Source organism: Acetoanaerobium sticklandii, from assembly GCF_000196455.1.
Lineage (GTDB): Bacteria > Bacillota > Clostridia > Peptostreptococcales > Filifactoraceae > Acetoanaerobium > Acetoanaerobium sticklandii.
Genome location: NC_014614.1, coordinates 305,857 through 363,527, shown reverse-complemented (window position 1 = coordinate 363,527; position 57,671 = coordinate 305,857). Strand labels below are relative to the sequence as shown.

Sequence of the window (57,671 nt, the reverse complement as noted above, 5' to 3'; positions counted from 1 at the left end):
AGAGCATTGAATATTATACCTATTATCGATGGTGGAACTGTATTTCCCAGTCCATTAAACGCCCCTGCTGTAGTTAGCTCTATGCACATAAAAAACTGAGAAAGTGCTAGTATTTTTAAGTATACTACCCCATAGCTTATGCTCTCTGGCTCTGGGATAAATATTGAAAATATAGGTCTAGCTCCAAAATAAAGCAAGCCTGTTGTAAATATTCCAATTACTGTCATAATAGCTAGCCCAACCATATATCCTTTTGAAATTCTGTCCCAGTTCTTTGCTCCATAGTTTTGTCCTACAAAGGTGCTCATCGCAGTTTGAAAGCCTCCTGCTGTCATCCACGAAACAGCCTCAATCTGAGAACCTACCTTCTGAACAGCTATAGGAATCGGTCCCCACTGAGCTATTATTCTAGCTATTACCATTGCAAATACAGTAAATAATCCGCTTTGAAGTGCGACTGGAAGTCCTAGCTTGAAAATTTTATTTATATGAGCCATATCTGGAGCTTTGAAAAGATTAAGTCCTGAAAAAAGTTCTGGTCTCATCCTAACATTTAGCACAAATATTATAGTAACTACTGCTTGCGCTATAACAGTTGCAATAGCTGCTCCAGCTACCTCTAATCTTGGAATAGGTCCTAGTCCTAAAATAAGCAGTGGGTCTAGTACCATATTCACTAAAAGTCCGATTGAATTTATTATAAATGGAGTTCTGCTTTCTCCGTAGCCGTTGAAAATAGCTGTAAATACTGGATTTATAAAATAAAAAACAAGTCCAAAGGATATAATCACCAAATAATTAATTGCATTTTGGATTATATCTGGTTCTCCTAGATTAAAAAATCCTATGAGAGGTTTTCTAAATGTTATAAGAGAAAGTGCATATATCAGAGCAATTACCACTATCATTTGAAGTGTGTGCTTGATATAAACCTTAGCCTCTTTCATATCGTTTTTTCCTATAGACTGAGCTACTCCGACCTCAGCACCTATTTTTGGTATAAGGATAAAAGCCATAGCAAGCCAAGTAAAAAATCCAGCTGTTCCTACTGCTGCTACGGCTCTTGAGCCAACTCTTCCCACCCAAATCATATCCGTCATATTGTAAGCCATCTGAACAAAAGACGTTCCCATTATAGGTATGGCTAGTTTAAATAATGCGCTTAAAATACTACCCTGTGTCAAGTTATTTGTTTTCATAGTTTTTCATCAACCATTCTTTATATTATTTGTCTATAATATTATAAAGCATTGGTTAGTGATTTGCATCTTAAACCTCGTGGGGTCTTATTGTTAATAAAAGGTTTTCAGAATCCATGAGAATTCTGTATTGTTCTATAGGTTCAATTAATTATTCTAAATATGTTTGAGTTGTTTCTTCAAATAACAATTTCTTGCCATCTTTTTCGCTAAAATAGAATTTCAAATCTGGCCCTTCCCCTACATTTCTATATACCATTTGACCTTTATTAATGATAGTACTTTCATCAATATCTGCTAGATAGTAATAGGTGCCCTTGTTTGCTCCCTCATATTCCATTGTTTTGTAAGTCCCAGAAAAGCTTGAATCTATAATATTCCCCGCTGACCTTACCTCTGCATAAAAGGTACCATCAGGATAAAATACCACTTTAAATCCTCTACTTTCGGGTTCTCCTACTATACCATGCTCTTTCTTAAAATTTTCTTCTCCTTCTTTGGAAAGTCCAGGTGGTATAAATACTCCGTTGTTTGAGTAGTTAGAGTAGATGCTCCAATGTCCCAATATTTCTCCTTGCTGGATTTCAGATGGAAATTCAATTTTTGTGTTTGGTGATGTAAAGCTAAATCCAATATAGCCATCCCTTACTGGTATTGCTGCTTCTGACGGCGCAAAAGGATAGGTTGCTAGCTGATTTGGTGAGCCTGCCAATATATAGTGATATAGGTTACATCTAAATACTATATTTGAATCCTCGTGTCTTTCGCTAGCCACAAAATCTTCTTGATGAAAACCATTTGACTCAAGCTCAAAGTATTTGCTTGCATGAACTGATTTTGCAAATCCTGGTTTTTCCAAATTTGGGTCTATAGCTTCAAAATATATTGTTTGATTTAAAGACTCTGCTAAATCCATAGCTGCCAGAGTGTATTGTACTCCTAGCTGATGGTTTTCAACTTTAGCCATCTCATTGTATACAGTTTGTAATCTATCATGGGTTCTTACTATTGTTCTTTGTGCATATTTTTGTAATTTTTCATTTGTCTTTGGCCACTCTAAAGTATCAGCTAATTGGTTTGACCTTAACAAAGCTCTCCCATCTATCCAATAAAATACACCAGCCATGTCTTTTGCATAGGCTCTCCAAAATGCTGAACTATAACTTTCAACTACTTTATTCACCTCTTCCTTAATAAGATGAGGCGATTCTAAGTTGTCCTTTCTAATTTTTGATAGTACTCTAGCCCAGTCTGCTTGGGTGGATAGCATATATTCGTTTTCTCTCAATTTTACTTTTTTGCCTGGGACTGGAATTATATATCCACAACTTTTGGTATCAAAATTATAGGTCACTTGCTCCATACTAAAATAGTCATACACACGCTCTACATCGTCTAAATATGAAGTAATATCTTCTGGATCATAGGTTAGCTCGTCAACTATTCCTCCTATCCAAACTGCTGTTGCCGCCGCTGCTATAAACGGGGATGCTTTGACAGAGACTGCTACTATTAATGCTATTTCAAGTATATTGAAAGCATTATCTCTTAGCACTGTATTGAGTGGTACTCCTCTAGAAAGCTGGTTTGAAATTTTTAGAGAGACTGCTGCTATTCCTAGTCCAGCAAATCTATTACTTACTGATTCTCCTACTCTCATTATGCTAGGGAGCAAGGCATTGGATAATGCTTCTAATTGATCAGCGCTTCCTGTGATTATATTTAGGTAATTAGCTCCAGTGGATACGACATCATTGGTCGGAACTGACCTATCTCTTAACAGCAATTCAAAGGGCTTAGTATCCACTTTATCAAGCACGTCAATAAGTGCTCCAGAATCGACAAGTACAGGCGTAGTCACCCCTTTATACTCATTGTTTGGATAGTAAAATACTGATTTTCCTTTATTTGTAGTGTTTTTAAGTATTGCAAACATTGAAAAATGCTCAGTTGAAAATGTTACAGTTTTATTTTCAGTATCTACACTAGATAAAATCGGTATCCACTGCTCTATGCTCTCATCAAACCATGCTATAGTTATTGTTTTTGCTTGTTCTTCTTCTGTTAATCCTTCTGGATTGTAATTTAGAGTAATATCAACTAAGGTATTAAACTCCTTCATGTCCTCTAAATTAAAATCGTAGGCTTGAAACTCCACTCCTGCTACTTCGTCAATTTTCGAAGGTAGACTAACAATTTCTAAACTTTTTTCTTCACTTAAATTGAACTCTCCAAAATCTACAATAACTCCTTCTAGATTTGCCATTGGATTTTCGGGAGAAACTACTGCTTTCATAGACTCAGCTTTTAGCTCAGATGCTGAGTATTCTACTTTTGGCAGCACCTGAGGTTTTTCATTATTTTCTATAGTTTTCTTAGCAAAAGAAAAGTCGTCTATTTTAGGAATATTAAATGGACCTATTAAGTAATTTAAAAGCAGTCCTATAAGAGCTAGCGACATTATAGGTGCAAAAATTTTAAAGAAGCCTCCCGTTTTTTTAGGCGAAATCTCTTTAGAATCATTTATTTTTGGTTTATAGTCATTTATTTTCTCATATGTTTTTTGCTTTTTCATCTCATTTAATTTTTCTTTTTCATTTAAGTCTTCTCTTTGATTTAAAGTTTCATATGGGGCTTTACTTTCCGATATTTTTACATTATTTTGATTTTCTTTATTTTCAAAATCCTGGTTAGCAAACTGTTCATTTGATTTTTCTTGTTTTGACGTAGCTTTTCCACAATTTTTACAGAATTTAGCTGTATCTGGAATCTTGGTTCCGCAGTATCTACAAAACATCCTAACCCCTCCCCACTTCTCATAGCCCTAATTATTTATAAAATACCCTGATTAATCATTGTAAAGCATTCACAATTCATTATTGCTAGGATAAAAACAAAAAACCATGTAAACTTTTATCTGAAAAGATTACATGGTTCATAAATCATTGGGCGAATCATTGGAATAGAGTTTATTTATATTAGGGTTTTTAGATTATTCATAATGGCTCCGTTCTTCTTTAGATATTTAAGTATCTTTGAATTTAAAAATCACAAAGAAGATATCTGAAATTATTAAATTAGTTCATCAAAATTATTGAATATATAAAAACTATAAGATTTCTAATACTATGTATAGATGTAACGACCCAAAACGAGGAATAATCTTTATTGATATATACATAATAAGAATATGCGAATACTAAACCTCCTAAAAATCCATATACAATATATATGCTACTATATCCATGGCATATTCCAAAAACAACAGCTGATAAAATAATTATTAAAATGACTTTTTTCTGAAAAAATTTTATTTTCAATAGTATCCAGAAAAATAACGTTTAAAATAGAAACGTTTCTATAATAGGGGCAATGACAACAACTAGAAAAAATTCTAATTCTATATTTGACTGCTCCATAGAGAAACCACCAATATCTGGAATATCAAATAATAAAAATAGAGGAACAAGAGCAAATGATATTAGATAAGTCAATAATACCATGCTAAAAACGAATTTGAACACCTTCATATTTCTAAGAACTTTATCAACTTTATATAAAAAACTCATTTAATAACTCCTTCATATCAATATGTCATATTAAAAAAACAATTCCCCACAATAAAAGTTCGAGTAATTTAAGTACATGTTATTTTATGATATAGTAAAATTAATCTCTAAGAAGTTTACTAGCTCAGTATATATATTTAAAGTCAGGGAGATGAATATCATGAAAATTTATTTAAAAAAATTCCTATATCTTCAAAAGGGAATCCCATTGTTAGAGCTACTTGGTTTATTTTTAATAGCTATAACCTTATATGGAAATTTTGATTTATCTAATTACGCTACAATTTTAGGTGTCATTGGCTTCTTTATTTCTATATACAATAAAAGAATTTCTTTTATTGTTCTCAACGTATTTTTAATGTTCAATCGTCTTATTATTTTTTTCCTTATAGTAGTTTTAGGTTCATATTTAAGACTAAATTAATATATTTGCTTACTCTTATAAATTCTTTTGTTCTAAAATACCAAGCATTATCTCTCCTTTTACCCTACCCTTTACCTTGATAAACATTCTGAGATTACTTAGTCGCTTACAAAGCTTAAATTCAGATATATAAAAATTAAATATTGATAATGCTGAAAAATAAAAATAGTACAATACTATACTATCTTGCTAAAACTAACATATAGTATTAGAATAGTGTTAGAAGGTGTTCGAATAGTATTCGAATGTACTTGAATATTTAAATTAATATGAAAACGAGGTATAGAATATATGTTTAAGGAAAGCATTCACTTGGAACTAAAAAAAGAATATGTTAAAGATATATTAAAAACAGTGATTGCCTTTGCTAATACTTCTGGTGGTAAGATTTATATTGGAATAGATGATGACGGTAAGGTTTTAGGAGTACAAAGATTAGACACTGATATTTTGAAATTATCTAATTCCATAAGGGATTCTATAAAGCCAGATATAACTCTATTTGCTTCTATCTTGGTAGAAAAAATAGATGGTAAGGATGTAATTGTTGTTGATGTGCAAAAAGGAGCTTCTTCTCCTTATTATTTGACCGACAAAGGTATACGGCCTTCAGGGGTTTATGTAAGACAAGGGGCTTCTTCCGTTCCTGCCACTGATGCTGCCATTTTAAAAATGATTAGAGATACTGATGGAGATAACTTTGAAGAACTTAGATCTTTGAATCAAAATCTTGATTTTGATTTTTTAAAAAAAGAATTTGAGGATGCAAATATAAAGTTTGAACACTCTCAAATGAGAACTTTTAATATCATTGATGAGTATGGATTATATACAAATCTAGGCCTTTTATTGTCTGAGCAATGTCCACACACTATAAAAGCCGCAGTGTTTGAAGGTAGCACTAAGGAAATATTTAAGGACAGATTTGAATTTTCAGGGTCTTTGTTAAAACAAATGAAGGACGTATATTCTTTTTTAAATAGATATAATAGGACTAATTCTGAAATAACTGGTCTTAAAAGAACTGATACAAGAGAGTATCCTGAAATTGCCCTCAGAGAAGCTCTTTTAAATTCTATTGTTCACAAAGAATACTCCTATAGCAGCAGTACATTAATAAGTGTATTTGATGACAAAATAGAGATAGTTACTATAGGCGGCCTTACTAAAGGCCTCAGTGAAGATGATATCATGCTAGGGGTATCTATTTTGAGAAATAGAAATCTTGCAAATATTTTTTATCGCCTAAAATTAATTGAAGCATATGGAACTGGCATCCCTAAGATAATAGAAAGCTATAATGAATATAATGTAAAACCTAAAATAGAAATATCTAGCAATGCTTTTAAAATAACACTTCCAAATACCCTCAAAGAAAAATCAATATCTAAATTGGAAAAGAATTTGAGCGATAAGGAGTATTTAATAGTTAATATGTTAAAGGAAAATGAATATATCAAAAGAACAGATATAGAAAAAAATCTTTCAATTTCAAGTTCTATGGCTATCAAGTTGTTAAGAAATATGGTAGAAAACTCTATTATAGAGAAACTTGGAAAAGGTAAAAATGTTATATATAGATTAAAGTAATTTGATTTAATATACAAAAAACCCGTGTACTTCTTTTATTTAAAAAGGATACACGGTTTCGATTTTCTATTCCCACTCGATACACATAGCTATAATCATGGTGTTTTTGATTGTTTCTTGACAGATATTATTAACTATATTCGCAAATTTGTCTTAAATAATTTTTGCTGGTAAAGTTCTTGGAGTCAAAATGGAGTCAGTAGTAGCATTAAAAACAACTCTTTTTCCAAACGAAATGTTAGTTTATCAATAGCTATCCTATTTTCCTAAACTGAGAATTCAAGAATTTTTCTAAGGTTTCAACAACTGCCCTTCCTACATACCAAATCATAACTGGTGGAATAGCATTTCCTAATGCTCTATATTGCGCCGATTCACTACCAACTAAAACGAATTCTTCTGGAAAAGATTGAATTCTGGCAACTTCTCTTGGTGTAAATCTTCTATACCTACTACCTATCAATAAGACTGGGTCAGTACTGTTTAATGAAACTTTCGCTAAATGCGCACCCACTGTATTGCAAGGTTTATTTATATCCTGAGCTCTTCCCTTGTTCATAGTTGCTCTTTTCTTTAACATACCTTGTACAGCTTTTTCACTAAAAAAGTATTTCTCGGAGACTTCTGATTCAATCACCATACTCAAATTCAAAAATTCCCACTCATTAGCTATTATCTCTTCAGGAAAATTAAATTCTAATTCTAAATCTTTTCTAAAACCTATAATAATTACTCTTTCTCTTTTTTGAGGAACTCCAAAATTAACTGAATTCATAAGTTTATAACTCACGTTATATCCACTATCTTCAAACTCTTTAATTATTAATGGGAACGCCTCTTTATCATTTGCTGAGAGTATTCCTTTTACATTTTCAGCAACAAAACACATAGGTTGTCTATCTTTTAAAATTCTACACATTTCAAAAAATAATTTTCCTCTATCATCCTTCACACCCAATCTCTTAGGATTTTGAGCTACTATAGAAAATGACTGACAAGGGAATCCACCTGTGAGTATATCAAATTCTGGCAACTCATTAGAAGCTACCTCGCGAATATCTCTGTTGTCAGGCATGATATCAAAATTTTCTTCAAAAATTCTACATGCATTTATATCGATATCATTTGCATATACAATCTCCATATCGTTTTTTGCATATGAATTATCTAAAAATTTAAAACCCCCTAGTAATCCTACATCCGTACCACCACAACCACAAAATAGTGATGCCACTTTTAATTTTCCCATGCTAACAGCTCCTCAAAATATCCTGATTTAGTAGTATCAAAAATAATCTCAGCCCCATTTTTGGGCACCATCTCTATTAAATCATTTTTATACTGATGAACAGGATCTTGAATTATAAATAACCTGCGTTCATGTTTACTTATCATTAAACGATAAACAAAATATCTATCTTTAGTTGAAGATGCCGTATTCCATTCATTAGAAGTAAGATGAAATTTATTGAAATGTAAAGGCTTCGAACTTATTGTTGTTTTCACTTCAATATAACGTTTTTGCTCGTCCAATTCTACTGATTGTATATCATACCCCACAGCAAACTGATTTGGTATACGTTTTATCAAATGTATCAAATCATTTCTTCCCCCAATTTTCACCCTCTGGCATTCATGCCCATGAACAAGACTTTCTCCAATATCACCTATATCTTTCGTTGAAACTGAAGTGTCTGAAGCAAGTTTTTTCACAAATAAATCAAAGCTACTTCTTTTTAGCTCTTCATATTCTTTTGAATCTGAAGAAATAAAAGCTAATATATCAGTTGAAAAGTCAGTTTCACCCATTCCTCTATTAACAAATGCAAACCAATTTTTTTTGCAATTATTTATTTCTTGTAAAGAGGCTGTTTTATTACTAATAAATTGGTCATAATCATTAAACCATTCAGTAGATTTCACAAATTTTAAAATGGCTTCATTTTCTAAAGAATTAAGATAATATTGTTTCCCATCATAGCTTACTAGTAAATTCGCAATTTCCATATAATCTATAATATCTCCTGCATACCTAATAATATCTCCCGTCATATCATATTCAATTTCATCTTCTCTATTTTTCTCTATTCTCTTCCACGTCAAATCAGTATTTTCATTATCACGAACACAACGTAAATCGTTGAAAATGCAATGACATGCCTCTGCTTTGGTAATATAGTTTTTTTTCCCCATTATTTTTTCGCCACTTTGTATGACTTTTAGGATATATTGAGCTGGTTTGAAGTGAACTCCTTGTTGAATCAGTTTTAAGATTTCATGTGATTTAATATGTGCGCCAGGATATTGAAATGAAAATAAAAACATCTTAAAACTTTCTACTAAATCTTGTTTTTCTGATAGTTCAATAGCCCTTCTACCAGCTCTAGATGTCACTCCATCACTTTCTATAAAACCAAAAAGTGCAGAAATTTCTGTCCTCCAGTTATTAATTGTCTTTATTTTTCTATTAACATTCCCAGGATAACACTTAATTGCATTATTTAATTCATCAGCAAATTCATTACAAGGTAATTCTGGAATTTTTGATATTTCTTCAGCTACATATAAAAGAACATTCTCAATGTCTCCTTTAAACCTTGGTCTTACATGATGTAGTCGAACATAATACTCATTTGGTACCAGATACATTTTGATCACCTAATTCTTTAAAAGATTTTTAATCTTTTCCCCCAATATTTGTGCCATAATAGGTGGAACTGCATTTCCAACTTGTCTAAACTGCTGAGTTTTATTACCTAAAAAAACAAAATCATCAGGAAAAGATTGCAATCTAGCACTTTCTCTAACTGTAGGAACCCTATTGTATTTATAATGAAAATGATGTCTGTGCCCGGTATCTATAGTAGGAGCTGGCTTTTTACTATTAAATCTTGTCCATGCAACATTAAATTTCCGAGTATTCTTATACTCAATTGGCAAATCTTTATAATTGCCTCCATCAGGAACTAATGAGATAATATGCTTTACTTGTTCACTATGTTTTGCAGCTATATGATTTCTTAAAATACTAGAATGTTGTCTCATTATCTGCTGATAATCGTTTTGTGGGTCCTTATAATAAGGACTTTCTTCATTCCCTAAACAATCCTCCAGTGGCGGTAAATCAGACAACGCCATTTCGCATGTTACATAAGTATTCATTTTTTCAGGAAACTCAAATTCCTTATCTTGATGCCCAACAAAAATAACTCGTTTTCTACTTTGAGGAACACCATAGTCAGAGGCACACATTATTTCAAATCTAACTTTATAACCCATTTCAGAAAATTTTTCAATAATACTATCCTTTATTTTACCTTTAAAAAGACTAACTAAACCTGGGACATTTTCTATAACAAATGCTTTTGGTTGAATTTCTTTCACTAATCTTATAAAAGATAAATATAATTCATTTCTAGGATCCTCAAATTTCCTAGGTCCTGACAATGACATTCCCTGACATGGCGGTCCTCCCACAATTAAGTCAATTTTTTTATTTCCTATTACGTTGTTTATTTCATCAAAAGTTATTTCCCTTATATCTCCACAAATAGTTTTTGAATTCTTATGATTCAACTTAAAAGTTTCTAAAGCAGCTTTATCATTATCTATCCCCAGTAAAACATTAAAACCTGCTTGTTCAAAACCATAAGAAAGTCCTCCACAGCCACAAAATAAATCTATTAAATTCACCATATTCCTCCATTTTGAGTTTTCACTAAAGCTTTTTCTTCTTATCCACAGATTCTGTTGTTATCTAACTTTCTCTATATTAAACTTTATCATTTTTCTCTTATGCAAATTAGCACTATGCATTGAAATTATTTTATTTTTGCAACTTTACTTATGAGTATATGCTTTACATATTCCCTATGCTTTTAAATATTATATTCTACAGAAGTGACATTTACAAGGGAATATAAGCATATTCTATATTGAAACTATTGAGTAACCGACGTTCTTTTAATAAGACTCTACTTAATAATACTTTAAACTAAACATGAAAAAACAGCCCTATTGGACTGTCTTTAGCTCTCTTATGTTGGAGCTTCATTTATAAGACTTCTACTTAGATAAAAGGTTTCATAAAAGCATTATATCTCTTAGAATTTCCTTTTTTAACTCGTATAATATTTTAAGTTTATCATTTACACAAAAACACCCTTGAATGAACTCCTCCGTTACATAGATAAATTTTCTGCTTACATTATAACGATTAATTCAGTAATTGATTTATCCGATGAATTTAATTATATCAGATTCGAGGATATATCTAGTTTACTTTCACCATCATTTATTCTAACAGAAGCCCTTACTATATTAATTTTAATTATATATATCATCCAAAGTAATACTTTTATTATAATGCTAGTTCTATAATTTCAATAATTCTGTAAATATTTTCCTTCTTTCGCTATTAGACTGATTAGTAAAATCTACATTTTTAACCCAATCTATTAACTTAAGTTCAAGGTTACTATCTACCATCCTATTTTCATTATACGCATAAAATCCTGATAAATATAGTATATAATCCATCCTATCTGTAATATCTTTAAGATTATTTTCTACTATAAATTCTAATGCTTTTTCTAACGATAACAAAGTTAGCGATATAATTCTTTCTAATTTAGATACACTCAGTTTGGTTAGTATAGACTCTTTAGTATCAGATGGAATAGGTGCATAGTTGCTATTGTGAACACCCTCTTTTTCAATAACTTCATATGCTGGATTCAGGGCGGCTATTGGATATGATACATTTGTTGTGAATGGTAAAAATAATTCTCCAAATCCATATTCAATAGCTTTCTCTTTAAAAGGTTCAGTATAATCTGAATAAATATCTAAGTCATGTATTTTAAGTTTTGAAAAACTCATTTGCAATGCTGTAACTCTGCTTCCAGCGTTATTCAGAACTTCAAACCATTGTATTTGCTCTTCTTCAGTTAAATTTTCTGCGATATTTATAGTATAATTGTAACTTCTGAGTTTGGTACGAACACGTAAAGCTATTGCAAACAAGCTATTGAAGTTGTCTTTCTCCTTTAAATAGTCAATTAATATATCCTCTTCTTTATTTAGTAAAATTCCAACTGGTATTTGGCTTTTTGCAATACTACCTTCAACAATTCTAAAAGATCCTCTAGCAAAATCTAAAATAACGTTTCTAAAACTCTCATCGTTAGTAAAAGCTTTAAAATTTGTCGATAAACGCTGCTGACCATCTACAACAGACTGATGATCTCCTTTGATATTTTCCCAACTAATTAATTCTCTAGTTATAAATGAAATTTGTGGAACATCTTTGTCCGATAAATCGCTAATTTCATTTATTGAAATCGGCGCTACTGGAGCCTTTCCAAACAATTGGAAATTAAAGAGGTCTACTGCTTTCTGTAGATTCCAACTTAAATCACGCTGATATAAAGGTAATGTCATTTTATTGCTACTAATTTTTTCGCACATTGTAGCAATATCCATTTGATGTGTTTTTTTTGTAGGGTTAAAACTTGCTGCTGTTTCAATCTTAGAATTAATTCTCATATTTTCAACCTCCAATAATATTATACATTTGTGTTATTGTATAATATTATACTTTTGCTTACAATTTGTCAAGCAGCTACAAGTAGCAGCTACTTGTTTTTTTGTTTAAAACCGACTTTTTTAGCTATATTTCAACTCGCATTCTAGTAGCTGCTACACATTTTAGTCTTTCTAAATTTCTTTTGATTTAAATTTTCTATTTTAAATTTTTTATACTAATCTAATCTTTTAATTAAAATTATTCATTTATTATATATTTTTATTATTAATTCCACTGATTACTACTATATTTCACAATGATAAAATATTACAATTCCATATCTCTAGATTTCTTCTTCTTAGGTTTGTCCACTGCCATCTCTCTTTTCTTCGCTAAAGCTCTCTCCACTTTTTCTTCATAGGTTTCTTCTTTATTGTTTTCTTTAGGAATATTTTTTTGTTCTAATTTCTCTATTCTTTCTCTTTCAAGTACTAATATATCGAATTCATTTTCAAGCTTTATGATTTCTTTGTATATTATTCCTTTTTCTTTATCTATGCTAGAGTACTGCTGTTTTAGTTTTTGAAATACGGTTTTGTCTTTTATTCCTTTTAGTACTAGTTCTTTGTATTTTGGATATCTTTTTAAGAATTCTTCTACTTTTATGAAAGAGTTTTGATAGGCTTGGATATCTTTCTTATTTATTAGATTGTAGATTTTATCATTTGGATTTTTAATATGGCCCTCATAGTGGGCTCTTTTATTAACGCAGGTTTCTATATATGGTGTAACCTTTTTTATTGCTACTTCTTCTCTACATAGATTTTGAAATCTTATTCTATAATTTTTTACTACCTTAACTATTTTTCCTATTCTACTAGCTATATTAGCTTTAGTAGCCTCTATTTTTTCTATTCTAGCTTTTTCATTATTTAGCCACTCTATGAATCCACTAGTGAGTTTCTCATCTTTTCTCTTTGCAAAATTAGTTCTAATTGCTTGTCTAATATTGTCTTCTGTAAATGCTTCTCCTAAGGTTTTTGCACGTATAAATCTATCTTGGCTTTTATGTTTAAATGCTATATGCTTTCCCTGCTTTATTTCATAATCATACTTAATCATTAAATCTAGAAATTCTCTCCAGTTGTCTGCTAAATCTATTGCTGAAGATAGAGCTTCTTTAAGACTTGATTTTGCACTTTTCCCTAGCTTATCTTGTTTCCAATCAAACCAATTTGTAAATGTACGAGTTTTTAGATAATCAATGTCTTTTTGAATTTCTGGAGTAATTATTGAGAGATTATGTTCTTTGCAAATTCTATCACTTTTATTTCTAATTTTCATATATGATCCATAATATGATTGATATACTTTGCCTTGATTTACATCTACAGAATTAAAAATAACATGGTTATGAATATTATTTTTATCTACATGTGTTGCTAGTATATATTCATAATCTTGTCCAAATATGCTTTCGCATAGTTCTTTTCCTACTTTATGCGCTTCTTCATATGATACTTCTCCAGGAAGGAAGGATTGAATGAGGTGATGAGCTAAAGTCTTTGTTTTAGAATGAAATTGTTTTTTAGTTATTTCAAATTCTTTGTGAGCATTTTCTCTGCTGCATAGATTAGTTTTTACATAGATTTCTTCTAGAGTTTTTTCACTATTACATATATAGTCTATAGATTTTTTTAGGTTAGATTTTATTGGATGAATTTTGGTAATTGCCATTATAAAAATGCCTCATTTATTATATGGTTAGTTATCATTTCCCTTATATTTAGTATTAACTGTGCTTCTTCTTTGATGCAGCGTTCAAAAAATTTTAAAGCTTCCCTATCTACATGATTCATGTTATTTGCTATTTTAGTAATTTGATTTATGTTATTAGAATTTCTGCTAATCATTGAGCTAAGTTTTCTAAGTTCATTTCCAATTTTTCCATCTAGATCGATGGAAATTATTTTATTTTTTAAGATTGAATCTCTATAAAATTCTCTTTTAGTTCTATAGCTTGTCTGATTAAATCTTCTATTTATCTCATCCATTTCTTGTTGATTTACCATGAAATGAACTGTACAATCATTCTTTCTATTTACTTTATTTTTCATCTTTGATTTTCTCCTTTTATCTTTTGGGGTGTTAGGGGTGTCCCCTAAAAAAACAAATTTAATTTATCAAATTTCAAGCTTACTTTTTGAGCTGTGGTCAAAAAGTATATGCTTGCTATATCTACATTCATACAACTTTCGTGAGTAGCTTTAGATATAACTAGCACAAGAAAAGTCCTTAAGTAATTCAAAATCTTTAAATATATTTTTGGTTTACAAAGTTTTAAAATTTGCGCTACCACTACCAGGTCTTACTATTGCTAATTCTAGCTTGGTAGCGGTAGCGAGTTTTTTTAACTTTTCTCTAATCTACGTTTATAGAATTTTTTACTTACTCTATATACTCCATCTATTTTATATTTTTTACTTTTAGAACTCACTTCTACTTCCCATTCATCAGACATCTCTATAGCCATAATCTCTGAAAATATTTTTTCATTTGTATCTGGATATTTACTTGTATATTCTGCTGAACATAATATATCTGGTGTATCTGAAAAATTTATTTTCCAGTCCATGAATTCATGAAAATTCTGTACGCTTCTGTTATCTTTTTTATGGATTTGTATAACCAGTTCTAAATCTGATTTTAATTCTTTAGGTAATACAGATTCAAAGCAGTTTTGTTCATATAGATATACTGCTTGAGCTATCGCTCCATGAAAATATTTCCTTACAATTTCTTCATGCTGTTTTTTTGTGATAGTTTTTAATTGAGGAAATTTTTCCGTATCATACATAACTGGAATTTTGATATTTTTCTGATTAACTTGTACTGGAAGATATCTTCTTTCGCCAGTAAAATCACCTAGAAAAGTAATATCATTTGTTGTTGCAATTAATATACAAGTTCTCTTTATATCTTCAGAAAAACGAGCATAAGGAAGTCTTACTGTGCTAGTTCTAGATGATATGAATTGTTTTGCTTCATCTGCACTTTTGGCATTTCTAAGTGCTACAAATTCTTCTAACTCAACAACTATTTTCCCAAGCAAATTACTTACTGCATCTTTTCCTTTTATGCTACTTAATGAGCAGTACCATTCTGGAAGTAATGCTAGTTTTTCTATAAAACTTGTTTTACCTACTCCTTGCTCTCCAGTCAAAACTAAGAGTTCATCAAATTTACATCCTGGGTTAAAAACTCTTTTAACCATACCTATTAATACATGTCTAATAATCCATGAATTTAATGGTGTATCCTCTGCTCCTAAATATTTTGGAAGCAGCATAGAAATATATTCATTCCCGTCATATTCTAATGATTTTAAATACATCTTAGGTAAATTGACACTTCTTTTATTTGCAATAAAGCTAATGGCATCTTCCATCTTATTTTTTGAATACTTAATTCCATATTCCATTTCAATTTCTATTCCTACAATATTAGTTAACTGGTCTGTCCAATTTCTTAAAGAATTTTTATTATAGTCTTCTTCTCCTTTGACATATCCTAAAAATTTAATCGTCATAGAGCAGGTATCAAAAAATATTTCCCCTGCTACTATTCCCTTTCTTTTACAAAATTTTGGGTTGATTAATACAGTTATGAGATTAGCTTTTGTATCTTTTATTTCACCTTTTTTTGTGTAGTCTAGATTTCTATTTATATATTGCTTAAGACAGTTGTCCGAGAATTTAATCCAACTATTTGACATAGAAATCTCCTTTATTGTGATACTTTTTATATTGCCAATAATTAGAGTTTCCTATTTCAACTGCCTTTTTAATGCTCTTTCTTAAATATTTAAGGTATGATTCTCTATCTGTTCTTTTTGATTTTTCCTCTGCTCTACTTAGATTAGATTTCAAGAAAATATCTTCCATAAGATATTCATTTCCATGGGTATAACTATTTAGTAGTAATAGTAAATGAAAATCATCTTTGCTCCAATCTCCAGACACTAAAGCACCTTCAAAAAGTTCCTTTGCAGTATTATTGTATTTGCACATTATTTCTATTATAGAGTCTGCATCGGGTACTTCTTCTGTGATAGTAATAGATTTAGAATTTGATTTAGCTTTATATCTTTCATTAAGAGACATCTTTTTATATATTTTATCTAAATCAGATTGTCTATTGATTATATTTCTTGATGGATATATCAAAGTATTTGAAATTTCTCCTGTCATTGATATACAATGATTCTCTTTATATATTTCAATTCCTTTAGTTTGATTATTTATATTTTTTGGTATTTCTCCTTCAAGAAATATATGGATTCCACTACCTGAATGTGATATCTCCATATAGGTGTTTTCAAATAGCTTTACACATTCCTCTGCCAATTTATTTGAAAAAGTATTCTCATAAGTGATGCAGTTATCTAAATCTATACAAATAAATGGATCATGATTAGTTAATACAAATGCTACTCCATCACAGTTACTATTTTTAAGAGAAATTAAAGCATTATCAAAGTCTATCCAGGACTTTCTTTCATTCCATCCTTTTGCTTTAAAAGTAACTGGACTAATAGGTATTTTGCTAGTTTTTTTATTTCCATTTCTATCAGTTCTTATATATGTTTTAAATAAAATCCACTGCTTGTATTTTCTCATTTTATATGGAATATTGTTTGCATACTTTTCTGTGTTTATCATAGTCTCCTCCTATATCAGTATTGAAATTTCTGATACGACCTGATAAAATAATCTTGTCACGGATATATTATCAAGCTTTATTTTTTATCTTGCCTTTAGTCAATTGCTAAAGGCTTTTTCATTTTTTATCTCTTCATAAATTTCTAAAATATACATTAACAGCAACTGTTCTTCATCATTTAGTTTTCCAAACTTCTTAATTACTTTTGCTAATTGAAAAATTTCCATTGAAATTGATTCTGCCAATCTATAATCACTTTTTATATTTACTTCATGATTTAATATTGATTGAATAATATATTCTTGCTTTGAAATTCCAGTAATTGTGATTTTTCTATCCAACATATCAGATTCGGTCTGTGTAAGTCTGAAGCAAACTACTTTATCTCTTTTTCTATTTTTAGTTTTTATTTTGTTTTTCATATATTTTTTGTCTTTCATTTTTTTAGAGACACTTTCTGATCTAAACATCAATTTCCTCCTCATCATTTAGTAGTTCATCCCAACTAGGCTTATTTGAATTATCCCTAAGCTGCATCAATGACTTAGCCATATCACTTTGCTTACTCGGAAACAAATGTGCATATCTATAGGTTATATCTATTGATTCATGCCCTACTCTATCTGCAATTGCAATGGCTGAGTATCCTAATTCAATTAGAAGAGATACATGAGAATGTCTCAAATCATGAACTCGTATTCTTTTTACTGATGCTTTTTTACATCCTCTATCCATTTCATGATGCAGATAGCTCTTGCTTATTGGGAAAATCAAATCTTTATCTTTTAATTTGTAAAATCCTGATAGATACTCTTGTATTTCTCTAGAAAGAAACTCAGGCATTACAATCGTTCTTATACTTTTCTTGGTTTTAGGTGGAGTAATAACAATTTCTCCATTTAATTTTTGTACAGATTGGTCTACTTTAACTATGTTATTTTCAAAATCAAATTTTTCTTTTGTTAAAGCAAATAATTCTCCAATTCTTAATCCACACCAATATAGAATTTCAAATGCATAAAAAGATTGAGGCTTATCTTTTATTGCTGAAATAAATTTTTCATACTCCTCTTGGGTCCAAAATAGCATTTCATTAGCTTCTTTTTCTCCCATTGAACCTACATCTCTTGCAGCATTAGTTTTAAGGTTATAGTATTTGCAAGCATGGTTTAGAAGACTGCTTAACTGAGCATGTATTGTTCTTAGATATGTTGGAGAATATTTTTGACCTTTATCATCTCTTTTTTCCATTAATTCATTTTGCCAATGAATAATTGTAATAGATTTAATTTCATTCATTTTTATTTTTCCAAAGTATGGAAGTATTTTAGTGTTAACAATATATTCTTTAGTTTTCCAGGTATGTTCTCTTATTCTAGGTTTTTTATCTCTTTTGTATACTTCGAAGAATTCCTTAAATGTCATTTCTAATGTTCCAGATTGTTCATTCAAGAATTCTTGTTCCCATTCTTGTGCTAGTTTTTTAGTTGCAAATCCTCTCTTTTTCTTATTTATTTTTTCTCCTTTCCAATTCGTATAGGTAAATTTACAAAACCATGTACCGTTTTTACTCTCATCTTTATAAGCTCCCAAAGCATACTCCTTTCTCTACATAATTTGTACTATAGCAATATTTCTCCATAAAATATTGACGATTTACTTTTCCTCTTTGAGTCCTATAACCCATCTTGATTAGTTCTTCATTCATTTCATTAATGAGCTGATATGCTGTCGTTCGACTTACTCCTAAAAAATCTTGGACTTCTTTTGCATTCATAAAAATTTTATTCACAATTAATCATCCTTTCACAGGTTCTTTAAACTAAAAATCCATATAATAATTTATAGGATAAGTTAATACAGTTTTATAGTTCATATTCGAACTGTATTAATTGTAATTATATTAGTTCATTTTCGAACTGTCAAGCATTAATTATAATAAATAAAACTATACAAACTAGTTATTATGATATAATATATGAAATATTAACAGAACAATTGTGTATGGTTGTCCTTATTTTGATATAAATAATTGATATAAAGGAGTTAAATATGATATCAGGTAAGAAATTAAAAGAACTAAGACTTATAAGAAATTTGACTCAAAAAGAATTAGCCATTAAATCCGGAATTTCTGATGCAGCTATCAGGAATTATGAATTAGGGAATAGATCACCAACAAAACAGCAACTTGATAAAATTGCATCTGCTCTAAATTGTGATCCCGGAGCAATAACAGACCATAACTTATATACCAATATAGATTTTTATCAAATAATTTTTGATTTAGAAACAAACTTTACATTAAGACCTTACCGTGATGAAAGTGGTATGAGTTTTCTGATGAGTAATAGTCCTGAATTTAATGATTTTTTGAAAGAATGGGATGATATGAGGAAAAAGCACTACAACAATGAAATATCTGATGAAGAGTTTCGCGACTGGAAGATATCTTACCCAAAAAAATCTGCACTTCTAAAAAAATAAAAATCAAAAAACAAAAAAGACCCTAGATTTATTTCTAAGGTCTTTCTGATTACATGAATTCCACTTACTAACTATTCATCTAACTATTCTTTTTTATTTTTTTACCCAAATTAGTTCCATTATGAAATAACGAAGCCTTACAATCATTGATTTTAAAAGGTTTTAAGCTATTTGTAGTCTATTCCCACTCAATTGTCGCTGGTGGTTTTCCTGTTACATCATAGACTACTCTATTTACGCCTTTTACTTCGTTTACTATTCTAGTTGATATGGTTCCTAGCACTTCATATGGGATAGGATAAAATTCTCCTGTCATTCCATCAGTTGAGGTGATTGCTCTTAGGCCTACCATATATGAGTAGGTACGCTCATCTCCCATTACTCCTACGGTTTTTACATCTGGAAGTGTTGCAAATGCTTGCCAGATTTTTCTTCCTAGTCCTGCTTTTTCTAGTTCTTCTCTATAGATAGCATCAGCTTCTCTTAATATGTCGCATTTTTCCTCAGTTACTTCTCCTAGTACTCTGATTCCTAGTCCTGGTCCTGGGAATGGATGTCTAAATATAAGGTATTCAGGAATTCCTAGCTCTAGTCCAACATTTCTAACTTCGTCTTTGAAAAGCTCTCTAAGTGGCTCAACTAGGCTCAGCTTCATGTCTTCAGGAAGTCCTCCAACATTGTGGTGACTCTTGATTACAGCCGCTTCATCTGTTCCACTTTCTATTACGTCTGGGTAGATAGTGCCTTGTACTAGGAACTCTACATCCCCTAGCTTTTTAGACTCCTCTTCAAATACTCTTATGAATTCTTCTCCAATAATTTTTCTTTTTCTTTCTGGGTCAGTTACCCCAGCTAGCTTTGAAAGGAATCTTTCCTGAGCATTCACTCTGATTAGATTCATAGAGAATTCGTCTCTGAATATTCTCTCTACATCGTCACCTTCATTTTTTCTAAGTAGACCATGGTCTACGAATATACAGGTGAGGTTATCCCCTATGGCTTTATGTACGAGAACTGCTGCCACAGAGGAATCCACCCCTCCACTAAGGGCACAAAGGGTTTTTTTATCTCCCACCTGCTGTCTTATGAGCCTTACTTTATCATCTATGAAGGAGTCTGAAGTAAAATCGCCAGACAAAGCGCATACTTCAAATAGGAAATTACGAATTATTTTGTAGCCTTGCACTGTATGCTCTACTTCTGGATGAAACTGAAGCGCATATAGTTTTTTGTCTACATTTTCCATTGCCGCTACTGGACAGTCATGTGTAGCCGCTGTAATCGTGAAGCCTTCTGGAAGCTTATCTATTTGGTCTGTGTGACTCATCCAGCAGATGTTTGATTTATCAACATCTTTAAATAATTTTCCACCCGTATAGTTTATCTCTGTTTTTCCGTATTCTCTTTTTTCTGGTTTTGCTACACTTCCTCCAAGAGTTTTAGCTGTAAGCTGTGCCCCATAGCAGATTCCAAGTATAGGAATGCCTAGGTCAAATATTTCTGCCTGAATATCTGGAGCTCCAGGATCATTTACACTTGATGGTCCTCCTGTAAATATGATTCCTTCTGGCTTAACTTCCTTTATTTTTTCCATTGCTTTTTTGTAAGGTACGATTTCGCAGTATACTTTTGCTTCTCTAACTCTTCTTGCTATAAGCTGATTGTACTGTCCACCAAAATCTATTATTAGTACTGTTTCGTGTTTCATTATTTTTAGACCTCCATATTAGCACTGTAGTTAGGTGCTTCTTTAGTTACTGTAATATCATGAGGATGACTTTCTCTTAATCCTGCCGCTGTTATTCTTACGAACTCTGAGTTTTCTATGAGGTCTTTTATTGTAGGAGTTCCGCAGTATCCCATACCTGAGCGAAGTCCTCCAACCATTTGGAATATAAGCTCCGATGCTTCTCCTTTGTAAGGAACCATGCCTTCTACTCCTTCTGGTACTAATTTCTTTGCGTCTTTTTGGAAGTATCTATCTTTTGAGCCTTTTTCCATAGCTGCTAGTGAGCCCATTCCTCTATATGATTTAAATGAACGGCCTTTGTAGATTACTGTTTCTCCTGGACTTTCTTTAGTTCCTGCAAGCAGTGAACCTAGCATTACTGCTGAGCCTCCAGCTGCGATTGCTTTTACTACGTCTCCAGAGTATTTGATTCCACCATCTGCTATTATTGGAATATTGTGTTTAGAGGCTTCTTCGTAGCAATCCATAACTGCTGATATTTGAGGTACTCCTACTCCTGCTACTACTCTTGTAGTACAAATTGAGCCAGGTCCTATTCCTACCTTAACGCAGTCAGCCCCAGCTTCGATTAGTTCTCTTGTCGCTGGTCCAGTTGCTACGTTTCCAGCTATTATAGGAAGCTCTGGATATTTTTCTTTAGATTTTTTAACCGCCTGAATTACTCCTTGAGAATGTCCATGAGCTGTATCTATTACTATGATATCTACTTTAGCATTTACTAAAGCGTCTATTCTTTCCATCATGTCTTCAGTTACGCCTACTGCAGCTCCGCAAAGAAGTCTACCTTGGCTATCTGTTGCTGAGTTAGGGAATTTGATTTTCTTTTCAATGTCTTTTATAGTGATTAGTCCTTTTAGGTATCCATCTTTGTCTACTATAGGAAGTTTTTCTATTTTGTGTTTAGCTAGTATATGCTGAGCTTCTTCTAATGAAACTCCTTCAAGTGCTGTGATTAGGTTTTCGCTTGTCATAGCTTCTTCGATTTTTTTAGTGAAATCTGTTTCGAATCTTATGTCTCTGTTTGTAAGGATTCCTATAAGTTTATCTTGCTCATCTACTATAGGTACTCCAGATATACGGTATCTTCCCATTAGAGAATCTGCTTCTCCTAGAGTTTTATCTTTTGTTAAGAAAAATGGATCTACTATAACACCATGTTCTGAACGCTTTACCTTGTCTACCTCTAGAGCCTGCTCTGCTATAGTCATGTTTTTGTGTATTATTCCTATACCGCCTTCTCTTGCTACTGCTATCGCCATCCCATGCTCAGTTACTGTGTCCATACCAGCGCTCACTATAGGGATATTTAGTTTTACTGTTTTTGCTAGGTAAGTGGATGTATCTACCTGATATGGTAGTACGTTAGATTTTTGTGGAACTAAAAGTACGTCGTCGAAGGTAAGTGCTTCTTTCAGAATTTTTGCCATTAGATTATTTCCTCCTGTTTGGATACTAAAATTTAACTACTAAGTTGAAAATTGTTACAAAAAAACACCCGTGGGCGCATAGAGTGGCCGCACGAGTGTATTCCTCAATTTTAATATACACAGCGATCCACTCATAGTCGAAAATTTACGGTTTTCGGTAGAGACTTCCGGTCCATATTACCGGTATTATATGAGGGAAAAACATTTGAAATGTTCGTTATTTAGTTTGATTGTATTATAAGATATCAAAATAATCTGACCTTGTCAATGAATTAGAGACATTTATTTTTTAGTTTTTTCAAAGCATTGGAGGATATCGTTTTCCAATTTTTTGTATATATAATTTTTCTTGTTAAGAGCTATTATTTATTATGTCATTTATTTTTATTAAACAACCTCTGTTTATTAATGAATATCTATTATCATAAAATTACTATACTAAATACGCAATTTATATTTAATATAGTAATTTATTCTTATACTATGACTAATTCCTTATGGTTTATATCCAATATAGAAATTTTGGCTGTTCCTCCCAAGTTTTCTGTTACTAAGCCAGATAGTTCATTTAGGGCAGCTTCAAAATCCTCAGTTCTAGTTTCATCAACTAGCTCTATACATAAGAAAGCATGCTTCGTATTTTCTGTCAGCATAGTTCTTACAGATTCACGCCAGTTCCAGCATCTGCAGATAGCTCCCTTGTCGTCTTTGTATACTATTTCGCCTTCATATGGCGGCGCACTTTCCTCTGAGCCTAGGGTTATGAAATCTTCATTTCCTATTGCTTTTGTAAGTCTTACATCTCCTACAAAGGTTTCTATATCCTCTCCTCCACACGGCATACCGTATTTTAGAGATATTGAGTTATATATATCAACTAGAGGATTGATTGTCCCTATATGGTTTTCGTTATAAACTCTTTTTAGTAAGGCTTCAATTGAAGATCTCGCACCTTTTTTAGTCTTGAATTTTGTAAAGGCTTCTCTCCAAACTTTTATTACAGGATTTTTGCTAAAATCCCCTTCAGTAAAGAACTTATCTGTCTCTTTTTCTGCAGCTGCAAGCATAGGAGCATATTTAGCTTCATCTTTTATGGTGTTATCAATATCATTCGCTACGATGATTCCTATTTTGGCAGTTGGAAACAGCTCCCAGAATTCATTTTCAATTACAAATTTTTTCATAATTTTTTCCTCCTAATATAATATTTTTAGTATAAGATTACATCAATTCCCTTTTTTATCTGCTCAAAGCGTTCATCAGATATACCTAGCTTTTTCTGAAAATGCTCTTCTTCTAGCCTAACTACTTGTATTTCTTCAGGCTGTAGCTGTTTGATTATAGTTTTTAGCTTTGCTATCGATTCTTGGTCATCATTATATCCCTTTATGATTGTGATTTCAAATATAAACTTGCCTTTATACTGCTTATTAAACTCTATCATATTGGATATATATTCCTCTATAGTATACCCAGCTATTGGCCTTTGCACCTTTTGAAAATCCTCTTCTTCTAGAACTTTTAGCTCTCCAATTACTTCATCGCATTTGTTAGCAATTTTTCTACATTCATCCTTGCCTAGCACATATCCATTTGAAAGCAGACGTACCTTTACATTTTTAGATTTTATTAAATCAATTATTTCACTTAGCTTTTCGTTTACAAAGGCTTCTCCTTTTGAATTAATAAATACTAGCTCAATTTCATTTTTATCTATTCTTTCTAAAAGCTCTTTTATGTCTTGCTCTTGATCCTCAAACGAAACTTTCTCATCAATTTTATTTTGAGAACGTCCTATAGGGCAAAATATGCAGTCAAAATTACAATATTTTTCTGGGAGCAAATTGACTTCCAAAACCTTTACACCATCTTCAAAATACACATCTTTGTAAGTAAAAAAACTCATATTTATCTCCTCCATTTTATATAGTATACGCCAATACATAGCCGTTAAATTGTGCTTATATTAAATAGATATTTTTGTTAGTTTTTCTTAGCATTTTGTATTAGTCGTTTGCAATTTTTTGTTAAAAACAGCGCTACAGTTATGGCTACCATAGCCTCCGTAAGCGGAAAGGTAATCCACACTCCAATAATCCCAAATGCTCTTGAGAGTATAAAAGCAAGAGGTATGATTAGAAAGAATCCTCTTATCAGAGATATAAGCTGAGCAGGTGCTGGGTTATCCGTTGATGTAAAGTACATGGAAATTATTATGTTAAATCCTGCAAATATACCTGAAGTGAAATACAGTCTTAGTCCAGTAATTGCAATCTCTTGCAGTTTTGGATTCCCATCGCTGTTAAACAGCAGCGTTATAGAATCAGCAAAGGTTGCTGTAGTTATGTAGATTACAATAGCAAGTCCTAACATAGTAATTAGAGCATATTTTAATGTCTTATTGATTACCTCTTTTTCACTTTTGCCATATGCCTTTGTGATTAGGGGCTGTATTCCCTGAGCTATTCCTACGAACATAGCATTTACTACTAGAGCAATATTGGCAATGACTCCATAGGCTGCTACTCCAGTGTTTCCCTCTAATCTAAGTATTATAAGATTAAACACTATCATCACCACACCTGCTGAAAGTTCTGTGATAAGCGAGGGTAATCCTAGAGAAAATATAGTCTTTATTTTACTCAATTTTAGTTTTATCTTTACCAAGTAAAAGCTGTTATTTTTCTTTATAAAATGCACAGAAATTACTATCATGCTTATTATAGGTGATACTCCTGTCGCTAGCACCGCTCCGAGCATCCCCATTTTAAATTCAAATATAAATATATAGTCTAAAATTATATTTGAAAGACTTCCAACTAGCATTGCTGTCATAGAAAGCCTAGGCTTTGAATCGTTTCTCACAAAGCATATGAGAATCTCATTTACAATAAATAACGGTGTGAACAAAAGCATGACTTTTAAGTAGGTATTTGTCATTGCAAATATTTTGCTATCTGCTCCTAAAATATGAGCTAGCCCTTCTGAATAAAAATACCCTAATAGCATAAATATAAGCGAGATTAAAAGCGCTAGATAAATAGTATTTGTAAAAATGCTATTTGCTTTATGCTCTGATTTTTGGCTTTTATATATGGAGTATTTCGTTACTCCGCCTATTCCAAGCATAAGACCACAGCCATGAATAAAGCTGTAAATTGGGATAGCTAGATTAAGAGCCGCAAGCCCATCTGCTCCCACTCCATTTGCTATAAAAAATGTATCTGCAAGTATGTAGCACGATAATCCTACCATCCCTAGCACATTTGAAAGTGAGTACTTTGTAAAGTTTTTTAATATTGATTTGTCTTTTAATGCTATGTCCGTTTTCATATTGCTTCCTTCTCTTTCTCATCTCAAAAACAAAAGCGCCAGCACTTCCTATCTTCAATGGCCTAACGATAGGAAAGCTGACGCCTAGATTTCTTTACCCGGCGGCAAAGAAACAACTGCGAGTTATTTTTTTAGAATTATAGCACAGTGTAGTTCTATATACAATATTTTTTTGAAATTATTTCTTTTTATATGCTTTTAGCAACGCTTTAATTCCCGTTTAACTTTTTTTATATGGTATAATATTTTGGTAAAATCTTTAAATATTCAAAAAACTTATTTTTATAATATGAAAAAAATCTATTCAAATAATATAATTAAAAATATTAATATCTTCTGTTGATTAGTGATGAATTATTTATATCTACTACATTTATAAAAAGGAGCATAATTATGTATTTACTTAGACATCTTAAGGATTTTTTAATCACATATAAGCGGCAATATCTCCTTGGGGTAACTGCTCTTATAATCGTAGACCTGCTTCAGCTTATCCCACCTAAAATCATAGGGTCAATTACAGACTCTATTAAATCTGGAACCATAGATGCAAGCGGCATAACTCTATATGGCTTTATAATCATAGGTATAGCCTGTCTCGTGGCCATATTTCGATATTTCTGGCGTATGAATATCATAGGAAGTGCTAGAAAGCTTGAGTGCTGGCTGAGAAATAAGCTGTTCATTCACTTAGAGGATATGACCCCGGAATTTTTTAACTACAGGAAAACTGGAGATTTAATGGCTCATGCTACCAACGATATCCAAGCCATCCGTATGTCTTTTGGACCCGGTGTCATCATGACTACAGATGCTATAGTGATTTCTATAACTACCATGGTCATTATGTTTTCAACTATAAATCCTAAGCTTACTATTTGGGCACTACTGCCTCTGCCTTTCATGGCTGCCCTAGTAACTTTTCTTGGCAAAAAAATTCAAAAGCTCTATAAACAAGTTCAAGAAGCTTTTTCAGGACTTAGCGACCATACCCAAGAATCAATCAGTGGGATAAGAGTTATAAAATCCTTCGTAAGAGAAAAATCATCGCTTAGTAATTTTGAAAACACCAGTGAAGTTTATGTAAATAAAAATATGAAGCTTGCAGCTATTTATGGCTTTATGTTTCCTATGATAGGCTTTATTTCTTCTATCAGCTTTCTTATCGCCTTGCTTCAAGGGGGAAAGATGGTTATAGATGGCTCGCTGTCACTAGGTGATTTAGTTGCTTTTATCACCTATCTAGGCATGCTAATATGGCCTATGATGGCTATAGGCTGGGTAATCAACAGTATGCAAAGAGGGATTGCTTCCATCAAGAGAATTAACGAAATACTAGATACTGCTCCTGCTTTAATCGATAAAGAAACTGCTATTTGGCCAGAGGAGTTCACTCCGAGGATAAGCTTTGAAAATGTTTCATTCAAGTATCCTCAAAGTGAAAATTTTGCTCTTAGGAATCTGGATTTTCATATTAATAAAGGCAAAACCCTCGCTATAGTAGGCAAAACAGGAAGCGGAAAGTCTTCAGTATCATCCTTACTTTTGAGATTTTACTCTCATAGTGATGGGATTATAAAGGTTAGCGATACTAATATAGAAGATTTAAAGCACAAGAAGCTAAGAGAAAAAATAGGCTATGTACCTCAATAAGCTTTTTTATTTTCTTGCAGTATCCATGAAAATATAGCCTTTTCTAATCCTGAACTTCCTAGAGAAAGGGTAATAGAGGTTGCTAAGATAGCAGCTATAGACGAGGATATAACTGAATTTCCTGCAGGCTATGACACTATTGTAGGAGAAAAAGGAGTCACCCTATCTGGAGGCCAAAAACAAAGAGTCGCTATTGCAAGAGCTCTTATTAAAAATCCTGAAATTTTAATTCTAGACGACTGTCTGTCCGCTGTTGATACTAAAACTGAGGAAAAAATTCTAGGTCATCTTAAAGAGGTTATGAAAGACAGGACAAGTATTATAATATCTCACAGAATTTCAGCAATTAAGGATGCTGACGAAATTCTTTATTTAGAAGACGGAGTAATAACAGAAAGAGGAACTCATAGTGAGCTACTAGTTCAAAAGGGAGCTTACGAAGACCTCTATCGCAAACAACTACTAGAAGAAAAGCTAGACAAGGAGGTGTAGCATGGGACATTTTGAAGAAAGTGAAATTCAAGATAAAGGTTTTGACGTAGCTTTGATGAAAAGGCTTATGTCTTATGCCAAGCCGTTTACAGGACTTCTAGTGCTTAGTTTTTTGATGATACTGCTAGCTACCGTTGTAGACCTTGCTAGGCCCTGGATGATTAAGATAGCTGTAGATGAGTACATCTCTCCTGTAGGAAGCATTCCAAAGGATGAAGCAGTAAAGGGAGTCCAGCAAATAGTGTTTTTCCTTTTTCTTCTTATTACTGGAGGCTTCTTCTTCAATTATCTTCAGGTTTATTTGCTTTCTTATGTAGGCCAAAGAGTAATCCATAATATGAGAACTACTCTATATGACAAAGTGATGCATCTACCTCTTAGCTTTTTTGATAAAAATCCTACTGGCAGACTAGTAACTAGGCTTACAAATGATATGGAAAATCTAAATGAGCTTTACACCTCTGTGCTTGTATCGTTTTTTAAGGATGTTTTTCTGCTAGGTGGTATCATTATCATGATGATACGACTGGACTTAAAGGTATCTCTTATGGTTTTTATAACTATCCCTATTATAGTCTGGGTATCCATAGTATTTAGAAAGAAATCCAGAAAAGCCTACAGACTTGTCAGAACTAGGCTTGCAGTTATAAACTCATCTCTTAGCGAAAATATTTCAGGTATGAGAATAATTCAGATTTTTGCTCAAGAGGAGCGCAAAAAAGAAGAATTTTCCAAGTATAACGAAGCTCACCTAGATGCTTCTCTGAAGGAATTATTTATATTTGCGATATTTAGGCCTTCTATGGACCTTATTTATTCCTTTGGACTAGCCCTACTTATTTGGTTTGCAGGAGGAGCTGTTTTAAAAGGTCAGATGCCTTTTGGAGTTCTCTTTGCATTTATAAATTATCTGGAGCAATTTTTTCATCCTATTTACGATTTATCTGAAAAGTTCAATATCATGCAATCGGCAATGGCATCTTCAGAAAGGATATTTCAGCTCATGGATGAACCAATTTCTTCTGATGTAGAAGATGAAGAAACTAAAGATTATCCTGAAATCACTGGCAAAATAGAATTTGAAAATGTCTGGTTTTCATATACAGGAGATGAGGACTGGGTACTTAGGGATGTAAGCTTTGTTATAAATCCTGGCGAAACAGTTGCTTTTGTAGGCTCTACTGGTTCTGGTAAGACCACTATCATAAGTCTCATAGCTAGACTATACGAGATTCAAAAGGGAAGAATCTTAATCGATTCTGTAGATATTAAAGACATTCCTGTCTCTCATCTTAGAAATCAGATTTCTGCTGTACTTCAGGATGTATTCTTGTTTACAGGAGATATAAAAAGCAATATCAGACTAGATAACGATGAGATTTCTGATGAAAAAATAGAAGCAGTCGCAAAATTTGTGAATGCAGATAGGTTTATAAATAAGCTTCCAAAAGCCTATGATGCCAATGTAGAGGAAAACGGCGCTACCTTTTCATCTGGCGAAAGACAGCTACTTGCATTTGCTAGAGCTCTAGCCTATGAGCCTAAGATTTTGATACTAGATGAAGCCACATCAAACATCGACACTCAAACAGAGCTTCTAATCCAAGATGCTATCACCAGGGTAATCCAAAACAGAACTACAATTGTAGTAGCTCACAGACTATCAACTATACAGCATGCAGATAATATCATCGTGCTTCATAAAGGTAAAATAAGAGAAATGGGAAGGCATGACGAGCTTCTATCTCAAAAAGGCATTTACCATAATCTTTACCTGCTTCAATACAAAAATTAAACCATGTTAAAAGGGGCTGACGAAAACTTTTTAGTTTTCGAAAGCCCCTTTGTTTATATTTATATATATTTTAAAGGCTGAATTAATAATTGGCTCTATATACTATTTTTCCATTTGATATAGTCATTTCAACTACAGGTACTTCATCTAGGATATCTACTACTATTAAATCCGCTCTTAGACTTTCCTTGATTTGTCCTCTGTCCTTTAGCTTAAGTGCAGTTGCTGGATTTGAAGTGACAAGCGATACTGCTTTTTCTAATCCAAGGTCCTGAGCTAGCTGAAATACAAATGCCAATATGTCGTGCGCTCTCATATCAGAAGAAAGTATATCTATATGACCAGTCCTAATAGCTGACACCACTTGATCCTGATAGGTTTTATTAAGCTGCTTGCTAAGAGATAAAATGTCCATCATAATCATTTTATCAGAGCCTGAATCTAAATTTAATGCTTCTTCAAGCGACGGATTTTCAATTATATTAATGCCCTGCTGTTCTAAAAACTCTAGCTTTTTAATTACGCTTAGCTCAGAGGTTCCTACCTTTACGCCCTTGTAGTGAGCGTACTTTAGCATATATGCTAGCTCTTCTAGATTCGATTCACTTCTTAGCTCTCTTACTCTCTCTACCATTCTCTTGCAGGTAGCTTCACTTAGGCCCATTACTCTTTGGATATAATCCTCATAATAAATCTCTCTATATCTTTCTTCCTCACTTCTGCAATAGCCTGAATATGAAATATAATCCAAGAGATTTGATTCTAGCATCTCTTTTATTTTATCCATGCTCTGAATAAAGCCAAGCTGAAATGCCATGTGAATTCTATGGTCAATGAGATTGGAACGTTTAGAAAGCTCTTTTATATCTTTTGCCATCTTCGGGCCAGTAGTAAAGTCTTCTCTGTATCTGCCATTTACTAGAGGAATAGAGTGAAACAATGTAGTTATTCCTGCTGAGGCATATTTTATTTCAACTTCTCTGAAGATCTTTGCAAAAGGAAATCTGCTATTTAATTTAATCTGATTTTCTCTAGATATATGCTCACTTTTTATATTGATAAGACCTGGCAGGATATACTTTCCTGTCATATCTATATAGTCTTTTAAGGATGATTTCTCATCTATTTTCTGGATCTTGCCATCTGCTATATGAATATAACCACTTATAACTGCATCATTTTGTACGATTTTATCGCTGTATATTACTAGCACTTAAAGACCCCCTTTATCAATTACTAGGTTCAAATTATAGCTTTCTTATCACCTATCTCATGATTATAACACAAATATATGGAAATTTTGTAAAAATTGCTTTAGAAGAAACTTTGACTTTTTCTATATATAAAATAGTGGGTTCTATAATGAATTTTGCTATTTTATATTAAGGCTTCTAACTGTTACGCCCTTCTTTTTTGCCAAAGCTTTGAGGTCTTCAAACTCTGGTTTTTGATTTATTTTTTTGTCTCCAAGATAAGCTTCTTTAATTCTGATACTGCCTAGCTCTGTTTTTTGAGATCTTATTTTTCTTTTTAGTGATTTTCTATCGATTATCTGCTCTCTTATTCCAAGAGTTGTGGTCTGCTCAAAAATAGCCTTTGATATAGCTTCTTTTTGATGCATGGTTGTAAGCACCTCAAGCTTGTAGGCTGGTCTGCTTTTCTTCATCATTATAGGAGAAAACCAAACATCTAGAGCACCCGCGTCAAAAAGCTCTTCCATAGCGTTACCCATAAGCTCTCCGGTCATATCATCTAGATTACAAGATAATACAGCCAATTTTTCTCTTATATAATAATCGTTTGGCTGAAATAAAATAGCTCTTAGGATATTTGGTATATCAAAATTCTTCGTCCCGCATCCTATAGAGGTTTTCTTAATCATCATGCTGAGATTTGAGGCTTGTTTAGCATTTAACCCCTTTAATATTGCAGCTCCTGTAGGTGTCACTGTTTCAGCCTGAAGATTGGTCAATCTAACCTTCATATCTTCTAGTAGATTGAGAGTCGCTGGTGCTGGAAGAGGTATCTTCCCATGCTGGGACCAAGTAAATCCACTTCCAAGTGGTATCTCACTGCAATATATAGTCTCAATATCAAGCATATCTATTAGAACAGCAGTTCCTATAATATCCACTATAGAGTCAACAGCTCCTACTTCGTGAAAATGTACATCTTCTACCTTAGCAAGATGAACCTTCGCCTCTGCCTCTGCCAACACTGTAAATATTTTTCTAGCCATGTATTTTGCTCTAGAAGATATTCCAGAATTATCTATGATATTAATAATATCGCTAAGATTTCTATGCACAAAAGAAGAATCCTCTTTTAAAATTACATCAACCTTATTTCCCCCTATTGCTCCTTTTGAAGCTTGACTTAAGCTTATTTCAAATTCATCGCTAATTGAAAGCGTACTCATTACTTCTATAAACCTATCGTAATTTACTCCTAGTCCAAGAAGCGAGGAAAGCATCATATCACCTGATATGCCTCCTACTATATCCAAATATAAATTCATTTAAAATCCTCCTACTACAATTGCTTTATATACTTCTACATTATACTTATTTTTTTAAGTGTTTTTCATTATAGATCAGCTACTACTTTTTATTTATAGTCTATTTATCGTGCTCGCTAGATATCCCGCTCCAAACCCATTGTCAATATTTACTACGCTAAGCCCTGATGCACAGGAATTTAGCATAGTAAGTAAAGCTGAAAGTCCTCCAAAATTTGCACCGTATCCCACTGAGGTAGGAACTGCTATAACAGGCACCTCAACTAAGCCTCCAAGAACGCTCGGAAGTGCCCCTTCCATACCAGCAACTGCAATTACTACTCTGCATCTTCTAAGCTCATCTTGCTTTGATAGCAGTCTGTGAATTCCAGCCACGCCAGCATCATAGATGCGAATCACTTTATTGCCTAAAAACTCGGCTGTTATAGCTGCCTCTTCTGCTACATACATATCCGAAGTACCCGCTGTTACTACCGCAATTTCGCCCTTGCCTTTAATTTCTATTTCCTTGACCTTTAGAGTCATAACCCTAGACATACTGTGATATTCTAAATCTTTAAACCTTTCCTTAAGATACTCATAGCTTTGCTGGTCTAATCTAGTTCCTAAGATATTGCTGTTTTTTTCTAGAAGCTTTTCCATGATTCCTGCTATCTGTTCCTTGGTCTTGCCTTCACAGTATATGACTTCAGGATAACCGTTTCTAAGGCTTCTGTGATGATCCACCTTTGCATACCCTATATCCTCATACGAAATACTGCTCAGCTTTTCTGCGGCTGTATCAATATCTATTTCATCTGTTTTCACTTTGTTTAGCATATCTATCAAAAATTTCTTATCCATAATTCCTCCATATTCAAATGCCCTATCAATGAAATATATAATAGCATAATTTATTTAAACTAATTATAAATAATCAAGTATCCACTCATTCTATATCTATACTAATATAGCAATTATATCATATCTGTAATTTCATATATTATAAAAGGTGCGGAAATTCCCGCACCTTTATTTTTATGATTATCTATATAGTTATAAGTTTCAATACTAGAGCTATTTATTTGATATAAATAACTGATTACATCATTCCTGGCATTCCGCCGCCCATTGGCATAGCTGGTTCATCACTTTTGATTTCAACTACTGCTGCTTCTGTAGTAAGAAGTGTAGCTGCAACTGATGCTGCATTTTGAAGAGCTGATCTAGTTACCTTAGTAGGGTCAATAATACCAGCATCAATCATGTTTACATATTGCTCGTTTAGAGCATCGAATCCATGGTCTTTATCTGATTTTCTTACGTTTTCAACAATTACAGCACCCTCAAGTCCTGCATTTATAGCGATTTGCTTAAGTGGCTCTTGAAGAGCTTTTAGAACTATTTGAATACCAGTTTTAGTCTCAGCTGTCTGCTCATCTTTAATTAGAGCTTCTACTTCATCCATAACTGCAACTAGAGCTGTTCCTCCTCCAGGTACTATACCTTCTTCAACTGCTGCTCTTGTAGCATTTAGAGCATCTTCCATTCTTAGTTTTCTCTCTTTTAGTTCTGTTTCAGTAGCTGCTCCTACTTCGATAACTGCTACTCCACCAGAAAGCTTAGCAAGTCTTTCTTGAAGCTTTTCTTTATCAAATTCAGAAGTAGTTTCTTCGATTTGTCTCTTGATTTGAGCTATTCTATCTTTGATAGCCTTTTCTTCCCCAGCTCCGTTTACTATAGTTGTGTTCTCTTTTGAGATTTTAACTGTAGTAGCTTTTCCTAGCATATCTAATGTAGCTTCTTTAAGGTCTAAGCCGATTTCTTCAGAAATCACTCTTCCACCTGTAAGGATAGCAATATCTTCTAGCATAGCTTTTCTTCTGTCACCAAAGCCTGGAGCTTTAACAGCAACAACTTCAAATGTTCCTCTTAATTTGTTTACAACTAGTGTAGATAAAGCCTCTCCTTCAACATCTTCAGCAATGATAAGAAGTCTTCTTCCTTGTTGTACTATTTGCTCTAGTATTGGAAGGATTTCTTGGATATTAGAAATTTTCTTGTCAGTGATTAGGATGTAAGGCTCGCTAAGAGTAGCTTCCATTTTTTCTACATCTGTTACCATGTAAGCAGATACATATCCTCTATCAAACTGCATACCTTCAACCACTTCAAGAGTAGTTCCCATAGATTTTGATTCTTCTACAGTTATAACTCCGTCATTTCCTACTTTTTCCATAGCTTCAGCAATTAATTTACCGATTTCATCGTCTCCTGCAGAAATAGCTGCAACTTGAGCTATAGACTCTTTATTTTCAATTGTTCTAGAATTTGCTTTTAGTGTTGCTACTGCTGTATCTACAGCTTTTTGGATACCTTTTCTAAGCAGAATAGGGTTTGAACCAGCAGCTACGTTTTTAAGACCTTCTCTGATTATTGCTTGAGCTAAAAGTGTTGCTGTTGTAGTACCATCGCCTGCTACGTCGTTAGTTTTAGTAGCAACCTCTTTAACTAGCTGAGCTCCCATATTTTCATATGGATCTTCTAATTCGATTTCTTTTGCTATAGTTACACCGTCGTTAGTAATAAGTGGTGAACCGAATTTTTTATCTAAAATTACGTTTCTTCCTTTAGGTCCAATAGTTACTTTTACTGTATCTGCAAGCTTATTAACGCCAATTTCTAAAGCTTTTCTAGCTTCTTCTGAAAATCTAATTTCTTTAGCCATCTTATATTACTCCTCCTAATTTATAATCAAGTTACTTTTTTATGATTAATCTCTTATGATTGTTTTATTTGTGAAATTTCTTATTCTACTACAGCTAAAATATCGCTTTGTCTTAATATAGTGAACTCTTGTCCATCTAATTTAACTTCAGTTCCTGCGTATTTAGAGAAAAGTACTTTATCTCCTACCTTTAGCTCCATCTTGATTTCTTTGCCGTCAACTACTCCACCAGGTCCTACTTCTACTACCTCAGCCATTTGTGGCTGCTCCTTTGCACTTCCTGGAAGTACGATACCGCTTTTAGTTTTTTCTTCTGCTTCTACCATCTTAATTACCACTCTGTCTGCTAATGGTCTGATTTTCATAATAAACATTCCCTCCTAAATAATATTATTTAATACTCCCTATAAAGGGATGCTTTATTGCAAAGACTAGCTTTGCGCTTAATTTTAGTTTAAATGTTAGCACTCTTTTATATCGAGTGCTACTACATAGTATATGTTATATAATATTTGAATTTTTTTCAAGTCCTTTTTTTGATTTTTTTTATAATATCGGCGAAAATAGTCTAGCAGCTGATTCTGCGATTTTTTGAACAATAGGACGAGCTTTAAAATCTGAATAAAGAAGCTCTTTAGAGTCCTTTATGTCAGCTTCAAATATCTCATATAGCCTTGAAATTGTAGGCTCATCATATATGAAAGCATTGACCTCAAAGTTAATCATAAAGCTTCTTATATCCATATTTGCAGTACCTACAGAAGCTATTTCCTCATCAACTAAAATCATCTTAGAGTGAATAAAGCCTTTTTCATAGAGATATACTTTGCATCCTAGCTCCAAAAGCTCTTCTAAATACGACAAGGATGCATAGTAGACTACATTGTGGTCTGGAAATGAGGGAAATATTATCCTTACATCTACACTAGAAAGTACTGCTGTCCTAAGTGCTGTAAGCAGAGCGTCGTCAGGTATGAAGTAAGGTGTTTCTATATATATTGTATTTTTAGCATGGGCTATAGATGAAAAATAAGCATTGTAGATACTTTCATACTGATTATCAGGACCTGAAGATACTATTTGAATAAGAGAATCTCCTTTATATGCCATAGAAGGAAATAATTCCTGCTGATTTAGCTTTTGTCCACTGCCAATATAGTAATCTACTAAAAATATCGTTTGGAGCATATATACAGACTCTCCCTCTATGCGAAGGTGGGTGTCTCTCCAAAATCCAAATTTCTTATTTTCGTGAACATACTCATCTCCTATATTGAGGCCTCCTATATAGCCTATTTCTCCATCTATTACGCAGATTTTTCTATGATTCCTGTAGTTAAATTTCCTATGAATATAAGGGAAATGAATATGAATAAATGGGCGAAATTCAATTCCTGCCGATTTCATCTCTCTCGCAAAATCAGGATGAAATATGAGCCTGAAGCTCCCTATTTCATCATATATAAATCTAACCTTCACTCCCTGCTTCGCTTTTTTTATAAGCGCATCCTTGAGTTTTTTTCCTATTTCAGAGTTTTTCACTATAAAGTATTCCAAATGAATATAGCTTCTTGCATTTTCGATATCTTTTAACATCTGCTCGAATTTATCAAGCCCATCTGTATATATATCTACTTTGTTATTTAAAGTAAAAGGAGATCTTTCTGAGTTTAGTATCAGCTGCATTACCTTCTTTTTACCCTCAGATTCTAAATCGTGAAACATGACATTGTCTTTTAAAGCTTGCTTTTGTGTTGCACTTAATATTTGCAGACTTATCATGCCCTTTATGTCTTGACTGTTTAAAAATTTTGCAACTGCTACCTTGGTTTTCTTGACCTTAGATGATCTTAAATTTTCACCAAATAACAAGTAGAGCACAAAGCCAATACCAGGCAAAAAAATCATGACCAGCAGCCAGCTTATAGTCTTAGCAGGGTCACGATTTTCAAAGAATATGAGCAGAGATACAAAGATAGCTAAAATGGCAAAAAATATCGTAAATGTCATTTTTACTTCCTCCCTATCCCCTTTTCTCTAGCATAGTAAAATAAATATTGTTGAGCTATTCCAGATTTGTCTTTAAACATATCTATTCCAAACTCTCTAATTTTCTTTAGGTCCTTCATTTCTTTTTCAATATAAAACTCATGCATTACTCTTTGTACCCACACATCTACAGGAAATACATCGTATTTTGAAAGTCCAAACAGCAAAATACAATCTGAAACCTTTGGCCCAACTCCAGGAATTGTCATTAGCTCTTTTCTTGCCATATCTGTAGGCAGATTCCTTAGCTTATACATATCCATTTGAAGTGAATGCTGGATATAGCTTGCATCTCTTATATAGCCTTTTCTAAAAGCCACCTTTGAATCAATCAGTACTTGCTCATCACAAGATGAAAGAGCTTTTGGAGTCGGAAAAGCATAATACTTCTTTCCTCTATATTCTCCGATTTCCTCTCCTAGAGCTTTAGATAAGAATGCCACGCTTCTTTTTATCATAGGGATGGCATTTCTGGCTGATATTATAAAGGAAATAACAATTTCAAAGGTATCTTGATTCAAAATCCTCATTCCTTGACCAAATATAGTTGCATTGTAGAGATGTTCATCCATCTGAGCAAGTTCTGCTTTTATAGCAGAATAATCTCTACCCATGTCAAAGTAGTTATGCCAGATTCTATGATAGTCATCTAGATTTGTGTTGTCTAGTATTAGAGTGTCTCCCTCTAGCTTTACATTAAGAACTTTTCCATTTGCTACTCCTGTGTAGGAGCCGTCTTCCTCTTTATCCCATCTGAAGCACTGCCCACACTCAAATATATGCTTTGGTTCAAAATCTTTGATTTTATCGATTATTACTTTATTATTTTCTTGATATAGTTTCATTTTCTCACCTCGCTGATTAATTTTTACCCATTTTCATGCTTGACTAACGGTAGTATAATAAATATAAAGATGCAAATCATTTGCGTTAAATATACGGGACAAGGGGAGTAAATTAATGGAACTTTTTAAGAGTACTATCGCTAGTATAACAAATTTGGACGAAGAAATGATGAAAAAAGCACAGGAAAGACAAGATTTACTCATAAAGCCTAAGGGCAGTCTAGGAAAGCTAGAAGAAATATCAATTCAGCTTGCTGGTATATATGGACAGGAATTTTATGACACTACTAAAAAAGCTGTAATAGCTTTTGCTGGTGACCACGGAGTATATGAAGAAGGAGTAGCTCCAAATGCTCAGGAAATAACTAAAATTCAAATTCCAAATTACGTGAGAAAAATAACTGGAGTAGGTGCTCTAGCTAGATTTGCAAATGCTGATGTCTACGGTGTAGATGTAGGTGTAAACTGCGACGAAATTCTTCCAGGTGTAATCAACAGAAAAATAAGAAAAGGCACTTCTAATATGGCAAAAGGACCTGCTATGAGCTATGATGAAGCGATTTTTTCTATTGAAATAGGCATAGAAGAAACTAACAAGCTAATAGATGCTGGCTACAGAGTAATAGGAGTAGGTGAAATGGGTATAGCAAATACTACGCCTACTAGCGCTATCATATCAGTTTACGGAAATTATGAGCCTATAGAAGTAACTGGTATAGGTGCTGGACTCAACAGCGAGGGCGTAATACATAAAGCAAATGTAATTAAAAAATCTATCGAGCTTAATGCTCCTGATAAAAATGACCCTATCGACGTACTTGCTAAGGTCGGAGGCTTTGAAATAGGTGCCATGACAGGAGCTATCCTAGCATGTGCTAGCAGAAATATTCCTGTAGTACTAGATGGAGTTATTTCTTATGCTTCAGCTATACTTGCAATCAAGCTTAATCCCCTATCAAAGCTTTATATGATTCCATCACATTTTTCTGCTGAGCCTGCCTCAAAAAAAGCTTTTGATTTACTTGAGCTCTCACCTATGCTTCAGATGGACATGAGACTAGGCGAAGGCTCTGGCGCTGCACTTTGCTTTAATATTATCGAAGCGGCTAACTTCACCTACAAAAATATGTATACCTTTGAAGAAGCGGGCTTTACAGTTTAAAAGAAAATTCAAAAAATTAAAGCTAATTTTACATTTATATGTTTATTTGACGGATATTTGGTCTATAATTATATAGCGGGGTAAATTAATTCCTCGCAATAATATTATTATAATAAGGAGGGTTTTATGCGAAACAAAAGATTTATGTCACTTGCTTTAAGTATTACTATGGTACTTTCTCTTGTATTATTTAATCCTATTTCTGCTTTTGCTGACGATGCAAAAGAGCTTGTTATCCTTCATTTCAATGATACTCATGCCAGAGTTAAATCAGTGGAGAAAGATGGAGTAGTAACAGGTGTAGGTTTTGACCGTATTGCTCAGTACAAGCAAGATTTATTAAAGGAAAATCCAAACGTGCTTATGCTAGATGCTGGGGATACTCTTCATGGTCAGCCTATAGCTACACTTAGCCAAGGCGAAAGTATAGTTAAGATTCTTAATCTTATGGGCATCGATGCTTTTACTCCAGGAAACCACGACTTTAACTATGGCTTTGCTAGATTGCAGGAATTAGAGAAGATGATGAACTTTCCTATCGTATCTGCAAATGTTATGGATAAATCAGGCAAAGAGGTTTTCAAGCCTTATGTTATAAAAGAAATGGATGGATTTAAGGTAGGTATCTTTGGACTTTCTACTCCTGAGACTTCATACAAAACAAATCCTAAAAACGTAGAAACAATAGACTTTACAGACACTATAGCTGCTGCTAAAAAATCTGTAGAAGCTCTAGAAAAAGAAAATGTAGATGTTATTATAGCTCTTACTCACCTAGGTCTAGACCAAGGTGATGACACTTCTGATAAAGTTGCAGAAGCTGTAGATGGCATCGATTTAGTAATAGATGGACACAGCCATACTACACTTGAAGAAGGCCGTATGGTAAAAAATACTCTTATCGCTAGTACTGGCGAATATGACAAAGCTTTTGGAATAGTAACTTTAAAAATCGCAAATGGCGAAGTTACAGAAAAATCCGCTAAGCTTATGGCTGCAGCTGATACTAAAGATATAGTTCCTCATCCAGATGTTGTAGCACTTCTAGCTGATATAGATAAGGGACTAAATGAAATCCTATCTGAAAAAATAGGTACTTCTACAGTTATGCTTGATGGAGCTAGAGAAAATGTTCGTACTAAAGAAACTAACTTCGGACAATTAGTAGCTGATGCTATGCTAGATGCTACTGGAGCTGAAGTAGCTCTTACTAACGGTGGTGGAATTCGTGCTTCTATCGAAGCTGGCGACATCACTAAGAACCATATTGTAACTTCTTTCCCATTTGGAAATTATCTAGTAACTAAAGAAGTAAAAGGAAAAGATATCAAAGCAGCTTTAGAGCACGGACTTTCTAAATATCCAGAGCAAAACGGAGGCTTCCCTCACGTTGCTGGAATAACATTTACTTTTAACACTGCTAATCCTGCAGGCTCAAGAGTAAGTGATTTAATGATAGGCGGCTCTCCTGTAGATATGGAAAAAGCTTATTTATTCGTTACTAATGACTTTATGGCAGCTGGTGGAGACGATTACACTATGCTTAAGCCTTATGCTACAGTTAATGAATATGCAGCATTTGATGAAATCTTAGTAAACTATATTAAGAAAATGGGTACTATTTCTACTACACTAGTTCCTAGAATGACTGTAAATGAAACAGCTCCTGTTACACCTGCTCCAGAACCTATGCCTGAGCCTGTGCCAGTGCCACAAGATGGTAAAGTAATAGTTCCTGAACCAATGGAAACTATGAACTACACAGTTACAAGTGAAATGCATATGATGGAACTTGCTATGAACCATGGTTTCGCTTGGCAACATATTTTAGTATTAAACCCAGAAATTTCTAACCCAATGCTAAAACTAAAAGCTGGTCAAGTTATTAAGCTTCCAGTTCATTAAACTTAAACCCCCTGATATCATCTAAATAGATGATATCAGGGGGTTGTTTTAATGCATTATTTTATTTCTCTAACTTCGTATCCAAATTCTTCTACCGCATTTTTAAGCACTTCGTCTGCTACATCTTCATTTAGCTCAACTACTGCGCTTTGCTCTTGAAGTGATACCTCAGCGCTTTTTACCTGCTCTAGCTCTTCTAAAGCCATTTTTACATGGGCAACGCATTTATGACAAGTCATTCCAAATACTGAAAGTGTTTTTTTCATAATAGCCTCCTTGTATAATTAGATTAGAAATAGTTCATAAGTTATTTACGAATATTCTTAACCTCATTTCTTAATATTGTTTGTTATCAAAAATAATTTGAGCCCCTTAACCAACTCTAATTTTTATATTATAGTTATCTCATGAAGAGAATATGCGATGCCTCCTTGAATAACTCCTATCGAGTATATATTCGTAACTTAGCTTGCATAACAGTGAGATTCTTTGATTTAGCTGGTTGAATTTCTCTTTGATTTTACTGATCTTGGAGAATTATTCGTGTCACTTACAAGGTTAATTGACTCACTATTATTACTCTTTCATTTTGAAAGGAGACTATTTATGTCTAACTATTACCACTTACCTGTTGTAGGCATTGATATTGCTGCAAATTTTTCAATTGTTTCTGCACTAAAGCCTGACGGCGATATTTATCAAAAGAATCTTAGGATTGAACACACTCTTTGCGGATTCAACAAGTTGCTTACTTTTCTACAAAAAATTGAAGAAGAGTTAGGTGATAGTCCCAAAGTATTTTGTGAATCCACGGGAATATATCATCTTACTCTTCTTCATTTCCTTGTAAATAATCAAGTGGATATACGTGTAATAAATCCATTGATAACTAATTCTAACAAGAATTCGAATATAAGAAAAGTAAAAAATGATAAATTAGATTCTCTTTCTATCGCAAAGATTTGTAAATTCGATAATGTGAAGACTTCTTCATTTACTTGTGAAGAATTTTTACATCTTAAGTTTTTAGTGCGAGAGTATTACAAAGTAGTTGATTTAAAGGCAAACCTTAAAAAAACTTTTTCAAATAATATCTATATTCATTACCCAGGACTACAAGATGCATTTGCTGATTTAACTGGCAAAACGCCTCTTATGTTTATTACAAAATATCCTACACCTCAACATCTTTTGGATGCTTGTGAAAATGAAGTAATTAATATGCTTGTAACGTCCTCTAAACGAGGGGTTAAGTGGGCAACTAAGAAGTTCAAACAACTTATGGACATAGCTAAAAGTGCTGCTGTCATAGGGATTAATTCACTTCTATTCCAATCCAAAGTTAACCGTTTTTATGAAAGTTTCACATTTTACTCACACCAACTTCAAAGCATAACTAAAGAAATCTTTGAGTACCTTGATGGTTGTTCATTTGCAAATATCTTTAAATACAACCTTGAACTTTTAAAAACTTTTAAAGGGATTGGAGATATTTCTGCAATTACTTTACTAGTTGAGATTGGTAATATAGATAAATTTTGCAAACCTCAACAACTTGTTGCTTTTTTTGGCATAGATCCTGGTATAAATCAATCTGGTAACTTCAGTAGTGATTGTAATAAAATGTCTAAACGAGGAACAAAAGTAGGCAGAAGAGCATTATATGCTATTGCTCTGGCTTCTATTCGCACTAACAAAAATAAAGTACCGATAAATCAAGTTATATATGAGTATTATCATATTTCTTTGGGAAAGAAAAAGAAAAAAGTTAAACTTGTTGCTGTTATGAATAAACTTTTGAGATACATTTTCTCAGTTCTAAAAAATCAAAAACCTTATGAAATTAGAAATCCTAAAATTCATAAAAGGATGTTCTTAGAATCAAAGCCTTCATTGCAAAGTGCTTAATAAAAATATTCCCACTTAAAACAGTTAACGTTCGGATTTATTTGAGCGTTACTTACTGTGCCATTTATTTTTAAAAATTTTTTTAATTATTTTCCTTGACTATTACTAGCTGGTCTATTTTATACCCCCTTGGGGTAAGTTTAATTTAATTATATCATAGGAGAAATATTTGTAAAATATATTTTTAATTAGTCCATTTTTCTACTTCCAGGCTTTACTACAGGAGTTCCTTGCTTGCAAAGTGGACAATCATCTGCATCAAAGGTATCTATTTCTACTCTTAGTGAGCTGATAAGTGGAAGCTCTAGCTCTTCATTTGTTCTGTCTATGATAGATGCTATAGCTATTACTTTTGCTCCCATTGATTCTAGCAGAGCTTTTACTTCCATTGATGATTTTCCAGTAGTTACTACATCCTCGCAGATTACTATATTCATTCCCTCACTTACCTCGAAGCCTCTTCTTAGAGCCATAATATTATCTACTCTCTCAGTAAATATAGCCTCTATTCCTAGCTGTCTGCCTAGCTCATAAGCTACTAGGATTCCTCCCATTGCTGGTCCAACTAGTAAATCTATCTTCATTTCCTTTAGCTTTTCAGCTACTGGCTTTAATATAGCCTCCGCTTTATCTGGGTAGCGAAGTATTCTTGCACATTGCACATATCTATTTGAATGCTTGCCTGAAGATAGTAAAAAATGTCCCTCAAGTAGTGCATCAGTTTGCTTTAGTAATTCTATCATTTATATTATCCCCCTTATTTCATCTAGTGATTTAATGTTTTCTTCCTTCATAAAGGCTTCTATCCCTTCAACTATATCTTTTCCTGCATAAGGGTTGATAAATGAAGCCGTTCCAAATTGTATCAAGTGAGCTCCTGCCATGATAAATTCTATAGCATCCTCTGCTGTAGTTATGCCTCCCATACCTATAACAGGCACCTTTACTGCTTTAGATACCTCTCTCACCATTTTTAATGCTATAGGCTTTATAGCTGGCCCTGACAGTCCTGCATACACATTGTCAAATACTGGTCTTCTCTTTTTAATATCTATTTTAAGGGCAGAAAAGGTGTTGATTAACGAGATGCCATCTGCTCCTTCATATTCACAAGTTTTTGCTACATTTACTATATTTTCTGCATTTGGTGAAAGCTTTACAGCCATAGGAACACTAAGAACTTTTCTTACTTCCCTTACTACTTTTTCTGCCCCTTCGCAGGTGATTCCAAAAGCTATCCCGCCCTCTTTTACATTTGGACATGAGATATTTAGCTCAACCAAATCAACTGCTGTGTGAAGAAGCGTAGATGCATTTGCTTTTACTTTTTTGTTATGCTCTTCTATTAGCTTAGCACCTTCTATATAGGTCTCTAGCGTAGAGCCTCCTAGGTTTGCTATTTTTACTGTATCTATATTGCTCATTTGCTGTAGTTCATCTGCTAAGAAAGACTCTACTCCAGGATTTTCAAGTCCTATTGAGTTCATTATTCCTCCAGCAGTCTCAGTAATTCTAATTCCTGAGTTTCCTCTTCTAGCTTCCAGAGTTATCCCTTTTGCTGAGATTCCTCCTAGAATTGATGGATTGTAGTAGGCTTTGTATTCCTGACCAAAGCCAAAGGTGCCTGATGCTGCTATTACAGGGTTTTTGAAGCTTAGATTAAAGTAATTTGATTGCATCGTCATAGCTCACCTCACTTCCTTTAAACACAGGCCCATCCTTACATACCTTTACTCTTTTTCCAGCTACATCACAGGTACAGGAAAGACAAGCTCCCACAGCGCATCCCATGTATTTTTCAAGTGATACATAGACATTTTCATGCTTTTTAGTAAGCTTGTACATCATTATTTCAGGTCCGCAGGTCATGACAGCATCATACTTTGAAAAGTCCAGCTTTTCGCTCATATCCGTGTCTATATGTATAGTAGTCGGTGCATGAGTAGCGTAAAGCTGACCTAAATACTGCTTTTGCTCAGCAGTCAAATCTCTGCTATTTAGTCCCAAATGAATCTCTGCATTATCAAGCTGCTTTGCAAGGTAAAATAAAGGTGCTATCCCCATTCCTCCTCCGATTAAAGCTACTTTTTTATCCTTGTAATCAGATACTGGGTATCCATTTCCGTATGGTCCATATAAAGTTATTTCATCGCCTTCTTTTAGCTTTGAAAAGTACTTAGTTCCTTCTCCTACTACTCTATACATGAAAGCAATTTTATCCGCTTCTACGTCAAATACACTTATAGGTCTAGAAAGAGTCATAAACGAGCCTATGCCTCTTAGCATATAAAATTGGCCTGGCTTTGCTTCAAAGCTTCCTTCTATTGTCATTATATAAAAGTCGTTTCCAATCTGCTGATTAGAGATTATTTTATACATTCAGACAGCTCCTTTGCTAACTGCTGTGCTCTTTGGCTTAGAACTTTTCTAAAATCACTTTCTTTTATCCCAGCAGTATATCCTCTAGATACATTTATTACTCCGTTTTTATTTTCTTGAATTAGAGCTCTTATATCTTCAATATTCGCTCCCTGCGCTCCATAGCCTGGAATAAGCAGGTAGGTATCCTTGCTGTTTTCTTTTAGAGCCTTTATATCCTTTAATTCATTTACTCCTACTACTGCTCCTAGAGGTGAAAACTTGTAATCCCCAGGGATTTCCTTGCTCCACTCTTTTAGTTTTTGAAACACACTCATGTACAGTGGCTGTCCATCTATTATTAAATCTTGAAAATCTTTTGACCCTTCATTTGAAGTTTTTGCAAGTACAAAAGCTCCCTTGTCCTTTGCAAAGAAATCAAAGTATGGAGATATTGCATCTTTTCCCATATATGGACTAAGAGTTACTACATCAGCTTCAAAGTCTCCGCTTAGATGCCCTTTTGCATAAAGCCCCGCTGTAGAGCCTATGTCTCCTCTTTTTACATCAGCTATCACAATCTCACCTATAGAGCGTATATATGATACTATCTGCTGATATGCTACCATACCGTCTAAGCCTTCTGCCTCGTAGCAAGCAATTTGAACTTTGTAGCAAGCTGCATATTCCTTTGATGCATCTATAGCTTCCTTTGCATAGGCTACTAGCTTGTCAGATGTCTTTGTAAATGAGTTTTGCAATTCTGCTGGAACATGGTCCATTCTAAGGTCAATGCCCACACAAAAAGGGCTTCTGCTGATTGCCCTCTCTTTAATTTTGTCCATTATCATATAGGATATCTCCTTTTCTTATCGTTTTATCAATTACTGCATATACCATTTCCTTGTCAAACGGCGTATTTTTGCCTTTTGACTCAAATAAACTTCTATCTATCTGAGATTTTTTTTCTTCTATTACTACTAGATTTGCCTGTATTCCTGCTCTTATAACTCTAGGACTAAAGCCTAAGAACCTTGCTGGACTTGCTGAAAGCAGTTTGCTTAGAAGCTTTAGTGATATTTCGTTGTCAGTAAATACCTTGTGGCATAGGGAAAATGAAGTTTCTATGCCTGAAATTCCAGGTGCATTATTGGCTTTGTCTTCAGGTGTATGTGGTGCATGATCTGTTGCTATTGCATCTACATAACCATTTTTTATGCTCTCTATGAGAAACATTCTATCTTCTTCTGATGCAAATGGCGGATTGACTCTATAGCTTACATTACTAGCATATATATGATGGGGCGCTACCTCTACAGTTACTGGGATGCCTTCTTCTTTTGCTTTTATTATTGCCTCCATAGAAGCTTTTTTGCTTATATGGCAAAAGTGCAGGTTGCCGCCAGTTTGTCTTACTAGGTCTAGATTTCTTATTACCATTTCAGTTTCTTCTTCACTATGGTCTAGGATTATAAAATCATGCTGCTTTGAAGCAAGTAGAGCTTCTCTCATGATTTGTTCATCATCTATATTTTTGCCATCGTCCGAAAAAAATCTAGTTGCTTTTCTGTTTTCCTCAAAATCTACTAAATCTTTGCCATTTAGTCCCTTGGTTACTGCACTCACCTGCAGCAATCTAGTCATACCCAGTGAATTATTTTTTTCTATTATTTCTGTTATTAGAGTTTTGTTATCTATTACAGGGTTTGTGTTTGCCATACCAAGAAGGTCTGTATACCCGCCTTTTATGGCAGCCTTATTGGCAGATAGAAGTGTTTCTTTATGTTCTTGACCTGGATTTCTCATGTGAAAATGTAAATCTACAAAAGCCGGCATAACTAACCTATTACATAAATCTAGCTCGAGGATATCGAGCTTTGTTTGGACATGCAAATCAGGAAGCAAAGCTTCCTGATTCTTTTCAGTTATATAGTTAGTTATTTTGGCTTTTCCAATAAGCTTTATCTTACCTGAATCTATCAAGATATCATCAATATAGTCCGATACCTCGTCTATTATATGGCAGTTTTTAAGATAGAGCATGGTAGCCTCCTTCATTATACTGCGTAGTAAGTATCGCAGTACTCACAAGCGTAGATGTGGTTTTCCTTATCAAGTAGACCAAACCCAACTTTTTCAAGCTTCTCATGGTTAGATACGCATTTTGGATTGCTACAGCTTGAGTATAATTCATGTCTATGCTCTTCATGGTTTTCTGCTGAGTTTTCTTTTTCGCTTACTAGCTTTAGAATAAGAGCCATACGTACAAACATTCCGTATTTAGCTTGTGGGAAGTATACTGCTCTTGGGTCAGAGTCTACGTCTTCTGAGATTTCATTTACTCTTGGAAGTGGATGCATTACTATCATGTCACTTTTTGCAAGTATCATTTTGTGCTTAGTAAGTACGCAAGAATCCTTTAGCTTCTCATACTGCTCAGGGTCAGCAAACCTTTCTCTTTGGATTCTAGTCATGTAAAGTACATCCGCCATTGGAAGGCCTTCTTCTAGTGTTTCCATTTCAAAGAACAAGCTGTCTTTTATGTGATTTTTTATATAATCAGGGATTTTTAATTCTTTAGGTGATACAAAGTAGAAAGTGTTGTTTTCAAACTTTGATAATGCTTTTACTAGTGAATGCACTGTTCTTCCGTTTTTTAAGTCTCCGCAAAGTACTACATTAAGGTTTGTAAGTCTTCCTTTTTCCATTTGGATAGTAAGAAGGTCAGTAATGGTCTGAGTAGGGTGTTGGTGTCCTCCATCTCCAGCATTTACTACAGGAATGTCTGAGTAGATAGATGCTAGTTTTGGTGCTCCCTCTAAATAATGGCGCATTACTGCTATATCTGCATAGCAAGCTACGGTTCTGATTGTATCTTTTACGGATTCGCCTTTGGCAACGGATGAATTTTGTGCTTCTGAAAAGCCGATAACCTGTCCGCCTAGTCTTAGCATAGCTGCTTCAAAGCTGAAACGGGTTCTAGTTGATGGTTCGTAGAATAGTGTGGCAAGGAGTCTTCCCTTCATGGCATCCCCATATTTTGCTGGGTTTTGCATGATATCTTGTCCTACCTCGATTAATGAGATTATTTCCTCTTTAGAAAAGTCACTTACTTCGATAAAATGTTTCATATCATTTTCCTCCTTGTTAGTCTCTCGGACTAAATTAAAAGAGCTGAGTTAACAGTCTATTTTGTTTTTCTTTACTAATAATACACCTGCTAAATATCCTTGTCAATTATTTTTTAATGCTCATTAAAAAACTTTTCTTTCTTAAAAAAAGGGCTAATTTCTTAGCCCATAATCCTTTATTCTACTGGTATAGCAAGTACTGGAACTTTTGAATGATGAACTACATAGTTGGTAACTGAGCCTACGAAGAATCTTCTAACTCTAGTCATGCCTCTTGTAGCCATTACTATTAAATCCACTGGATTCTCATCTACATAAGTCACTATGCCATCGCCTGCTTGACCTTTTAGAGATATTTTTTCTACCTTCATGCCCTCAAATTTAAGAGCTTCTTTATCTAGTAGCTTTTCCCCTCTTTTAATAAGCGCCTCTTCAACCACTGGGTCATAAGAATAGAATTCATGCATTGTTCCTCTGGTGCCCACATCCACCACGTGGATTAATACAATTTTGGAGTCGAACTTTTGTGCTATAGCCTTTGCTGTGTCTATAGCTAATAAACTGCCTTCTGATCCGTCTACTGGTACTAATATAGTATCAACTTTCATAACTGAGGCCCCCTCACTTTTTTTATTATCATTTATCTATTACCCAAATTTTAGAAAAAATAGCAACTATACATTATATTCAACAAATTTGTTTAAAGTTATTGATTTAGAGATATAATAAAAGAAAAAGGAGGGTATCATATGCAGGCAAAGTTTATTTTTTCTTTAATTTTAGCAGTGCTGGTTGCTATATTTGCAATTCAAAACTCAGCAGCCGTTCCTGTCAACTTCATAGTATATCATCTCGAAATTTCTCAAGCCCTTATAATACTTATTTCTGCTATTATCGGAGCTATAATTGCATTTTCTCTTGGCCTTATGAAGCAGTTTAACATGAACAAAACCATCAAGGAAAAAGACAAGCAAATACGAAATTTAGAAATGTCAGTCGCAAAGCTAGAAATTGAAAATGGTGAGCTCCATACCAAAAATGCTATGAGCTTAGACTCTGAAGAGTCTAGATTAAATACTTCTACAATCTCTGATGATAAAAATCTCACTCATTAAAATAATAAACCAAATCAAACCTACTCCAAGAAATTTTATTTTATTGGCAATAGTAAAATTTAAAGGATGTGCTACTTAGCACATCCTTTAAATTTATATAATTCCTCTTCTGTTTTAAAAAGAGGATAACCCATCCTTGCATGAAGCTTTACTAGCCAAGGCTGAATTAGTCCTGCTTTATTTAGTATCTCGTCCATCATAAACACCTCAGATACATCTCCATGAGCGATTATGCTTCCTTCATCCATTACATAAACATAATCACAGACCTTATAAATCAAATCCATGTCGTGACTAGATATAACAACTTTCTTATGGTCTTGGTCTGATAGAGATTTTATTATCTCTTCTACTTGAGTTGTAGCTACTGGGTCTAAGCCTGCACTAGGCTCATCCATAAAAATTATCTCGCTATCCATAGCTATAACTCCAGCTATCGCAACTCTTTTTTTCTGCCCATGGCTTAGGAAATGAACTGGCTTGTCAGCAAAATCCTTAGCTCCTACGCTTGCTAAAGCTATATTTACTCTGTGATTTATCTCCTTCTCATCTACCCCTAGATTTCTAAGAGCAAAGGCAACATCGTCATAGACCTTTGAAAAAAATATCTGCTTATCTGGATCTTGAAATACTATAGATACCTGCTTTCTAAGCTCCCTCAGGCTTGCCTTATCGTATTTCATAGGTTTTTCATCATAAAAAATCTGTCCTTGCCTAGGCTTTAGCACGCCTGTAAAGTTTAAAAATAGTGTAGATTTTCCAGCACCGTTAGAGCCTATTATCCCAATACAGCTTCCTTTAGACAAATCCATCGATATATCCTTTAGAGCGACTGTCTGATCTTCATAGACATAGGTTACATTTTTCATCTCAAGCATCTTATTCCTCCTGCTTTTCCATATGAAAATCCCCTGTGTACAGCTTGCTATCTAGTGCAATTTCCATATCTTGATATCTATTCATGACTCTCTCAAACAACACTCTAATGAGTATAGAAAGAGAAGAATATGAGTTTTTTAAATTATTATATCCAAATCTAAGCTCCTGAGCTCTATATATCTCAATGGATTCATCCAGTAAAATAAATATAAATCTATAGGTAAGCGCATATAAATCCAAAAAATAAGCTGGAAGATGAAGCTTTCTCATAATATACAGCTGCTGATCCATAGGAGTCGTGAGCGTCAGAAAATAAAGACATCCAAGAGCTGACATAGCTCTTAAAAAGAGAATAAGAGCATTGTTGAGTCCTAACTCGGTCACCCCGACATAAAACACCTTTAAATTTACACTCCATATAAATACAGCTTGATCTTGAGAAAATGAAAAAACTATAGCAAGAATACTGGTAAATAAAAATGTAAAAGGCACAGTTAGCATCTTTAAGTACTTTCCTAGTGGAATCTTCGCCCAAAACACAGTTCCTGCAAATGCAAAAGCAATAATTGCAATAAAAATAAGAGGCTCTTTGTTAATCAAGCTCGCAAGCAAAAGCCCCATAGAGTATCCAAATTTCTTTTTCGGACTTAAGTCCTTAAGGTTATTAGTATAAGCAAATTTATCTATTATTAGCATCTTTATTCCTTCTTAAGCTTTAATCTACAAAATTACACGGTCTTTCTCCATCAAAATTACATAGAGTCTTTAAGTCTTTTAATAAACATTTCTGATATTGGTTCAAATTCTCCTAGCCCTTTTAATATAGGCTCTGCTTGGTATCCATTTGACTCAAAGAATGATTTCCAAGAATCATCTTCGTCAGATGCCATATCGTTAATTGCATGATCTCCAGCCACTATCATAAATGGAAGCAGGTATAGCTTTTCATAGCCTTGACCTTCTAATTCCTCCAGTATATCCTCTGCCTCTGGATAGCCCTCCACAGTTCCTAAATAAACATGAGAAGTAAGTGGATTTCTCTCAAGCATATGATATAGCATTACATAGGCTGCATTTGCTGCATGGTCGCTTCCATGTCCCATAAGTACTAAGGCTTCATTTTCACTTAGCTCTGGCATAAGCTTTGCAATGGCATCCACTGCCTCATCGTAGTGAACTTTTGAGTAAAGAAGCGGCTTTGCTCCTTTTATAACCTTAAAATCATCTTTGAATCTATTTATGCTGTGGCTCACTTTTTTATATTCATGGCCTGCTATTATATGTAATGAAGCCACATATATCTCTTCAAAGCCATCTTCCTTCATTTTAGAAAGTGCCTCATCCACGTCATCGACATGAATGCCTTCATTCTTTAATATGCGCTTTCTAACCATAGAAGATGTAAATGCTCTTCTTACTTCAAAATCAGGAAATGCCTTAGCCATTTTTTCTTCTATTGCACCTATTGTTTTTTCTCTAGTCGATATATATGTTGTTCCAAAGCTAGCAACCAAAATACCTTTTTTCACTAAATATCATCCCTTCATTAGGTAAACTGAAACTTCGCCTTATATTATATCAGTTTCTAGGTTATTATCCTAGAATTTTGTTGCAAAATAATTGCATTAAGTAACAGGTACAATCCCTCAACTAATAAGTTTTATCATTGACAGTACTTTATCTAAGTACTATAATTAATATTAAAGAATGAAACCCATTATCAATTAATCTGCGATAATGATTATCAATAATACAACTAATTTATTATACATATATTTCATCACAAAAGGAGATGCAAATATGCCGCTTTCAATGGTAAGCAGTAACCAAGAAGTAACTATATCTGATGTAATTGCAAGTGCTGAATTAAAGCAAAAGTTAATGAATATGGGCTTTACTAAAGGCTGTAAGCTCTATGTGCTTCAAGGACTTACTAAAGGCTCTATAATGGTAAAGGTTAGAGATTCAAAGGTAGTGCTAAACGCATCTACTGCTCACAAAATCCAGTGCAGTTAGGAGAGATTTTCATAATGAAGACGCTTTCTGATTTAAAGGTAGGCGAAACAGCTATAATTGACAGCATAAATGTCACAGGAATTCTAAAAAGAAGAATGATAGATATGGGAATAACTAAAGGCTGTGAGATAAAAGTAGAAAAATTTGCTCCTCTAGGCGACCCTATAGATATAAGAGTTAAGGATTACCATATAGCAATTAGAAAATCTGACGCAAAAAATATCATTGTAAAATAAAGGAGACTCAGCATGACTATTAGCCACATAACTATGGCTCTGGCAGGAAACCCTAACAGCGGTAAGACCACTTTATTCAATGCTCTAACTGGTGCTAGACAATATGTAGGAAACTGGCCAGGGGTGACAGTAGAAAAAAAAGAGGGAAAACTGAAATTTGAAGATAAAAATCTAATTCTTGTTGATTTACCTGGTACCTACAGTCTTTCTCCATACTCTATGGAGGAAATAATTGCCAAAAATTATGTCATAAACGAAAAGCCCGACGTAGTTGTAAATATCGTCGATGCTTCTAATATAGAAAGAAATCTCTTCCTTACGATGCAGCTTTTAGAGCTAGGTCGTCCTACTGTTATCGCCCTTAATATGATGGATGTCGCAAAAGCAAAAGGTTATGAAATAGATGTAACTAAACTATCAATGGAGCTTGGAGTACCAGTTGTGCCTATAATAGCCTCAAAAAGCGAAGGCATAAACGAGCTTATAAGCAGGGCTATAACTGAAGCTGATGTACAAAATCAAACTATGCCTCAAAAAATGCAGGATTTCGTAAACAAATTGGAAGAGAAAATTTCTGGTATTACTGACCCAGAGCTAGCAGAAGAAACAAAAACTGATTATACCTATGAATATATTGAAGGCATTATAAAATCAGCAGTAAAAAAACCTTCTTCTCATAAAATCACTACGTCTGACAAAGTAGACTCTGTACTTACGCACAAGTACTTAGGACTACCTATCTTTGCACTGGTGATGTTTTTTACTTTCTTTTTTACCTATGATCTTGCAGGAAATGTTCTAAACGGAATGTTAGATGAGTTCATCACAGGAATAGTAGCCCCTACAGCCGAGGCTGGACTTATGGCTATAGGCGCTCAGGACTGGCTTATCTCTCTTGTAGTAGATGGAATTATAGGCGGTGTAGGTGGTGTAATAATATTTGTTCCAAACGTCGCTTGCTTGTTTCTGATGATATCTCTTATGGAAGATACAGGCTACATGGCTAGAGTTGCCTTTATTATGGATAGAGCTATGAGGGGCATAGGCTTAAGCGGAAAAGCATTTATTCCTATGGTTCTAGGTCTAGGCTGTAGTGTTCCAGCTATCATGAGTACACGTACCCTTGAAAGTCAAAAGGACAGGCTTACAACTACCCTTATCACTCCATTTGTTTCTTGCTCAGCTAGACTTCCAGTTTATACACTATTTGCTGCTGCTTTCTTTCCAGGAAACGAAAAATACATAGTGTTTTCGCTTTATGTTCTTGGAGTAGTAGTTGCTATCTTAGTAGGCTTAATATTTAAAAAGACTATATTTAAAGCAGATGAGACTCCTTTTATCATGGAGCTTCCTCCTTATAGATTTCCTAGCATAAAAAACCTAGCTCTTCACGTATGGGATAGAGTAAAGGGATATATAGCAAAAGCTGGTACTCTGATATTTGGAGCCTCTGTTGTACTTTGGTTCTTATTAGGCTTTAATATGTCAGGCCCTAGTGAAATAAATCAAAGCTTTGGAGCTAGTATAGGTAAATTCTTTGCTCCTATGCTATCTACTGCAGGCTTTGGAAACTGGCAGGCTGCACTTTCCCTATTTACAGGTGTAATTGCAAAAGAAATAGTAATATCAAACATGGCTATAATATATGGAATTGGTGAATCAGCTGGAGATTTTGCTTCCGCTCTTTCTGGAACCTTTAGTACTCTTTCAGCCTATGCTTTTATGGTGTTCGTCCTACTCTACACCCCTTGTATTGCTGTAATCGGAGTAGTAAAAAGAGAAACAAACTCATACAAATGGACAGCTTTTTCAATTTTATATCAGCTATTTGTAGCTTGGTTAGTCGCAACAATAGTATATCAAGTAGGCTCTTTTTTCATATAAACCTAAACTAAAATGATAAATTTAAAATAATTTTTATTCAAGTATACAGAAATTGGGTAACAATTACTAATAACCCTTTTGAGAGGCGATGATAAAATGATAATATCGTATTTAATAGGTGCAGTTATAGTTTGCCTAGGCATTTTTCTACTTGTTAGAAGTGTAAAAAGAGAAGCTACCGATGGTTGCTATGCTTGTTCATCTAAAGGTTCCTGCTCAAAAGCTAGCTGTAATGTAATAAGAGATATAAAAACAGATGAAAAAAGTAAATGATTATATAATTGAATATTAAATTCGCTAAAAATGAATATTAAATTCACTAAAAAATCCCTTGGCTATATCGTTTAATATAAACCAAGGGATTTTATTGTTAATATAATTAGATTTCCACTAATAATCTATGTGTGCTATACCAACAGGTTAATAAAAGATTAAATATCCAAAAATGATTTGGATTTAAGTTTAACCAGCAAGGTCTCTATTCTTTTGTCGCTTACTTTGATTGCTTTTAATTCTACATCGTCAAAGAAAGCATTTGTTTCTTCATTTTCTTCTTCAAGATTAGGTATCTTGCCAAGGGTTCCAAGAAGCAGTCCCCCGATTGTGTCATTGACATCTGTAGGCAATTCAATTTCCAATAGCTCATTGACATCCGATATACTAGTTAGTCCATCCACTTTATAAGTGTTTTCACTAATTCTAAATATAGGTTCATCTACCTCGTATTCATCATCCTCATCAGAGATATCTCCTACTATTTCTTCTACCAGATCTTCAATGGTAATAATACCTGAAAATCCACCATATTCGTCGATTACAAGAGCCATATGAGTTCTATTTTTCTGCATTTCAAGAAAAATTTCATCTATACTTTTATACTCATGCACAAAATAAGGCTGCTTCATGATTCCTCTCAGATTAATGCAATCTATATTTCCCTTTCTCATCTGAGCAAAAAGGTCTTTGATATGCACTACTCCTATGATATTGTCTATATCCTTTTCATATACAGGAACTCTAGAATAACGTTCCTCAATGATTTCATCTATGATATCACAGACATCATCCTCAATATTTACTGCAAACACTGAGGTTCTAGGTATCATAATTTCCTTTGCTTTTGTTTCATAAAGCTTAAGAACACGTTTAATCATTTCTTTTTCAAAAAGATTAACAGCTCCTTTGCCCTCTTCTTCATCCAATATAGTGATAAGCTCCTCTTTTAGCGCTTCTTCAGTTTCTTCAGATTGTTCATTTTTAGAAAAAATTCCTTTGAACCCTCTTCCTCCTGAAATAATGCCAAGTGGTGACTTGAGTAAATTTCTCAAGGTACTCCCGACGCCATCTTCCATTAGTTTTTCCCTCCAGTTTCATTCTTTATAATTTTCAATACTTATTATACCATTTTAATTGTTATAATAACAGAATTTAAGCGAAATTATCAGACAAATCTGCACAAATTCACATATCTTATATCGGCAAACATAAATTTTTTGTGAGTATTTTTATTGAAATACCATGTATTATAGTATTATAATAGGTTTAATGCTAAATCAAGGAAGCTTGCTTTTGGCATAAAAATTAAAACAAAGAGGTGAGAAAATGGAGAATGTATTTGATGTTCTAAAGGAGCGCGGATTTATCGCTCAAGCAACACATGAAGATGAAATCAGAGAGTTATTAGGGAAGGAGAAGGTTGTTTTTTATACAGGCTACGACCCGACTGCTGATAGCCTTCATGTAGGACATTTTCTACAGGCTGTAGCGATGCGTCATCTGCAACTTGCTGGTCATACGCCTATCGTTCTAATAGGCGGCGGCACTACAATGATAGGGGATCCGTCTGGCAGAACAGATATGCGTCAAATGATCACCCCTGAAACTATAAAAGAAAATGGAGAGCGCTTTAAAGCTCAGCTAGGCAGATTTATAGATTTCACAGCAGATAACGCAATCATGGCAAACAACGCTGACTGGCTGATGAATTTGGAATATATCCCTTTTTTAAGAGAAATAGGTATGCATTTTTCAGTTAATAGAATGCTTACTGCAGAATGCTTTAAATCTAGAATGGAAAAAGGTCTATCCTTCTTAGAGTTCAATTACATGATTATGCAAGCATATGACTTTTTAGAGCTAAATAGAAGACATGGATGCGTTATGCAACTAGGCGGAGACGATCAGTGGTCTAATATCATAGCTGGAACTGACCTTATAAGAAGAAAAGAGGGTAAGCAAGCATACGGAATGACCTTTAATCTTCTAACTACATCAGACGGCAAAAAAATGGGTAAGACTATGGCTGGTGCAGTATGGCTAGACAGAGAAAAAACTACTCCATATGAGTTTTTCCAATACTGGAGAAATATAGAAGATGCCTCAGTTGAGAAATGCCTAGCACTGCTTACCTTCCTTCCTATGGATGAGGTAAGAAGACTAGGAACTCTTGAAGGCTCTGAAATAAACCATGCAAAGGAAGTTCTTGCTTACGAGGTTACTAAGCTAGTGCACAGCAAAGAAGATGCTGATGCTGCAATGGAAGCTGCAAGAGCATTATTTACTAACAACAACGCTTCTGCAAATGCTCCTACTACAGGATTTGAACTAGCTAGACTAGAAAGTGGAATAGCTATATTAGATGTGCTTAAAGAAACTGGCCTAGTTCCATCTTCAAGCGAAGCAAGAAGACTTATCTCTCAAGGCGGTATCTCAGTTAATGATATCAAGGTAGAGGCTATAGATTTTAACGTAACTGCTGATATGCTAAATGACGGGGTGCTGATGATTAAAAAAGGCAAAAAAACCTACCATCAAGTAAAAGCAATATAATCCTCATTGCTTATTGGAATACAGATTTTCAATACAAAGAGAATACCTTGCTTTATCCAAAATAAAAAAAGAGTTTTGGTCTTAACCCTCCAAAGCTCTTTTTCTATGCTTAGATTTCTTCTTAATATCAATCCCACATTAATTTATACTTATATTAAACT

Annotated in this window: 53 protein-coding genes, 1 pseudogene and 1 riboswitch (1 of these 55 running past the window's edge); of the genes and pseudogenes, 15 read left to right on the top strand and 39 right to left on the bottom strand. The window is 33.7% G+C overall.

All coding sequences use genetic code 11. The annotated features are described in order from the left end of the window. From CLOST_RS01730 to CLOST_RS01720, 4 genes are all read right to left on the bottom strand, one after another. Positions 1-1,199: the 5' portion of an MATE family efflux transporter gene (locus tag CLOST_RS01730; protein ID WP_013360540.1), read on the bottom strand. 169 nt of this gene lie to the left of the window's left edge; 1,199 of the gene's 1,368 nt are visible here — the first part of the coding sequence; it begins with the start codon at positions 1,197-1,199; the stop codon falls past the left edge of the window. Between the two features lie 151 nt (positions 1,200-1,350). Beyond that, on the bottom strand, positions 1,351-3,996 hold the full coding sequence (locus CLOST_RS01725; protein ID WP_013360539.1) for a zinc ribbon domain-containing protein: 2,646 nt from the start codon (positions 3,994-3,996) through the stop codon (positions 1,351-1,353). A 280-nt stretch (positions 3,997-4,276) separates the two neighbouring features. After that, a complete protein-coding gene (locus tag CLOST_RS14335; protein ID WP_013360538.1) occupies positions 4,277-4,519 on the bottom strand; it encodes a CPBP family glutamic-type intramembrane protease in 243 nt (80 codons plus the stop codon). Positions 4,520-4,540: 21 nt separating this feature from the next. Continuing rightward, positions 4,541-4,768, bottom strand: a complete 228-nt coding sequence (locus tag CLOST_RS01720) for a hypothetical protein (RefSeq protein ID WP_041487072.1) — start codon at positions 4,766-4,768, stop codon at positions 4,541-4,543. A 160-nt stretch (positions 4,769-4,928) separates the two neighbouring features. On the opposite strand from CLOST_RS01720, the gene CLOST_RS01715 reads away from it, so the two are divergent. Beyond that, positions 4,929-5,192 (top strand): hypothetical protein, encoded by a 264-nt coding sequence (locus CLOST_RS01715; protein WP_013360536.1) that lies wholly within the window; start codon positions 4,929-4,931, stop codon positions 5,190-5,192. A gap of 291 nt (positions 5,193-5,483) precedes the next feature. Further along, positions 5,484-6,782: an RNA-binding domain-containing protein gene (locus tag CLOST_RS01710; RefSeq protein ID WP_013360534.1), complete on the top strand. Its 1,299-nt coding sequence runs from the start codon at positions 5,484-5,486 to the stop codon at positions 6,780-6,782. A 253-nt stretch (positions 6,783-7,035) separates the two neighbouring features. Here the strand turns inward: CLOST_RS01710 and CLOST_RS01705 are convergent, their stop codons facing one another. The 11 genes from CLOST_RS01705 to CLOST_RS01650 all read right to left on the bottom strand — a co-directional run bounded on the left by CLOST_RS01705 (position 7,036) and on the right by CLOST_RS01650 (position 18,823). Next, the gene (locus CLOST_RS01705) at positions 7,036-8,031 is read right to left on the bottom strand and encodes a DNA cytosine methyltransferase (RefSeq protein WP_041487071.1); all 996 of its coding nucleotides are present in this window, start codon (positions 8,029-8,031) and stop codon (positions 7,036-7,038) included. Then, positions 8,019-9,431: a protein NO VEIN domain-containing protein gene (locus CLOST_RS01700; RefSeq protein WP_013360532.1), complete on the bottom strand. Its 1,413-nt coding sequence runs from the start codon at positions 9,429-9,431 to the stop codon at positions 8,019-8,021. The genes CLOST_RS01705 and CLOST_RS01700 overlap by 13 nt, the downstream gene beginning before the upstream one ends. A 9-nt stretch (positions 9,432-9,440) precedes the next feature. Further along, a complete protein-coding gene (locus tag CLOST_RS01695) occupies positions 9,441-10,478 on the bottom strand; it encodes a DNA cytosine methyltransferase (protein WP_041487070.1) in 1,038 nt (345 codons plus the stop codon). 678 nt (positions 10,479-11,156) lie between these two features. Beyond that, positions 11,157-12,329: a GmrSD restriction endonuclease domain-containing protein gene (locus tag CLOST_RS13380; RefSeq protein ID WP_013360530.1), complete on the bottom strand. Its 1,173-nt coding sequence runs from the start codon at positions 12,327-12,329 to the stop codon at positions 11,157-11,159. Between the two features lie 307 nt (positions 12,330-12,636). After that, positions 12,637-14,046 carry a relaxase/mobilization nuclease domain-containing protein gene (locus tag CLOST_RS01680; RefSeq protein WP_013360529.1) on the bottom strand — a complete coding sequence of 470 codons (1,410 nt, stop codon included), beginning with the start codon at positions 14,044-14,046 and terminating at the stop codon, positions 12,637-12,639. Further along, positions 14,046-14,426, bottom strand: coding sequence for a plasmid mobilization protein (locus tag CLOST_RS01675; RefSeq protein WP_013360528.1), 381 nt, complete (start codon positions 14,424-14,426; stop codon positions 14,046-14,048). Before CLOST_RS01675 ends, CLOST_RS01680 begins: the two co-directional genes overlap by 1 nt. 293 nt (positions 14,427-14,719) lie before the next feature. Then, a complete protein-coding gene (locus tag CLOST_RS01670; protein WP_013360526.1) occupies positions 14,720-16,084 on the bottom strand; it encodes a VapE domain-containing protein in 1,365 nt (454 codons plus the stop codon). Then, positions 16,074-17,030, bottom strand: coding sequence for a phage DNA-polymerase or DNA-primase (locus CLOST_RS01665; protein WP_013360525.1), 957 nt, complete (start codon positions 17,028-17,030; stop codon positions 16,074-16,076). Before CLOST_RS01665 ends, CLOST_RS01670 begins: the two co-directional genes overlap by 11 nt. Positions 17,031-17,129: 99 nt before the next feature. Beyond that, positions 17,130-17,501: a plasmid mobilization protein gene (locus CLOST_RS01660; RefSeq protein ID WP_013360524.1), complete on the bottom strand. Its 372-nt coding sequence runs from the start codon at positions 17,499-17,501 to the stop codon at positions 17,130-17,132. After that, complete coding sequence (locus CLOST_RS01655; protein WP_013360523.1) at positions 17,494-18,624, bottom strand: site-specific integrase; 1,131 nt, start codon at positions 18,622-18,624, stop codon at positions 17,494-17,496. Before CLOST_RS01655 ends, CLOST_RS01660 begins: the two co-directional genes overlap by 8 nt. Beyond that, complete coding sequence (locus CLOST_RS01650) at positions 18,611-18,823, bottom strand: helix-turn-helix transcriptional regulator (RefSeq protein WP_013360522.1); 213 nt, start codon at positions 18,821-18,823, stop codon at positions 18,611-18,613. The genes CLOST_RS01655 and CLOST_RS01650 overlap by 14 nt, the downstream gene beginning before the upstream one ends. A gap of 260 nt (positions 18,824-19,083) precedes the next feature. Here CLOST_RS01650 and CLOST_RS01645 point away from each other — a divergent pair, with 260 nt between their 5' ends. Beyond that, positions 19,084-19,518: a helix-turn-helix domain-containing protein gene (locus CLOST_RS01645; RefSeq protein WP_013360521.1), complete on the top strand. Its 435-nt coding sequence runs from the start codon at positions 19,084-19,086 to the stop codon at positions 19,516-19,518. Between the two features lie 178 nt (positions 19,519-19,696). Here CLOST_RS01645 and guaA read toward each other — a convergent pair whose 3' ends face one another. From guaA to CLOST_RS01620, 5 genes are all read right to left on the bottom strand, one after another. Then, on the bottom strand, positions 19,697-21,226 hold the full coding sequence (gene guaA / locus CLOST_RS01640; protein ID WP_013360520.1) for a glutamine-hydrolyzing GMP synthase: 1,530 nt from the start codon (positions 21,224-21,226) through the stop codon (positions 19,697-19,699). 5 nt (positions 21,227-21,231) lie between these two features. Further along, positions 21,232-22,695 carry an IMP dehydrogenase gene (guaB, locus tag CLOST_RS01635; RefSeq protein ID WP_013360519.1) on the bottom strand — a complete coding sequence of 488 codons (1,464 nt, stop codon included), beginning with the start codon at positions 22,693-22,695 and terminating at the stop codon, positions 21,232-21,234. 114 nt (positions 22,696-22,809) lie between these two features. After that, positions 22,810-22,909: riboswitch (purine riboswitch) on the bottom strand. A gap of 262 nt (positions 22,910-23,171) precedes the next feature. Continuing rightward, complete coding sequence (locus tag CLOST_RS01630; RefSeq protein ID WP_013360518.1) at positions 23,172-23,879, bottom strand: B3/B4 domain-containing protein; 708 nt, start codon at positions 23,877-23,879, stop codon at positions 23,172-23,174. Between the two features lie 26 nt (positions 23,880-23,905). Then, positions 23,906-24,601 (bottom strand): radical SAM protein, encoded by a 696-nt coding sequence (locus CLOST_RS01625; RefSeq protein WP_013360517.1) that lies wholly within the window; start codon positions 24,599-24,601, stop codon positions 23,906-23,908. A gap of 77 nt (positions 24,602-24,678) precedes the next feature. Next, entirely contained in the window at positions 24,679-26,028 is a 1,350-nt protein-coding gene (locus CLOST_RS01620; RefSeq protein ID WP_013360516.1) for an MATE family efflux transporter, read from the bottom strand. A gap of 393 nt (positions 26,029-26,421) precedes the next feature. On the opposite strand from CLOST_RS01620, the pseudogene CLOST_RS01615 reads away from it, so the two are divergent. The 3 genes and pseudogenes from CLOST_RS01615 to CLOST_RS01610 form a co-directional block, all read left to right on the top strand. After that, positions 26,422-27,915, top strand: a pseudogene (locus tag CLOST_RS01615) (ABC transporter ATP-binding protein); the annotation flags it as partial. 66 nt (positions 27,916-27,981) lie between these two features. Next, a complete protein-coding gene (locus CLOST_RS14065) occupies positions 27,982-28,173 on the top strand; it encodes a Lipid A export ATP-binding/permease protein msbA (fragment) (RefSeq protein WP_013360514.1) in 192 nt (63 codons plus the stop codon). 1 nt (position 28,174) lies between these two features. Beyond that, positions 28,175-29,968 (top strand): ABC transporter ATP-binding protein, encoded by a 1,794-nt coding sequence (locus CLOST_RS01610; protein WP_013360513.1) that lies wholly within the window; start codon positions 28,175-28,177, stop codon positions 29,966-29,968. Between the two features lie 82 nt (positions 29,969-30,050). On the opposite strand, the gene CLOST_RS01605 is transcribed toward CLOST_RS01610, so the two are convergent. The 7 genes from CLOST_RS01605 to CLOST_RS01575 form a co-directional block, all read right to left on the bottom strand. Then, positions 30,051-31,181, bottom strand: coding sequence for an alpha-D-ribose 1-methylphosphonate 5-triphosphate diphosphatase (locus CLOST_RS01605; RefSeq protein WP_013360512.1), 1,131 nt, complete (start codon positions 31,179-31,181; stop codon positions 30,051-30,053). A 159-nt stretch (positions 31,182-31,340) separates the two neighbouring features. Next, entirely contained in the window at positions 31,341-32,486 is a 1,146-nt protein-coding gene (gene larC, locus CLOST_RS01600; protein WP_013360511.1) for a nickel pincer cofactor biosynthesis protein LarC, read from the bottom strand. A gap of 93 nt (positions 32,487-32,579) precedes the next feature. Next, entirely contained in the window at positions 32,580-33,329 is a 750-nt protein-coding gene (gene larB, locus CLOST_RS01595) for a nickel pincer cofactor biosynthesis protein LarB (protein ID WP_013360510.1), read from the bottom strand. A gap of 238 nt (positions 33,330-33,567) precedes the next feature. Then, positions 33,568-35,193 (bottom strand): chaperonin GroEL, encoded by a 1,626-nt coding sequence (gene groL / locus CLOST_RS01590; protein ID WP_013360509.1) that lies wholly within the window; start codon positions 35,191-35,193, stop codon positions 33,568-33,570. A gap of 80 nt (positions 35,194-35,273) precedes the next feature. Continuing rightward, positions 35,274-35,558: a co-chaperone GroES gene (gene groES, locus CLOST_RS01585; protein ID WP_013360508.1), complete on the bottom strand. Its 285-nt coding sequence runs from the start codon at positions 35,556-35,558 to the stop codon at positions 35,274-35,276. A 181-nt stretch (positions 35,559-35,739) separates the two neighbouring features. Then, complete coding sequence (gene cls, locus CLOST_RS01580) at positions 35,740-37,203, bottom strand: cardiolipin synthase (protein ID WP_013360507.1); 1,464 nt, start codon at positions 37,201-37,203, stop codon at positions 35,740-35,742. Between the two features lie 2 nt (positions 37,204-37,205). Continuing rightward, the gene (locus tag CLOST_RS01575; RefSeq protein WP_013360506.1) at positions 37,206-38,087 is read right to left on the bottom strand and encodes a DNA-3-methyladenine glycosylase family protein; all 882 of its coding nucleotides are present in this window, start codon (positions 38,085-38,087) and stop codon (positions 37,206-37,208) included. A gap of 115 nt (positions 38,088-38,202) precedes the next feature. Here CLOST_RS01575 and cobT point away from each other — a divergent pair, with 115 nt between their 5' ends. Together cobT and CLOST_RS01565 are read left to right on the top strand one after the other, a co-directional pair. Next, on the top strand, positions 38,203-39,249 hold the full coding sequence (cobT, locus tag CLOST_RS01570; RefSeq protein ID WP_013360505.1) for a nicotinate-nucleotide--dimethylbenzimidazole phosphoribosyltransferase: 1,047 nt from the start codon (positions 38,203-38,205) through the stop codon (positions 39,247-39,249). 126 nt (positions 39,250-39,375) lie between these two features. Beyond that, positions 39,376-41,154, top strand: coding sequence for a bifunctional metallophosphatase/5'-nucleotidase (locus CLOST_RS01565; RefSeq protein WP_013360504.1), 1,779 nt, complete (start codon positions 39,376-39,378; stop codon positions 41,152-41,154). Positions 41,155-41,210: 56 nt separating this feature from the next. Here the strand turns inward: CLOST_RS01565 and CLOST_RS01560 are convergent, their stop codons facing one another. Further along, on the bottom strand, positions 41,211-41,420 hold the full coding sequence (locus tag CLOST_RS01560) for a heavy-metal-associated domain-containing protein (RefSeq protein ID WP_013360503.1): 210 nt from the start codon (positions 41,418-41,420) through the stop codon (positions 41,211-41,213). A 340-nt stretch (positions 41,421-41,760) separates the two neighbouring features. Here CLOST_RS01560 and CLOST_RS01555 point away from each other — a divergent pair, with 340 nt between their 5' ends. Continuing rightward, positions 41,761-43,062, top strand: a complete 1,302-nt coding sequence (locus tag CLOST_RS01555) for an IS110 family RNA-guided transposase (RefSeq protein ID WP_013360502.1) — start codon at positions 41,761-41,763, stop codon at positions 43,060-43,062. A gap of 188 nt (positions 43,063-43,250) precedes the next feature. Here CLOST_RS01555 and pyrE read toward each other — a convergent pair whose 3' ends face one another. The 7 genes from pyrE to CLOST_RS01520 all read right to left on the bottom strand — a co-directional run bounded on the left by pyrE (position 43,251) and on the right by CLOST_RS01520 (position 49,159). Continuing rightward, positions 43,251-43,805, bottom strand: coding sequence for an orotate phosphoribosyltransferase (gene pyrE / locus CLOST_RS01550; RefSeq protein ID WP_013360501.1), 555 nt, complete (start codon positions 43,803-43,805; stop codon positions 43,251-43,253). Continuing rightward, positions 43,806-44,741 carry a dihydroorotate dehydrogenase gene (locus CLOST_RS01545; protein WP_013360500.1) on the bottom strand — a complete coding sequence of 312 codons (936 nt, stop codon included), beginning with the start codon at positions 44,739-44,741 and terminating at the stop codon, positions 43,806-43,808. It abuts the gene before it with no gap. Next, a complete protein-coding gene (locus CLOST_RS01540; RefSeq protein WP_041487069.1) occupies positions 44,722-45,441 on the bottom strand; it encodes a dihydroorotate dehydrogenase electron transfer subunit in 720 nt (239 codons plus the stop codon). The genes CLOST_RS01545 and CLOST_RS01540 overlap by 20 nt, the downstream gene beginning before the upstream one ends. Continuing rightward, entirely contained in the window at positions 45,429-46,271 is an 843-nt protein-coding gene (pyrF, locus tag CLOST_RS01535; protein WP_041487068.1) for an orotidine-5'-phosphate decarboxylase, read from the bottom strand. Before pyrF ends, CLOST_RS01540 begins: the two co-directional genes overlap by 13 nt. Continuing rightward, positions 46,252-47,463, bottom strand: coding sequence for a dihydroorotase (locus CLOST_RS01530; protein ID WP_049779740.1), 1,212 nt, complete (start codon positions 47,461-47,463; stop codon positions 46,252-46,254). Before CLOST_RS01530 ends, pyrF begins: the two co-directional genes overlap by 20 nt. A gap of 14 nt (positions 47,464-47,477) precedes the next feature. Next, positions 47,478-48,551 (bottom strand): aspartate carbamoyltransferase, encoded by a 1,074-nt coding sequence (gene pyrB / locus CLOST_RS01525; RefSeq protein ID WP_013360496.1) that lies wholly within the window; start codon positions 48,549-48,551, stop codon positions 47,478-47,480. A 176-nt stretch (positions 48,552-48,727) separates the two neighbouring features. Continuing rightward, positions 48,728-49,159 (bottom strand): universal stress protein, encoded by a 432-nt coding sequence (locus tag CLOST_RS01520; protein ID WP_013360495.1) that lies wholly within the window; start codon positions 49,157-49,159, stop codon positions 48,728-48,730. Positions 49,160-49,300: 141 nt separating this feature from the next. On the opposite strand from CLOST_RS01520, the gene CLOST_RS01515 reads away from it, so the two are divergent. Continuing rightward, the gene (locus tag CLOST_RS01515) at positions 49,301-49,666 is read left to right on the top strand and encodes a lipopolysaccharide assembly protein LapA domain-containing protein (protein ID WP_013360494.1); all 366 of its coding nucleotides are present in this window, start codon (positions 49,301-49,303) and stop codon (positions 49,664-49,666) included. Between the two features lie 71 nt (positions 49,667-49,737). Here CLOST_RS01515 and CLOST_RS01510 read toward each other — a convergent pair whose 3' ends face one another. From CLOST_RS01510 to CLOST_RS01500, 3 genes are read right to left on the bottom strand one after another with little or no spacing between them, the layout of a single operon-like run. Then, complete coding sequence (locus tag CLOST_RS01510) at positions 49,738-50,544, bottom strand: energy-coupling factor ABC transporter ATP-binding protein (RefSeq protein WP_013360493.1); 807 nt, start codon at positions 50,542-50,544, stop codon at positions 49,738-49,740. A gap of 1 nt (position 50,545) precedes the next feature. Further along, on the bottom strand, positions 50,546-51,241 hold the full coding sequence (gene cbiQ / locus CLOST_RS01505; RefSeq protein ID WP_013360492.1) for a cobalt ECF transporter T component CbiQ: 696 nt from the start codon (positions 51,239-51,241) through the stop codon (positions 50,546-50,548). A 56-nt stretch (positions 51,242-51,297) separates the two neighbouring features. Then, positions 51,298-52,074, bottom strand: a complete 777-nt coding sequence (locus tag CLOST_RS01500) for a sirohydrochlorin cobaltochelatase (RefSeq protein WP_013360491.1) — start codon at positions 52,072-52,074, stop codon at positions 51,298-51,300. A gap of 271 nt (positions 52,075-52,345) precedes the next feature. Here CLOST_RS01500 and CLOST_RS01495 point away from each other — a divergent pair, with 271 nt between their 5' ends. The 4 genes from CLOST_RS01495 (at position 52,346) to CLOST_RS13860 (ending at position 54,954) form a co-directional block, all read left to right on the top strand. After that, a complete protein-coding gene (locus CLOST_RS01495; protein WP_013360490.1) occupies positions 52,346-52,561 on the top strand; it encodes a FeoA family protein in 216 nt (71 codons plus the stop codon). A gap of 14 nt (positions 52,562-52,575) precedes the next feature. Then, positions 52,576-52,797, top strand: a complete 222-nt coding sequence (locus CLOST_RS01490) for a FeoA family protein (RefSeq protein WP_013360489.1) — start codon at positions 52,576-52,578, stop codon at positions 52,795-52,797. A gap of 12 nt (positions 52,798-52,809) precedes the next feature. Beyond that, the gene (gene feoB / locus CLOST_RS01485) at positions 52,810-54,681 is read left to right on the top strand and encodes a ferrous iron transport protein B (protein WP_013360488.1); all 1,872 of its coding nucleotides are present in this window, start codon (positions 52,810-52,812) and stop codon (positions 54,679-54,681) included. A 96-nt stretch (positions 54,682-54,777) separates the two neighbouring features. Continuing rightward, entirely contained in the window at positions 54,778-54,954 is a 177-nt protein-coding gene (locus tag CLOST_RS13860) for a hypothetical protein (RefSeq protein WP_013360487.1), read from the top strand. A 158-nt stretch (positions 54,955-55,112) separates the two neighbouring features. Here CLOST_RS13860 and CLOST_RS01480 read toward each other — a convergent pair whose 3' ends face one another. Further along, positions 55,113-56,033 carry a hemolysin family protein gene (locus tag CLOST_RS01480; protein WP_013360486.1) on the bottom strand — a complete coding sequence of 307 codons (921 nt, stop codon included), beginning with the start codon at positions 56,031-56,033 and terminating at the stop codon, positions 55,113-55,115. Between the two features lie 250 nt (positions 56,034-56,283). On the opposite strand from CLOST_RS01480, the gene tyrS reads away from it, so the two are divergent. Further along, positions 56,284-57,510: a tyrosine--tRNA ligase gene (gene tyrS, locus CLOST_RS01475; protein ID WP_013360485.1), complete on the top strand. Its 1,227-nt coding sequence runs from the start codon at positions 56,284-56,286 to the stop codon at positions 57,508-57,510. Positions 57,511-57,671 lie beyond the last annotated feature (161 nt).

Excerpts from the sequence above, each read along its gene's own strand:
- CLOST_RS01725 (WP_013360539.1), bottom strand. The coding sequence starts at position 3,996 with ATGTTTTGTAGATACTGCGGAACCAAGATTCCAGATACAGCTAAATTC.
- CLOST_RS01720 (WP_041487072.1), bottom strand. The coding sequence starts at position 4,768 with ATGAGTTTTTTATATAAAGTTGATAAAGTTCTTAGAAATATGAAGGTG.
- CLOST_RS01715 (WP_013360536.1), top strand. The coding sequence starts at position 4,929 with ATGAAAATTTATTTAAAAAAATTCCTATATCTTCAAAAGGGAATCCCA.
- CLOST_RS01710 (WP_013360534.1), top strand. The coding sequence starts at position 5,484 with ATGTTTAAGGAAAGCATTCACTTGGAACTAAAAAAAGAATATGTTAAA.
- CLOST_RS01705 (WP_041487071.1), bottom strand. The coding sequence starts at position 8,031 with ATGGGAAAATTAAAAGTGGCATCACTATTTTGTGGTTGTGGTGGTACG.
- CLOST_RS01700 (WP_013360532.1), bottom strand. The coding sequence starts at position 9,431 with ATGTATCTGGTACCAAATGAGTATTATGTTCGACTACATCATGTAAGA.
- CLOST_RS01695 (WP_041487070.1), bottom strand. The coding sequence starts at position 10,478 with ATGGTGAATTTAATAGATTTATTTTGTGGCTGTGGAGGACTTTCTTAT.
- CLOST_RS13380 (WP_013360530.1), bottom strand. The coding sequence starts at position 12,329 with ATGAGAATTAATTCTAAGATTGAAACAGCAGCAAGTTTTAACCCTACA.
- CLOST_RS01680 (WP_013360529.1), bottom strand. The coding sequence starts at position 14,046 with ATGGCAATTACCAAAATTCATCCAATAAAATCTAACCTAAAAAAATCT.
- CLOST_RS01675 (WP_013360528.1), bottom strand. The coding sequence starts at position 14,426 with ATGAAAAATAAAGTAAATAGAAAGAATGATTGTACAGTTCATTTCATG.
- CLOST_RS01670 (WP_013360526.1), bottom strand. The coding sequence starts at position 16,084 with ATGTCAAATAGTTGGATTAAATTCTCGGACAACTGTCTTAAGCAATAT.
- CLOST_RS01665 (WP_013360525.1), bottom strand. The coding sequence starts at position 17,030 with ATGATAAACACAGAAAAGTATGCAAACAATATTCCATATAAAATGAGA.
- CLOST_RS01660 (WP_013360524.1), bottom strand. The coding sequence starts at position 17,501 with ATGTTTAGATCAGAAAGTGTCTCTAAAAAAATGAAAGACAAAAAATAT.
- CLOST_RS01645 (WP_013360521.1), top strand. The coding sequence starts at position 19,084 with ATGATATCAGGTAAGAAATTAAAAGAACTAAGACTTATAAGAAATTTG.
- guaA (WP_013360520.1), bottom strand. The coding sequence starts at position 21,226 with ATGAAACACGAAACAGTACTAATAATAGATTTTGGTGGACAGTACAAT.
- guaB (WP_013360519.1), bottom strand. The coding sequence starts at position 22,695 with ATGGCAAAAATTCTGAAAGAAGCACTTACCTTCGACGACGTACTTTTA.
- CLOST_RS01630 (WP_013360518.1), bottom strand. The coding sequence starts at position 23,879 with ATGAAAAAATTTGTAATTGAAAATGAATTCTGGGAGCTGTTTCCAACT.
- CLOST_RS01625 (WP_013360517.1), bottom strand. The coding sequence starts at position 24,601 with ATGAGTTTTTTTACTTACAAAGATGTGTATTTTGAAGATGGTGTAAAG.
- CLOST_RS01620 (WP_013360516.1), bottom strand. The coding sequence starts at position 26,028 with ATGAAAACGGACATAGCATTAAAAGACAAATCAATATTAAAAAACTTT.
- CLOST_RS14065 (WP_013360514.1), top strand. The coding sequence starts at position 27,982 with ATGAAAGACAGGACAAGTATTATAATATCTCACAGAATTTCAGCAATT.
- CLOST_RS01610 (WP_013360513.1), top strand. The coding sequence starts at position 28,175 with ATGGGACATTTTGAAGAAAGTGAAATTCAAGATAAAGGTTTTGACGTA.
- larC (WP_013360511.1), bottom strand. The coding sequence starts at position 32,486 with ATGAATTTATATTTGGATATAGTAGGAGGCATATCAGGTGATATGATG.
- larB (WP_013360510.1), bottom strand. The coding sequence starts at position 33,329 with ATGGATAAGAAATTTTTGATAGATATGCTAAACAAAGTGAAAACAGAT.
- groL (WP_013360509.1), bottom strand. The coding sequence starts at position 35,193 with ATGGCTAAAGAAATTAGATTTTCAGAAGAAGCTAGAAAAGCTTTAGAA.
- groES (WP_013360508.1), bottom strand. The coding sequence starts at position 35,558 with ATGAAAATCAGACCATTAGCAGACAGAGTGGTAATTAAGATGGTAGAA.
- cls (WP_013360507.1), bottom strand. The coding sequence starts at position 37,203 with ATGACATTTACGATATTTTTTGCCATTTTAGCTATCTTTGTATCTCTG.
- CLOST_RS01575 (WP_013360506.1), bottom strand. The coding sequence starts at position 38,087 with ATGAAACTATATCAAGAAAATAATAAAGTAATAATCGATAAAATCAAA.
- cobT (WP_013360505.1), top strand. The coding sequence starts at position 38,203 with ATGGAACTTTTTAAGAGTACTATCGCTAGTATAACAAATTTGGACGAA.
- CLOST_RS01565 (WP_013360504.1), top strand. The coding sequence starts at position 39,376 with ATGCGAAACAAAAGATTTATGTCACTTGCTTTAAGTATTACTATGGTA.
- CLOST_RS01560 (WP_013360503.1), bottom strand. The coding sequence starts at position 41,420 with ATGAAAAAAACACTTTCAGTATTTGGAATGACTTGTCATAAATGCGTT.
- CLOST_RS01555 (WP_013360502.1), top strand. The coding sequence starts at position 41,761 with ATGTCTAACTATTACCACTTACCTGTTGTAGGCATTGATATTGCTGCA.
- pyrE (WP_013360501.1), bottom strand. The coding sequence starts at position 43,805 with ATGATAGAATTACTAAAGCAAACTGATGCACTACTTGAGGGACATTTT.
- CLOST_RS01545 (WP_013360500.1), bottom strand. The coding sequence starts at position 44,741 with ATGCAATCAAATTACTTTAATCTAAGCTTCAAAAACCCTGTAATAGCA.
- CLOST_RS01540 (WP_041487069.1), bottom strand. The coding sequence starts at position 45,441 with ATGTATAAAATAATCTCTAATCAGCAGATTGGAAACGACTTTTATATA.
- pyrF (WP_041487068.1), bottom strand. The coding sequence starts at position 46,271 with ATGATAATGGACAAAATTAAAGAGAGGGCAATCAGCAGAAGCCCTTTT.
- CLOST_RS01530 (WP_049779740.1), bottom strand. The coding sequence starts at position 47,463 with ATGCTCTATCTTAAAAACTGCCATATAATAGACGAGGTATCGGACTAT.
- pyrB (WP_013360496.1), bottom strand. The coding sequence starts at position 48,551 with ATGAAACATTTTATCGAAGTAAGTGACTTTTCTAAAGAGGAAATAATC.
- CLOST_RS01520 (WP_013360495.1), bottom strand. The coding sequence starts at position 49,159 with ATGAAAGTTGATACTATATTAGTACCAGTAGACGGATCAGAAGGCAGT.
- CLOST_RS01515 (WP_013360494.1), top strand. The coding sequence starts at position 49,301 with ATGCAGGCAAAGTTTATTTTTTCTTTAATTTTAGCAGTGCTGGTTGCT.
- CLOST_RS01510 (WP_013360493.1), bottom strand. The coding sequence starts at position 50,544 with ATGCTTGAGATGAAAAATGTAACCTATGTCTATGAAGATCAGACAGTC.
- cbiQ (WP_013360492.1), bottom strand. The coding sequence starts at position 51,241 with ATGCTAATAATAGATAAATTTGCTTATACTAATAACCTTAAGGACTTA.
- CLOST_RS01495 (WP_013360490.1), top strand. The coding sequence starts at position 52,346 with ATGCCGCTTTCAATGGTAAGCAGTAACCAAGAAGTAACTATATCTGAT.
- CLOST_RS01490 (WP_013360489.1), top strand. The coding sequence starts at position 52,576 with ATGAAGACGCTTTCTGATTTAAAGGTAGGCGAAACAGCTATAATTGAC.
- feoB (WP_013360488.1), top strand. The coding sequence starts at position 52,810 with ATGACTATTAGCCACATAACTATGGCTCTGGCAGGAAACCCTAACAGC.
- CLOST_RS13860 (WP_013360487.1), top strand. The coding sequence starts at position 54,778 with ATGATAATATCGTATTTAATAGGTGCAGTTATAGTTTGCCTAGGCATT.
- CLOST_RS01480 (WP_013360486.1), bottom strand. The coding sequence starts at position 56,033 with ATGGAAGATGGCGTCGGGAGTACCTTGAGAAATTTACTCAAGTCACCA.
- tyrS (WP_013360485.1), top strand. The coding sequence starts at position 56,284 with ATGGAGAATGTATTTGATGTTCTAAAGGAGCGCGGATTTATCGCTCAA.